This window comes from Sulfobacillus sp. hq2 (assembly GCF_002903155.1).
GTDB classification, from domain to species: Bacteria; Bacillota; Sulfobacillia; order Sulfobacillales; family Sulfobacillaceae; genus Sulfobacillus; species Sulfobacillus thermotolerans.
In genome coordinates this window covers 1-57,671 of record NZ_NWUL01000008.1, presented here as the reverse complement: position 1 = coordinate 57,671, position 57,671 = coordinate 1, and the positions used below count along the sequence as shown (strand labels likewise).

Sequence of the window (57,671 nt, the reverse complement as noted above, 5' to 3'; positions counted from 1 at the left end):
GCGCCTCACCGCATCAATGCGCGTGATACGACGGGGATCCGGGGGTGCGCCGCACCACAGCCACCGTTGCCCACTGTAGCGCACCACCCCTAGTTGTGCCAATGTATGCACTATTTCACAAGCCGGAAATCCTTTGTTTCTCCCCAACTCCCTTATCATTTCATTATCAGCGCCCTCAACCAACATAAGATATAGCCCTGACAAGATCACTGCATACATCACGGCATCCACATAAAAATCCCGGTCCAACAAAGCCCAGTCCGCATCCATGGAAACACACCTCACAAGGATTAATTGGGTTGCGTTTTCCACCTTATGCGGGAGATATCATAAAGTGCTTAGCCCTAAACTTTTTAATGCGCGATACTCATCACGCCAATAATCGCCAAGAGTTTCAAGGCGACATCACGCCGTGTCAAACTCCACGGATCATCGTGCCACGGCGTGAGAGCCGTAATCAGCATAGCGACAGCGAAAATGCCTGCCCAAGCCCCAAAGATTCGAGGGTCGCTATATAGGCCGAGCAAGCAGACTATAATCCCCAATCCTTGATAAGCGAGGATAATCTCCAATGGAGAACGGTGCTTCTGACGCCACCAATAGGCCGGTGTCGTGCGTTTAGGAGGATGCGCCTGCCAATCGGCATCCATATCGGTTAAATGATGTTGCATCACTGACGCAACACAGTAAAGGCCATAAACACCCGCGCCGATGTAGACCGTGCTTGACAGCTGTGGATTTTTAGCCATGGCCCCTAACACAACGCCCGAAACCATGGTTGGAAAAAGCGCTCCCCACTCGCCCGCAAAAGGGCGATACGACCACCGTGCGGGCGGAACACTGTAGGCCACTGCCCCAAATAACGCCAAGATCGCCCATATTCCCACCCCATCGCCACGCAGTGCTATAAGACCTATGGCCGTTACGATGTATCCAAGAGTACCGGCGCCTACCAACCACCAGATTTGACGCGCGGTCAACAGCCCGTGTACCAAGACGCGAGATCCCCCGGAAATAATCCCTGTAGTCGTCTGGTCAGTTCCCGAATCCCAGTCATATAAATCGTTTAGACCATGCGTGACAAAACCTTGCAACAACATGGCCCCTATCATGGCTAGGGCTAAAGATATGCCCACATGGGGAACATGGGCCCCTTGCTGCAAGAAAAACCCCATGAGCACGGTGGGGATGCTCCATATTGCTAATGGCAATGGCCTAGAAAGTTGCCAGGCACCGCGCCAATTCATAACCCGCCTCCTTCTTTTAGGTAAGTTAATGGCCATTGTGTGGTGTACATAGGATGGATGTCATGCACATTTTGTTTGAATAACACCGCATCCCATTCGGGTTCCTAGAGATGGTCGAGATCACAGAGGTCCGAATGAGATGCGGTAGCCTTACTGTCCCATGCCGTAATCTATGACGCCAGGTCGATGTTCACAACACCGATTTCCTGTGCAAGGCAGGGAAGATGCATCATAGCTTTTTAATGAGTCGGCTAGTGTATAAAGTAGACATGAAGACCCTATGAACCACGGCCCACGTTGCTAAAATCTTGGGAGTGACGATCACATTCGTGAGAAAAGTGTCCGCAGGAAAATACTCGTTGCCTTCCCATTGATGCCGGCCCTTTGCGTTCTCGGGAGGCATTTTGGCCCCGGAAACCGGATAAGGCTTTGCGAGCACTAAAATTGGGCTTTGGCTATCCTCCTCTTACGACAGTCCAACTATGCAGAGCTAACAAGCCCATAGGAGCCCCAAACAAGGCTAAAACGTTTAGCAACAGCAATGCCGGAAGAATAGTAAGTAACATGGGGTGAGATTGTCTGCGCAAGGCTTCTTCGAGGGACAATTGTTCTTCCATCTCGCTCGCTTGCTTCATGGCATCATCTGGGGCGATTCCGTGGTGATAACCATGCAGTAGCATGGTGGCTATCACATCGGACTCGGGACCCGGATATTCCCTGCGAAATACCTCCATAGCCGACAGGTCAAACCGTGAGAGCAGCATGGTTTGCACCAACTCCCGAATTGCGCCATCTAACTCCGGCACCACCGCTAACGCTTGATCGATGGCCTGCCAAAACGTCATGCCTGCGGTAAGAAAAAACGAAACAATACGCCAAAACCGCACTAATAGACGGCGTTTGCGGCGTATGGCCGTTCCCTGGGGACGTGAAGGGCGACGAGAGAGGACAAACCCCAACGTCATAGCTCCTAGCGCCAGTCCGGTGTTCATCTGAGGGTGAATGAGCCAAGCGGGCCATAACCCTACACTCATCCAGCCGGCCTCGTTCCATGACACCTGGTGGGCCGTCCATAGATATATCGCCAAACCACTACATAAGGCCGCCACGAGGATCATGAGGATTCCTCCTTGCGGATGTACCAAGATAACCCCATCAAGACCCCCGCCGTACTCATACCCAACATGCCAATCACCATATGCCCTGCCGTAGTCTGGGTCAAAATATTATAGAAGCTAGGCAACGCCATGCGAAAAATCAGCAAAAGACCATAGGGCACAACAGCGAGAACCATAACCGTTGACTCCAACGCCGTTTCTTCGAGCCGCCGCCCAAAACGTTGACGACGCGCGCGGCCCATATGTTGAATCACATTGTCGATAATCGGTGCCAAGGAGCCTCCGTAACGATTCGACAAACCGGCAGCTAGGCTCACAATCAACATTGCTTCCGTGTGCCACCGCTCACGTAATTCCATTAGCACCCGGTGGGGATCGGGATGCGGCACGATGCGGCTGTCACTACGCGCCACATCATCCAATGCCTGTGATAAACTCCCCCGGTTTCTTAAGGTCCGGCTTAGCCGTTGCAGAAAAACTTCGGTCTCCTGTTCTGCAAGATCACGTCCCGCGCGCATGCGTCGGCTTGTTAAAAACACTTCGAAACCTGCCGCAGCCAACAATACGGACAAGGTCAACACATGAGGGCGCACCCATAATAACGCAAGGCTGAGTGGAAAAATTACGCGAAAGACTCTTCGGGCATGCCAGGCATACACGGCGAGTCCCAGCATCCCGGCACTGAGCAGCACCAGACTATCCATCTTGTTCACCTACTTTGACAAACCCGGCGTCGGGACGATAGACCCACAGCACATGCATCCCCTCACGTGTTGGTTGCTGCACCGATTCAATGCGCCGAACCCCATCGGGACCTCTGCGTACATACACAATGACGTCAAGCGTGTCCTGAATTTGGCCAAGCAATTCCTCAAAAGGAATCCCTAGCTGATTTCTGGCGCACATCCGCGCTAATCGTAAGACGGTGGCCATGCCTCCCGATTGGGCATGCACGGTCGAAAGACTTCCATAATGTCCCGTCGACATCGCCTCGATAAGTTCTAAGGCTTCCGCGCCCCGGACCTCACCAACAATAATGCGATCCGGCCGCATACGCAGCGCATTGACCAGTAAGGTATGCACATCATGCGCACGAGTGGCTTCAAGGCTGACCGTATGAGAATGCGTTAAATTCAACTCACGCACGTCTTCGATAGTGACAACGCGCTGTGCTGGATCAATGTGGGAGGCCAACAACCTTAACAGTGACGTCTTACCAGAACCAGCCCCACCTGCAATAATAATATTGCGGCGTTCCTCAATATATTGAGACAAGTCCTGCCATAATGCGTGAGACAAACTGCCCGCCTCAATAAGGTCCGTTAGCACCAGAGGTTCAGCACGAGCCCGGCGAATGGTGATAGTAGGTTTTTCTGCCACGGGCGGCAGCACGCAATGAATGCGTGAACCATCCGCGAGCTGCGCATCACAAAGAGGAGATTCCGTATTGAGAACGCGTCCTGCCCGACTGGCTAAGCGCTGCGCCAACAACGTTACCTCATCGGGGTCGGCAAATTGTTGATTGACGAGCATAATGCGGCCATCCCGCTCACAATAAATTTGCTGTGGACCATTCACCATAATCTCGGTGACATGGTCATCCGTCAACAACTGGTCAAGAGGTCCCAAACCCGTCAAGCGATTTAACAAGGACCGTCGATATAATGCCACCGCCGCGACATTTAACCCGTCATCCGCAATCACTTGATCCACAGCTTCCTCAAGCTGATTAAGACGATCGCGGTCCCACACTAAATGACGCAACAGCTCAGGAAAGCGATTTTGTATCACTTGTTGCCATTGGTCGACACGTTGCCCCATTTGCGTATGTTCTTCGGCGGCCCCATGCGGCCAGAGCGATGCAAACGATTCTTCAGGTTTCCATGAATACGTTCCCACGATTTTTGCCTCCTTTCGCAATATCCTTAGCATAAAGGAGACTTATGACAGAAATACTGTTCAATATAGGCTCAGATGCGAAGAACTCGCCATCCGCTGATCCAACCCCATCCGGCGCAGAAAAATTCTTGACACAATGGTCAGAACGATATATTATGTAAACCGTAGGGACGCACGGAAACGGATTGAGGCCGTGCCGAGGAATTGGTTGAGGGATCGGATTCCGTAAAGAGCCGCTTGTCAGCGGCTCTTTACTTTTAAGTATGGGGCCGTCCCAATGCCCTTTTCAACTTCCTTCTTTGTGGGTGCATCGTAGGTGCATCATGGAAGAAACACCATGACCCTTCTGGTTATCCTTGGATGGCGGTCTTTTTCAGGAGATTATGGCCGATACTCAAAATCCCCATTCGGTTCTCACTTTTCCCAATCCGCGTAATAAAAATCGCCGGAACCGGCGGTTTTCTTTAATCTGTCACGGTTTAAACTGGGGTTCTCGGGCCACACGCCCCGCGTCTGTCGTGTTCGGCGCAGCCCACCCTAGTCCCTTCGACGGTGAAGGGTAAAGTGACTTGTTCAACGACTGACTGGTCAACAGAAGAATGTTTCATCAAGCAAAACCGCCTCCTTGGGTACATGTTTCCTTAAGGAATATTGTGACCAAAGACGACAGCTTTTGTTGATTCTATTCGGTTTTTTCTAATCGGCCAATACGCCATTGGTGATGCCTCGTAGCGCATCATTGGGTTTCCACTCGAAGGCGACGGTCGGCAGGTCAAACCCGACAATTGCATTCCCACATACCTGCATCCTATACTTAAAACGAAAATGGTGGGTGGCGTGTAGATCGTGGTATCTATCTATGGAAGAATTCTAAAAGGTTTATTTCTTAGTGCCGGAGTTCCACTAGGGGGTATATGATGTCGGATGATGATGTGCGCTGGATACAGCGGTTAATGCACTTTAGTCAAGCCTTAGCGCAGTTGCGGGATGCCAATGCATTAGCTCAAAGTCGAGCGCTGTCGAAACTCGAAGAACAAGGCATGATTCAAGCCTTCGAGTTTACTCATGAGTTGGCATGGAAAGTTTTGAAGGACTTTCTTGAAAGTCGTGGCGTTCAAAATTTGTACGGGTCTCGTGATGTAACCCGTGCAGCTTTTCAAACGGGCCTCATTACGGATGGCGACACATGGATGGCGATGATTGAAAGCCGCAATCTTACATCGCATACGTACGATGAGGACACGGCGCAAAGAATTCTGAAATCCATTCGTCAAGACTACGTGCCCCAATTCGAAACGCTGGAACGTCGGATGGAATCCTTGCGAATGGAGGAGAACCTGTAATGCCTTTTGGTTTGTCCGAGACTACAGTGCGTACAATCCATACCATTTTTCAGCAACATCCCGCCATTGATCAGGTTATTATCTATGGGTCGCGGGCTAAGGGTAATTATAAACAAGGGTCGGATATTGATCTGACCCTTATCGGAGATGCTCTGACACACGACGACTTGTTGCAGATCATGCACGAAATCAATGAATCCTCGATCCCTTATCTCGTGGATCTCTCTATTTTTCACGATATTAGCGATCCGGCTGTTCGTGAACATATTCAACGGCGTGGATGCGTCTTTTATCAGAAAATTACTTAACAGACTTTTGGGGCAGCCTCTTTTAAGGACCATCCGCAAAAACAAGAAGAGGCGCGTTCCGCGATGTGCGGAACGCGCGGATTACACCAGGCCACTCGTCTGTTACGATAACATAGGCACGCTCTCATGGTGCGCAGAAACGGGCAACAACAAACCCGCTACCGTACGCGCAAGCATCGCCGGATCAAATTTCGTCACAATGGCATCGGCCTCAACTTGTTGAGCCCGGTCAGCATGCCAGTGCCCAGACAACGAGGTATGCAATAAAATCGGAATCTCATGCGTGCGCGCTTCATGTTTCAAGCGCTGTGTCAACGTATATCCATCAAGACGCGGCATCTCCACGTCAAGCACAAACAGGGCCGGCAAGGATTCGGCTTTTTCCACTGCTTCCCACAACGCTTCTCCATCCGCAAAGGTCCGTACTTGGAGTCCTAGCGGATGTAATGCCTTCTCCACTTGATTTAAGGCAACCCGCGAATCATCGGCTAACCAGACTGTTTTTCCCGTGATAGGACTATGGATGTCGGCCTTCACCGGTGGATATTCTGGCGGGGCCACTTGCTCTAAAATCTGCTCAAAGTCTATCAATTGAATAGGACCTAGTTCCGGATGATCGATAAGTCCAGTAAAGCGCCGCCGCCCACTAACAGCGGTATCGAGAACAGGTGGCAATGGTTCTACCCGGTCCCAGCTGACGCGCACCATTCGGTCCACCATATCGACAGGAAACGCCTGCACACTTTGATTAAACTCGGTCATCAGCATCACTGCATCGGGCCCTGGCTCAGGGAGTCCCAAGGCTCGGTGCAGACTCACCACTGGCACCGTTTGTCCACGCAATCGCAAGAAGCCATACAGCCAGCCATGTTGTTCTGGTACCCGCGTAACCTCCGCCGCCCTCAACACTTCGCGCGTTTTATACACATTGATGCCGTACCGCTGACCATCACTCAATTGAAATACTAAGAGCTCCATTTGATTAGAGCCAGCCCGTAAAATGCCGTCATCATGAACCCGTTCCCGGTCTGTCCGCGTACTCGGAACCAAACGCCGTACGTCTATCATGAGCGCTAAGCGCCCATCGCCCAATAAAGCGACCCCACTCAGCCACGGTGTAACCGAGGCAAGTGTCGCCACCGGCTTGACGACCACTTCCTGCTGCCCCCGCACCTCATCCACCGCTAAAGCGGCTTGTGTGCGGCCATCTTTAACGCGGATGAGATAGGTGTCCTCATGGGCAGCTGTCGGGTCTAGCAACTGCGCAAGGGAGTAAACAGGAATTGGCGCATCATCGTCGGGAACGGCGGTCTGCCCTAATACGGTGCTAATCCCCGCTTGTTGCGCCACATCAATGCGTTCAACCGTCAAGATCGGCAATCCTATCGTCCACGGCCCCGCATCAACAATCAAGGCCGTCATAATTGCCATCGTCATGGGCAATTCTAGATGAAACGCTGTACCCTTGTGGAGGTCACTCTCCACCGTAATCGTGCCGTGAATTTCGTCCAAAAAGGCTTTAACGACATCCAAGCCCACTCCCCGGCCGGAGAGATCCGTGACTTTTTCGGCCGTCGACACCCCTGGCCGGAATAAGAGCTCTGATAGCCGGTCTGTTGACGCATGCAACGCTTCTTCCGCACTCATCCACCCTTGGCGGACCGCTTTTTCCCGCAACCGGTCCCACTCAATCCCTCCACCGTCGTCCTCGACCCTTACATGCACATGACCCTGGGCCGCGTATGCAGCGAGTCGCACCGTTCCCATTTCCGGCTTGCCGTGGGCCACGCGGACCTCTCCGGATTCAATACCGTGGTCACACGCATTACGCAATAAATGCAAGAGGGGTTCATGCAAACGGTCCATGACCAATCGATCTAGCTCGGTCTCGCCCCCTTGGGTCTCCAAACGAATTTTCTTGTCTAATTGTTTTGCCATATCGTGAATGGCTCGAGGATACTGCCGAAACAATGTATCCAAAGGCAACATGCGCGCACGCAAGGTGAGGTCTTGTAAATCCAAGGCACGGCGGCGCATATGGTCTAAAACACTGCGCGTCGCTTGATCAGCGCTGCCGCCAAAATGGTGCTCGAGTTGGCCTTGATCTAATAACAGCTCGCCCAAACCTTCTAAAATCCGTTCCAACGACGCGGCACCAATGCGTATTGTCCCTTCACGAGGCGCCGACCCGGTCACTGGGGCAGACGTGCTGACGGCCGGAATCGCTTTGGCATCTTCGCCCGACCCCTCAGGTCCCCGCACGACGTCCACACTGACTAAATTGTCGATCTCGGCAAGTAATGCCCTGACTTTGCTCGCCTCAGCAGATTTTGGCACCCGCAGCCGACTTGTGGTGCCGGTCCACCCAGAGAGCTCCGCTTCCGGCGGATCACTTTGGGTGCCAGGAAAAGCAGCTGACACGGATTGCCAAGCCTGGTACGCTCTGACTCCCAGCATGGGCGCATTCTTGTCCCATGTCAGTTCCCAAACCACCGTCTCGTCACCGGAGGACATCGGTGCAGCGCCCGCCAATTCCGCCCGCAACACATCCACAGTATGCAAGGTTTCTTTCTGCAGATCTTCATCAAACTGTCGAGCGCCTTGACGAACCTTGTCTAACGCGTCCTCAAGGTCATGCGCTGCGGTTACCCAATCGGTAAGCCCGACCATGCCTCCAGACCCTTTCAGGGTATGCGCCGCGCGAAACAATGCATCAAGAGGCGGTGAAGCCATCAAAGCCCCCTCTTCCAACGATGCCAACAATTCTGTTGCTTCTTGCATAAATAAGTCCCGTTCTTCAGGAGAATCCCACTGAATCTCTGAAAACCGCATGATTGCCCGCCTCCTCTTTCAAATAGTTCCCTCTTTGGTCAATCCCTTAGCCCGTGGCGACTCGGCCCGACCCCAAAACCGATGCTTGCAAGCGATCAGGCAAATCCGGAGCAAACGCCCAGAGCCACTCCGACTCCATCCGGTATGCCCCAACCACCCACGGAGCGGCTGCTTGAGGAATCAAGTTTTCCCACAAATCGCGGGACAAAGGGGGCCCAGGGGTCCATAAACTCTCGACCATATCAACCGCTACCAACGATACCCCCCGAGAGGATTCCCAACGTAAAGCCAAACCCACGTCTTTTGGCGGCAAGCCCAAAGGCGCTCCTAAGGTCCACACCTCTAAGGGTTGTCCTCTGACCACCGCGACTCCTGCTATAAGCTCCGGAGTCTGGGGGATGTGGGTGACAGAAAGGTTCGAAAGAATTTCTGTCACAGCTGTGACGGGTGCCCCAAACAAATACGATCCCACCCGTACGGTCAACAATTGCTCCTCCACTCTCTAACGCCTCCTCTGGAATTTTTCGTCATGAATTTATTGCCCTTGCGTACGAAGTCGCGTGGCCAATCCTGATACTTGCGTTGCTTGCTCAGCTGTCAATGCCGCAGCCGCCGTGAGTTGTTCAATGGCACTCGTTGCGGCCTGAATCTGGTCATGGATCGCATGCAATGCCTGCGCTGTCTCACGTACTGCCGCACCAATATCTAAGAAATTTGCGGAAACCTTTTGGCTCATCTCGTGTTCGGCGGCTTGAGCCGTCTGCGCCGCAGCGACAGCTTGGCTTAGTTCAACAAGGCGGGATCCAATGCCTGCAATCGTCTCTTCAATGTGACGCGTGGCATCACGCGACCCTTCTGACAACTTTTTCACTTCCTCGGCCACAACCGCAAATCCTCGGCCCGCATCGCCCGCCCTGGCCGCTTCAATGGCTGCGTTCAACGCCAATAAATTGGTTTGACGCGCAATATCCTGAATCAAAGAGGTCGATTGCGAAATTGTCGTCACTTGTCCTTCCAAAGCTTCGCGCGCACTGCCCACCCCCTTCATCGTGCTCCCCAAGGTTTCCGTGTGGACGGTTAGCGACTGAATGGTTTGGCTTCCCGCATCCGTAAATTGTTCCGTGGAGGCCATCCCGTCTTGGATCACCGAGGCTTGGCGCGCCAACATGTCAAATGTTTCCTTCAAATGTGTAACCGCCGCATGCGTTTCTTCCGCCGTCGCAGCTAAATGTTCGGCGTGCTGCCATAAATCTTGTTCAGCTAATTGCATGGCTTGGCGCGCTTGCGTGGAGGTGACGACCGCCAGTACCCCAACCGCCTCATTATCTTGCATAATGGGGATCGCCACCGACTGATAGGGGACCCCAAACGCGCTCGCATCACGCTCGTCTTTGAGAACCCGTCCCGCCTTTAAGGCTCGTTCACTCACCGTTCCACTAGGCGCCACCTCCCCAATCTTTAAACCCAAATCGATTTGCTTGCCGGGAACAACCGCTAAGATTCGCATCGCATGATCAACCACGATTAACTGCGTGTCATCCATATACGACATGTGCAAACCGGGAAGAAGTTGGCAAATGACATCAAGCGGTGCATTTAATGACATCAGACGTTCAGAATTTATAGGTGATTCCATCTTCAAATAACCTCCCCTATCTCTTCTCGTTCTCATTGACGGCGATTCGCTGTCGACCCTATGCGGCCCGTTTAAAACAATGACGCGGTGGGTCCTCCTCCAACAAGCGCACCCACATACAGGTTATGAAGGTAAACAGGTACAGCAATGTCTAACATTAAATCGCCCGTAACCCGGCGATACGTCAACACATCAAACGGATGCGAATCGGGCGGCAACATCTGAGACCGAATGTCTTGAGCCGTTAGTCGGCGTTGATCCAACAGGTCATCGATTAAGCCCGCATGACGGACTAAACTCATTAATCCTGGTGAATCATACAACCACTGTTTGACTAAGTTTTTCTGATCCTTTTGAGGATCGCCCGTCAACGCTGCGGCAAACGCACGGGGCTCTGCGATGACAAACCCGTTGACATCTACAAACGTGACACGCAAGACCCCAGGATATTGCTGTTGCACCCGTTGTGTCAGGGTTTCCATCCATTGCGCCAACATGACATCCACCGCATGGTCCCATCCACAGCTATATTTAGGGGGTGAAAACTGCGTCACCGGCCCCGGATCAAATAAATGGCGCAACTCGCTCGGTGAAACCGGCCGATAATCAAACGTCAAATCCTCCGGATGCACCTGCTTTTGCAACGAGTCACGCATACGCCCCGCTTCGTCCCCAAGCCATGCGCGCATTGCTGACACGTAGGATTGGACCGGCTTTCGCGTGCCGACCAGACGCCACCCGGACAGAACATTTTGCAGATCTTGGACAGTATCATTCATTGCCACGACAGTCCCCACACTGATATCCATTTCTTGCGCAATCGTGAGCAATTCATGGGGAACAGATTCCGTGCGTTGCAAATTACTTTGTGCTGTCTTGGTCAAGTCTTGTGCTGTCTCTCGCAAACCTTGAATCGTCGCGGTCATTTCTTCAACAGCCGCGGCATATTGCTCTGCTGCGGCTGCCTCACTTGTCACTTTTTGAGCCACCCGGTCCGCCAGCGATGTGGCTTGCTGGACGTCTTGACCCACCGCAGCCAACGCCGCCGTTAGGTCGTGTAGAGCTTCGGGGATAGCCATGATTTCTTGGCGCACACTTGTGAGGACTTTTTGCCCTTGTAGCGCCCGGTCGGCGATTCCTGCACTTTGTCGGGCCCCTTGTTCAATCGCCTCACTCACGGCGGTCAAGGTGGCTGCGGTCTGATGAGCAGCCTCTAGACTTTGCTCAGCCAAAGACCTCACCGACTCTGCTACGACCGCAAATCCTCGGCCGGCTTCCCCTGCCCGAGCTGCCTCAATCGCCGCATTTAACGCCAACATCTGCGTCTGCTGCGCGATTTCTTGAATTGTCGTCACGACCGGCGATAGTTCCCGCACACGCTGCGCCAGCGCCTGGTTTTCCTTATTGCTGCGCGCAATCGCATCCGGCAATGCCTCGATTTGATCTAACGCTTGGTTGACAGAGTGCACCGCACCCTCAATTCGCGCTTGCGATTCGGCTACCAAAGCTTGTCCTTTAACTTGGGCTTGTGCCGCACCTTGCACGGCCAAAGCCAATTGCGCCATCTCCAAATTCGCTGTCTGGGCTTCGCGCGCCTGACTCTCAGCCGCCTGCGCCACCTGATCCGCGACCACCGTTAACTCTTCTAATGAGCTCGAGACCATCCGTAAGGATTCTCCGTCGTCTAACGACGTTTGGCGCATCTCGGTTACGAGTTGCCTAATGCGCCCCGTGGTCGTTTTGACGCGCCGAACACTCTCCGATGATGCAGCGGTTTGCCTCATCAAAGCAGCACCCGTATATAGGACCCGATATAATACCGCGCGCAGCCGTTCAACCAATGTCTCACCGGCTTCATAGAGACTACGCACTTCATCATATCCCAAAGGCGCTTCCCGATCCGTTTCCAAATCGCCAGACACGACCCGCTGAATACTGGCAATTTGTATCGCAATCGGTGCGCTGACATAACGCGCATTAGCCCATAACGCTACGATGCCGCTGAGTTCCGCAATCAGACCTAAAGCCAAAATCAGCCCGACGATCCCATTGAGTGTTCTTACGTGGGCAAGCAGCAAAAGCGTGACGCTGGTTATCTCAATGATGGCAATCATGACCATAGCTCCGCCAAGTTGCCACGCAAATTTTTTGGATAATGGCCATTGTAAGTAGCGCTCCCATAGCCAACTCCACCAGCTGTTGCGATCCGTTCGTACGGCGTTATCCTGTGACGTTGTATCTCGACTCTCCACGGGCATCTTCGCTCCACCGCCTTTGTCAATATGAGATGAAATCTCTAAAACGCCGGTCGGCTTCGTTTGAGACCCTCCATCGTGTCGGCCGGTCCCCACATTGATTGGGGAATCTCGCTTCTTGTGATTCATCATGAAAGGCCCACCTGGCCCTGGTCGTACGACGTATGCGCACGCCAATAAGGGGCCGATGCAGGGCGACCCAAAGCATATCCTTGCACGGCCTCAATTCCTTCACGCGCCAAGCCTTCAAGCCACGCGCGTTCTTCCACGCCTTCAGCCACAACCACCGCGTGAATAGCCCGCGCAGCTGCAATCCAGCGACGCAGCCCTTCGGGCGATCCTTGAGCCCATTCTTGCACCACGTTCGAATCAATTTTTACGATTTGGGGACGCAACCAGTCTAAGCGATGAGGCGTTGAACACCCAGAGCCCGCATCATCCAAGGCCAAAGCATAACCCTGTTGCCGGAGCCAGAGGCTGCCTGATGCCCCATCTTGATCTGCGACTTGGCTTTCCGTGATTTCCCAGATAATGCGATTGGGGGAGCCTAAAAAAGGAAGGGTTGAAGCGGCTGTCAAATGGACCGCGCGAATGTTCAGAAACAATTTCCCCATCAATCCGTATGCAGAACGTACGGCTTGTTGAATCGCTATCCGATCAAGACGCATCACCTGATGGACGCGTTCAGCGTAATCCCACACTCTGTCCGGAGGACAACCATTGGCGAAGCGCGATAAGGCCTCAAAACCTACACACTGCCCTTGTATTGTCCATATGGGCTGAAAGACGGCGCGAATATCACCACGCCGAAGAGCCGCGACCAGCGCCTGCTGGGCAGCATCTTTTGAGTTCATAACGTGTCCCCTCCTTGGAACCGCAACCCAATCCATTACTACAATCTTCGCCGCATATCACAAGAGTCCTCTTTTATGATTCGACAAATTATGTCGTAATTTCACAGGTCAAGAAGCCCAGGATGAAGCTCTCATGTTAAAACCATTTTATGGGATTGGATAAAAAAGGATACTCGAGAGCGCCAAAGCGTCATTTCAAGGGGATTCAACGAGATGTTTTAGGGTCTTGGTCTTGCGATTTAGGGGCAAACCATTGCCAACACTTGGCCGGTTGCACTGATCAGCCACACATCCACGGCCACCGTTGAAGGCAATTTTGCCTGCACAGTGGCTTTAACACGCTGCGCAACCAAACGATAAAAATCTGGATACCGCGTGCCCACAACCTCAGCCACGCGTTGAGCTGTCGAATCGTCCCCCAGTGCGTTGAGCAGATCCAAATGAGCGCCTGCGCGCACGGCTATATCCCGTAAGCTCTCTAAAATAAGGGGAGACTCATAGGCGTGAAGATCCAGCGCTCCTTGCGCCACCTTGGCCAGCTTGCCCATCATGCCCACCAGCGAGACACGCCGAATTTGGGGACGAATGGCTGCAGCATGCAAAGCCGGTCCTAAGAATCTCCCAATTTCGACAATCGGCGCATAAGAAAATTGTTGTTCGGCAAAATCTCGACTCCGGCTTCCGGTGACCAACACGACATGGTCGCTACTCTCTGCCGCCACTTTTACTGCCAGAACGACTGATGCCTTCCATGATGACAAAGAATACGGACGAACAATTCCTGTCGTCCCCAAAATTGAAATGCCTCCGACAATGCCTAACCGTGGATTGCATGTCCTTAGAGCAATGTCTTGTCCTTGAGGGACGCTTATGACAATATTTACGCCCCGTGGTCTGGCACTTAGCCCAGCCAGCACTTCTTGCAAAATCATCTTGCGTGGAATCCGGTTAATAGCGGCCGCACCAAGGGGCAATCCCAATCCTGGTTTGGTCACACGTCCGACGCCATGACCGCCATCCACGATAATGTCACGGTCATCGCGCCAACTGACGTGGGCCCAAATTTCTGCCCCGTGCGTTGCGTCGGGATCATCTCCGCCATTTTTGATAATGCGGCATACAACCCCATCGCCCATTTTATGAACCCCATGGATTGTCAGATACGCAAGCTGTTTTGTCGGCAATATCACTGACACTTCCGCTCCAGGATCATGGCCCATCAAAGCCATCAGCGCGGCCTTTGTTGCCGCTTGAGCGCAAGTCCCGGTAGTGAAGCCCTGCCGAAGACGGCGCAACTGGCCGTCCACTTCCACGTCTTCAAACATATTTTCTAAGCGCAGTCCGTCCATACCTCTAGCATATCACCGCGCCAGACGTTTCAAAAATCTGGCATTCAATGGCGTCAAAGCTTAGACCCTCATCAACCCCGTCTGAGCTAGATTGAACCATAATCACGGCAATCCCACGTTCTAACGCAGGTTCGACTTTGCTCGCTAAATCATCACTCGAATCTTTCACAACGACAGCGCGAATGTTGTAGCGGTCATATATGGCCCCATTTAACGCTGCCGAATATGGGCCCACCATCGCCACCATTTGATGGGGTCCTAGCCCCAACTGTTCGGCTTGCAAAAGCGTTTCAGATCGCGGTAAAAGCCGGACCATTACGGTAATCTCGGGATTATCCGCTAAAGCTTCCGTATATATGGCTAAAGATTTAATGCCTGTCAGCAGCAAGACATTCCCCTGATATTGCCGCAAGGCCGCTGCCGCTTGCTGATGGCTATCTACGCGTCGGACCAAAGCCTCCTGTTCAAGACCTCGCGGTCTTTCCCAGCGCAGATAGGGCACCTGCTGCTCACGAGCTGCCCAGCGAGCCACCTTCTGGATAATCTGGGCATCGGGGTGGGTCATATCAACAATCCATGCAATGCCTTCATCGCGTAAAAACTGTGCTAAGCCCACGTCGTCCCATGCTCCCCAGCGGACCATAACGCCCTCCCCGTATGGACCCGGAGGAGGCGGTAACCGGTAAGATAACGTGACGCGCGCGCCCCGTCGTCCCAGACGTTCCGCCATGATCTTAGCCTCACGGGTGCCCCCCAGGACTAACACGCGTGGTCCACGATCAGACGGCGGGTAATAGCCGCGCGGGGTAATCATGCGGGAATTCCAAACAAAACTTTGGGAATTCCCGACCAAGACAATCGTGAACATATCGACCGCATCCGGTTCCAAATGTGCCACATCGGTGATGACCACCGATTCGCCGTCACGAAAGGCATTGCGAACAATGCCTACTGGTGTTCTAGGAGAGCAATGCGTACGGATGATGGCCTGCGCTCGTTCCCACTGCTTTTGTCGCCTCTGACTGCGGGGATTATAAAGGGCTAAGACAAAGTCTGCCCGGATGGCCGCTTGAAGACGTTTCTCAATCAGTGGCCACGGAGTCAACAAGTCACTTAAACTAATCGCCGCAAAATCATGGGACAGCGGGGCACCACAGCGTGCGGCCGCGGCTTGTAAGGCTGAGATGCCCGGGAGCACAACAATTTCTGGACTCTCATGCTGACGGGCCGCCCATTCAAATACCACACTCGCCATGCCATAAATGCCCGCATCCCCACTCGAAATGACCGCCACATGTTGCCCCTGGCACGCATACTCCATGGCTAGCTGAGCCCGTTCAATTTCCTCGGACAAATTTTTTGTTACAATCACTTGCCGTTGGGGATGCAAAATGGCCTCAATCAAGCGCATATAGCCTTGATAGCCAATAATCACCTGGGCGTGTTCTAATGCCTGCCGCGCTTGCATTGACAACAAATTCACATCACCAGGCCCAATGCCCACAATGTAGATGCGCCCTTGCGAGCACTGCCCGTTACCCATGGTCATGCCCATGATCATGAGAATGGCCTGGTCCATGATGGTGAGACAATGGATACCGGTGTTGGGCCAAAGGTCTCATCCAGTCCGTATCAGAAGCGGTGGAGACATGGTCTAATGCTTCCGTCACCCTCTGAACCACCACCTCAATGACATCGTTCTCGAGGCCAAAGTAGTCTGTCACGGCCACTTCCACCCCATGGTGGTCCGCTGCAAATTGCTGGGCAATCGCCTTGATTTTCTTGAAGAGCGTTCCCGTAAACAAAAAATACGGAACCACCACCACACGGCGCATTCCCAAACGGTATAAACGCTCTAACCCCTCGGCCATTCTTGGAAAGGTAATGCCAATAAAAGCATTTTCAATCCACTCATACTGTGTCCGCTCCCACAACATACGTGAAAGCTGATAAAAATGGGCATTCGCCACGGGATCAGAGCTACCCCGGCCCACGAATAAAATGCCGGTCTGTGGGGTAGGCGGATATGGAGCTAGGCGCCTTAACAACACGTCTTGCAACGCGGGATGAAAGCCCAAGTGATTGCCATAGTGAATCTGAAGTCCGTTATGACGGTGTAACGATGCATGCAAGACATGCGGAATATCCTCCATACAGTGTCCCGCATCCAACAACATGACCGGTACCGCGGTAATTTGCATTGTCCCCTCAGCAACTAAAACGTCGATATAGGGGCCGATAGCTGGCTCGGCAAATTCTAAAAACGCCCGGTGCACCGGAATCGAATGAGATTGTTGCAAACGTTGGGCCACTTGGCGGGCCATTTCATCAAATTGCTGAGAACCTTCTGCATCTTGACTCCCATGTCCAATTAATAACACCGCTGATTTTTCCGTTGGAAACCCCTCCTAAATGTCTGGCTTACCACGTGGTTTGTAACGCCACCGCTACAGTAACCCGGTCCGTCTTCACTTTAGGCACCAACAATGTGCCAAGCTTTGCCGCCCGAAGGGCGGCGGGCTCCGCTACCGCCACAGCGCCCGTCACGCGACGAACCGCCACATGCGAAGGAGAAAACACACCAGGCGTGTCATTTAAGGTGGGAGCGCTAAAATATTCAATAGGCCATCCTCTTTGAGCCGCAAACTCCGTCAAACCTTCTTCATCCTTTTTGATATCAATGGTCGCCACCTTCGCCACACTCTCCAGAGCTAACTGATTCTCACTGAACACGCGGTCCACCACATCGGCAATCTGCGTGGCCTTTGTACCGCGGCTCACCCCAATTCCAACAGCCAACACGGGAGGGTAGAAAATCACGCCGGGATGATGAGGTAACGGCCCTGAACGGTGGGTAATCCAGAGCCACCCCCGCAGGGTCTTAAGGTTTTGGGCGGGAACACGATCCCAATTGGGATAAATCCACGGCATGAAATCCATGCGATGCGGCCATAACACGGGGCCGCTTTCTTGCACAACACCAACGGCCTCTCCTTCGACAATAAGACGAGATAGCGTCGTCATATCGCGCGAGGGCCCCCGAACCCATCTTAGCTCCCGTTCCCATAGGTCTAAAGAGAAGCGATTTAACACCTCAGACCCGGTCGTCACCACAGCATGCACGCCTAATAGAGCCGCAACGCGCCTTGTGACATCATTGCCTGCACCCTCGTGGCAAGATAACAAACAGACCGCATATTGTGGACGCTCGTCGATCGCGACAACGCACGGATCCGTGTATTTGCTCACCAACAGTGGCGCGATAATGCGGACCACAGCACTGACGGGCAAAAGGAAAATCCAAGCCCGGTAATCAAAGAATTTCTCGCTCACGAGCGCGGACAAAGATCCCCCGTACCCGTGATAGCGAGTCCCGTCGGCCAGGCGGGTCGGAACCCATGCATCAAACGCCACACCTTGCTCACGCAGTGCATCCAATGTGTTACGGCCCCGCCGGGTCACCGCTACCGCCGCCCAAGGAGCAGAGCTCATGGCTTAGGCCCCTTGGGCCGTCGAAATAAATGGCCAAAGGCCTCATCATACAGCCGTGAACGTTGTAAGCCGTCATGGGTGATCGCCGGACCTACCAAAATCAACGCCTGGCGATGAATGCCGGCCGTGCGCAAATCCTCCGCCAATCTGGCGACCGTACTCCAAACTATCTGCTGATCTTGCCATGTCGCACGGTACACAATACAGACCAGAGCGTCTGGGCTATGGCCTGCCGCTTGCAGTTCGCGGGAGACTTTGTGGCCTAATGCCGCACTGAGAAAAATCGCCACGGTCGCTTGATGACGCGCCAAGCTTTCTAAAGACGCTGACGCAGGAACCTGGGAAGCGCGCCCTTGCACCCGGGTCAAAATCACTGTCTGACTTTCTCCAGGAACCGTCAGTTCCCGTTCTATGACCGCTGCTGCAGCAAAGACCGCACTGACCCCTGGAACAATTTCAAAAGGCACTTCCTGAGCGCGCAATGCCTGGATTTGTTCTGCCATAGCCCCATATATGGCTGGATCCCCCGAATGCAGCCGGGCCACCACTTTTCCGCTCTGCGCCCCTTTTGTCATCACCCCCACAATGTCTTGCAAATCCCTATCACTGCTCGTCACGACTTCAGCGCCGGACTGGCAATAGGCCAACAGCTCTGGATTGACCAACGAATCCGCATAGACCACCAGATCCGCGTGTTCGAGAATATGTTGCCCGCGGATGGTGAGCAACTCCGGATCCCCCGGCCCGGCTCCGATAATGTAAACCGTTCCAGGACGAATTTCTTTCATATCCGTGCTCGGAATTTTGTTGGTAACGTCGCCAATTCCGCCTGCCTCCTTCGGCTTCCTAATGAAAATCCCCAACTCGATAAAACCGCTGTCACAGTCCGACCGACTCTCGCGTGCTTTCCCTTGCATCCTGACGCCCAGAGCGCACAATGAACAACGACATATAAGGCACCGTGTGAGGGTCTAGTTGGTGCACATCCATCACGACCCGTGCATGAGAATATCCGACATTTTCCACATAAACAGTGCGCTCCACCAACCCCTTTTGGTCAAGCATCGCCAGCACCTGCTCAAAAACCCGCGCAATCTTGAGAATGACCACGGTATCAAAATGCTGAAGAGCCTGCGCCACGGCCGCCAAATTGGATGATGCCGGCACGACCGCCAACGATTCAGCGCCCATGACTAAGGGGGTGGCAAGGATGGCTGAGGCACCAAATATTGATGAAATGCCGGGAATAATTTCTAATGCCACATCTGGGATCATCACGCGTAGCGCTTGCAGTAAATAATAAAACGTAGAGAACAACGATGGATCGCCCTCCGTGACAAAGGCAACGTCTTGCCCTTGGGTCAAGAAAGATGCCACTTGCAAGGCCGCTTCGTCCCACGCTTTCGTTAACAGCTCGGTGCTGGTAATCATAGGAAAGTGCAGTTGCAGCAAAACTTTAGCCGGGGTAATATAGCTCGCAATAATCTGTTCAGCCCGTCCTTTTCTCCCTTGACCTTGGGGTACAGCAATCACTTCCACCTGCTTTAAAATACGATCAGCATGCAACGTCAACCATTCAACGTGACCAGGCCCTGCTCCAATAGCATAGAGACGGCCTTTAACGCTCATTGTTTCACCCCTTTTTCCGCCGTGACCACAAATACCGGATTCTCTGGCACAAATCGTGGAACTTGTCGCTCGGGATTCATTAACGCCGAACTCAACCACTGAACGGTCCAATGAAAATGACGCGGAAAAAGATGGGACAGCTGTGTTAAGTGGTCGAACCGTACAAGGGTCAAAACCATTCGACCGCCCACATGTAGCCGCTCCCCCGCGCTATCAATAATCTCCGCTAATTGCCCACCAGATCCCCCAATAAATACGGCATCGGGATCGGGCAAACTTTCAAGTCCCTGTGGGGCTCTCCCCAAAATGGGATAAACTGGCGCTTGATGCGTTTGGATATTCTGGCATAAGATCTCGTAGTCTTGAGGATTCGCTTCCACCGCATAGACCGCACCTTGTGGTCCGATAACGCGCGATGCGTCAATCGAGACAGCCCCGGTGCCCGCTCCAATATCCCATAAGATGCTGCGCGGGCTAAGCCCTAACTGCGCAATACTAACAGCGCGCACGGCCTTTTTCGTCATCATGCCTGGCTGTTCTTCCGGCCGCAATAACCTGTCATCATCCATGCCGTAAACGGCTTGACCGCCATGAGGATTGCAAACCACAACGACGGAAAACCCGTCATCATCCGCACCTTGCAGCGCCATCGCCGTTCCCGAAAAGACCTTCTCCGAATCCATCCCTAAATTCGCACACACATAAAGCGTCACCTCTCCGAATCCCCGCGCCGTCAAATCCTTGGCTAAGGCCGCCGTATTGTGATGAGGATCTGTCAGAATGACCACCTTGTTATAACGGGCAACCCACGAAATGGCCTGTTCGAGCGGCCGTCCATGGACGCTGCCAAAATAGGCATCATGCCATGACATTTTTAATCGCGCAAATGCAGCTTGCATAGAAGACAAAGCAGGAACCACGGTCACCAAAGATGCCGGTATGTTCCGATAAATGGCCTCAGCCACCCCAAAGAAATTTGGATCGCCCGTGGCTAACACCACTCGCAAGGTTCCTTCATGCACCCTGAGATGGTCAAGAACAGGGGTCAAAGGAGAGCTGATTTCTAGCGTCTGGGAACCAGACGGCAACATATTCAAAAGACGTCGACCCCCGTAGACCCAGTCGGCGCTTTGAATGACTCGACGCCATGATTGCTCAACGGCTTTCAATCCTTCAGGTGGCACCCCAATAACATAAATTCCTGCCGCTACCATGGGCTCTCCCCGGTGGCCATGCGCAACAACGCATTCATAATCGCTGCAGCCACTGGACTCCCCCCCTTGGGTGTCGGATTTGCTATATAAGGAACCCGTCCGTTGTCAATCAATGCCTCTTTAGACTCTTGTGCCATAATAAATCCCACGGGAACACCAATAATGACAGCGGGGCGCCACCCCTGATTCACCCATTCCAAGGCTTCAAATAGCGCGGTAGGGGCATTGGCTACCACGACAATGGGAGCATCCCCCCGGTTATCATGCACCGCCTTACGAATACCGAGTGCTGCTCGGGTTACCGACGTGCGGGCAGCCTCCTTGGTGACCTCCACGTCATCAATATAACAAGCCGTCTGCACGCCTAACTTCGCCATCCGCATGTGATCCATTCCGGCTAACGCCATCCGCACATCGACAATAACGCTCCCCTGTCCTAAAAGTGTCTTCAGGGCCTGGTCAACCGCCTCAGGATGAAACCGCATGACGTGGGCAAAATCCCAATCAGCCGTCGCATGAATTATTCGTTCCACGACATCGCGTTCTCTAAGCGTACCTGGAAAATCGGACAACTGCTGCCGAATCAAGGCAAAGCTCGCACGATAGATGTCTGTGGCTCTCATGATGGTCTCCTCACGGCCCAATCTTCTAAGGTTCGGTAAGACGCTTGCAAAGCTTGGGCCACCACTTTAGCCCAGGGCGTCGTCGTTCGCCCAATTTCCGCATCAATGACATGCAGCACTACCGGAGATTGCCTAAGCGCGTGTCGGCAACGCGCCGCAGAGGCTAATGTTCTTGGAGTATCTGACAACCCTGCCACTTTGCCATCAGTAATAAGTACCACGTGATAAACCCACGCATGCTTTTCCCGCCAACGCCGCAAGTGTTCAGCGGTTTCGCTCAGGCCATCCCACAAAGGCGTGTTGCCCCCTGCCGGAAGCTCGTCTAACACGCGCTGGAGCCGCGTTTTTTTATGCGTGGGAGTGAGCAACACCGTCGCCTGCCCCCGCCCAAAAGCCAGCACAGCAAAACGCGACCGCGTTAGATAGATGGTTTGTGCTGCTTGCGCCACTGCCCCTTTGACCCGTCCCAAACGTTTGATACTGGCCATAGACGCACTCGTATCCAAAACAAAAACAAACACGACGGTACTGCGTCTTTTCGCGGCCCGGAAAGATAAATCGAGGCCTAAGACCTTAAATGGCTGAACTCCACGCCGCAGTGCCTGGGTAATCGTCAGCGGCCAGTGGACCCACAAGGCGGATTTTGTCGTCTGGGGCCATTGGCGCCTGGCGCCTAATCCCAGACGCCCATAGGGCTGTCCCAAACGGCGTGGTTTGTCCTGAAGCCTATCGGTGACGCTACGGCGCTCTGTCTTGGGCCATGCGCCCTGTAAAATCGACATCTCACCGGTAAAGTTTTGGGAGCGGACAACACGCTCTGGAGGAGGATTTTGACTAGGTCCGGCCCCTAGCGACTGAAATCCCGTAGGCCCAGTAGGCGTAGCGCCTCCTTGTGGCGGCGTATCTTGAGGCGGATGAGGGCGCGGGGCCCCGGGCGGTGCAGGTCGCCTGCGGTGTGCCAACACAAGTTCACTGATGGCTTCCACATCCTCTTCCGTGACGGTCGTCCCTCCTCTCCACGCGGTATAAGCCTGTGCCGCTTGGGCCATTACCAAATCAGCACGCACGCCTTCCACATGCGCATCCAAAGCTTTTTGGGTGATATAGCGAAGGATATCGCGGCCGAGATTGATGTCCGTAAGCCGCTGGGATGCTTCGGCAATACGAGTTTCCCACCAATGCGTTTGCTCCGTCCATTTTTCCAGAAATGCCTGGGGATTTCGATGAAAATCCAACCGTCTCTCCGCAATCTCCATGCGTTCCTCTACCTGCTGTGGCGTGGTAATGTCGACCGATAAGCCAAAACGATCTAACAGCTGCGGTCTTAACTCACCTTCTTCGGGATTCATCGTACCGACCAAGATAAACCGTGCAGGATACGTCAGTGAAAATCCGTCTCGTTCAACATGCACCATCCCTGAAGCCGCTGCGTCTAATAAGAGATCGATTAATTGGTCATCAAGCAAGTTGACTTCATCTACATATAAGATGCCGCGGTGTGCTCGGGCGAGAAGTCCTGGTACAAACTTTTGGTGCGCATTTTGCAAGACATGCTCCAAGTCTAAATGACCCAACACGCGATCTTCCGTCGCGCCTATGGGCAGATCAATTATGGGGGCCCGCACACCTGTCAGATCGTCGCCCGTGGGTACCTCCTGGCATACCGAACAAAACGAGAACGGACTGGCCGGGTCGCAGTGATACGGACAATGGGCACGAACAGCAATCCGCGGCAATATATCAGAAAAAGCCCGAACCGTGGTCGACTTGGCATTGCCGCGCTCTCCTTGAATCAATACTCCCCCTATTGCCGGCGCTATGGCATTTAAGCTCAGGGCTAATTTGAGGGTGTCTTGGCCCACAATTGCAGCGAGGGGAAAAATTGGCACCGTATTCAATGCGTATCATCGCCCCATTCCTCAATGGTATTGTCAACATCCAACATGACCCCTTGCAATTGCTCTAAGGTCGTAGGGCTGGGGTTCTCCCACATGCCCCGGTCATTGGCTTCCAGCAAGCGCTCGGTGATGTCTTTTAAGGCCCAAGGGTTCGATTGCTTCATAAACTGCTGCACCGTGGGATCTAAGACATAAGACTGCGCAACTTGCTCATACATCCAGTCGTCTAACAAGTCTGCCGTCGCGTCATAGCCAAAAAGAAAGTCCATCGTGTTGGCCATTTCTAAAGCTCCCTTATAGTGATGGCGCATCGCAGCTTCAATCCACCGAGGATTGACCACGCGGCTGCGGAACACCCGGTAGGCTTCATCTTGAAAACTGCGCATGCCCACCCGGCCAGGGTCAGAGGAATCTCCGAAGTATAAATCCGGCATCGCCCCTGTCAGCGAGCGGATGGTCGCGGCCATTCCGCCATGATCTTGAAGATAGTCATCACTATCAAAAATGTCGTGTTCCCGGTTGTCTTGATTTTTGGTGGCAATTTGCACGGATGCCATGCGTGTACGAAAAGCCTCTGGTGCGGGGATGCCATAGTCTGTTGCTGTATAGGCATAACTCGACCACGCTAAGTACACGCGCGCAAGGTCGTCGGGATTTTGCCATTGGCCCGTGTGCAGCAAAGGCAGAATGCCGGAGCCGTAACTGCCAGGCTGACTGCCGAACACCCGAAATAAGGACGTTTTGGCCGCCTCTTCCGCATTGTCACCACACGCCTCCCTCGCGGCGCGTTCTGCCAACCAATGTGCGCGTACCGGATTCATGGGCAAAGGCTCCGGGGCCTGGGCTACCATCTCAACCGCTTCATGAATGATATCGATCACATTGCGAAAGGCATCCCGAAAAAATCCACTAATCCGCACCGTGACATCGACCCGCGGTCTCCCCAACTCCTGGAGCCCAATCAGTTCCAATCCTTTAACCCGTCCATTGGCTTCTTCCCAAAGCGGTTTCACGCCCAGCAAGGCCAAGATTTCGGCGATATCATCTCCGCCCGTACGCATGGCAGCCGTTCCCCATACCACAATGGCCACTGAAACCGGCATTTCATGGTGCTCTGCCACATATTTCTCAATTAATTCGTTCGCCAACCGTTTTCCCACATGCCATGCGGGTACAGACGGAAGCCCGCGTGGATCCACGGAATAAAAATTTCTCCCCGTCGGCAATACGTCCGTCATCCCGCGAGTCGGAGCACCACTAGGTCCTGGCGGCACGTAGCCACCCTCTAATCCATGGCTCAATGCCGCGATTTCGGTGGTGAGATCTTGTAAGTGCGGTAGGACATGCATCTTTAGATGATCCAAAACCGGTCCCAAACGGGGCAAATCCCGCGGACGTTCCCTGGTCATGGCAAAATGTCCTAAGACCTCTTTTAAAAACTGTTCGCACGCGTTTTTTACGTCTCCCTTGGTATACCGCGTTCCTGGTCGCATCCACGGCTCTAACGGTGCTGGCAAATGACCCCAAAAGGGTTCGCCCAAGCGGTCCTGAAGGTCCTCCCACGACAAATCCCATTGCGCACATAACGCAGCCGGGGCTGACGGCACCTGCTCCGCCAGCGGCAATCGCGTCATGGCATAGAGCAATTCTCCCCAACTGTTGGCCGTGGTTGGCGATTGCCCTAGAATATGCAGTCCGTCTCGGATTTGCCGTGCTTCCAATTCACACAAATAGCCATCAATATCCAAGAGATATTGCGAAAAGTCGTCAGGACGGTCCATTTGCTTCAAATCATGGTTGAGATGGATGGCTTCCGCTAATTCCCATACCGCGTTTTGAATCATCGGCAATTTCGTCGGATCTAACGTTTCGGCTTGATAATATTGGTCAAGCAATTGCTGCATTTTTACCAAATCGTCATAAAGTCCGGCCTGGGTCACCGGTGGTACCATGTGATCAACAATAACGGCATGGCTACGGCGCTTGGCTTGTGTTCCTTCTCCCGGATCATCCACGATGAAGGGGTAAAAATTGGGCAAGTCGCCCAAAACAATGTCGGGAAAGCAATCTTGAGATAATCCAATCCCCTTTCCCGGAAGCCATTCCAGCGTCCCATGCTTGCCTAAATGGATCACCGCATCGGCCCTAAATCCTTCCGCAATCCATTGGTAATAGGCCATATAATGGTGCGATGGAGGCAACTCGGGACTATGATAAATACCGACCTCATCGTCCCCGTTCCCCCGCGGTGGCTGAATGCCTACAAAAATGTTGCCCAAGCGTAAGCCCGGAACCACCATCCGTCCTTGGTCTACCCATGAAGACCCAGGCGCCAAGCCCCAGTGCCGTTCAACCTGAGACTGGACCACGGCTCCAAGCCGGCCAAACCGGTCGGTGTACGCAAGCGAGTCAAGCCCTGGCATGTGGTGCAATTGCTCCCACGTCACATAATCCTCATCATGCGTTCCGGCCCCAATCAGTCTCCGCATGAGATCGTCCCCGTCACGCGGTAAAGCCTCGAGAGGGCCAACATCATACCCCTCTACAGCCAATTGCTCCAAAATCTTGACCAAAGACATCGGCGTGTCCAGTCCCACCGCATTGCCGATCCGTGAGTTTTTCGAGGGATAATTGGTCAGCACAATCGCGATACGGCGCTCGGCGACAGGCGTTTTGCGCAGTCTCGCCCACTTGCTGACGATTCCCGCTAGCCGCTCGACACGGTCAGGCCGCGGAACATATAAACGCCGAACAATCCCTGCCCTATCTTCCACGTCCTCGCGAAAACTAATGGGGACCGTTATGATGCGCCCATCAAATTCCGGAATGGCCACATTCATCGCCGTTTCAAGCGGCGCTAAACCTAAAGCACTGCGCTGCCACGCTTCTTGCGATCCAAGGGATACCATGGCTTGAAATATGGGCAGATCCCACTCCTCAAGGAGCGTCGGAACCTTGGCCGCCACGCGTCCTGAGACCCCTTGTGGTGCGCTTTCCAAAGAGGCCGCCGAAAAACTCATGGTGACAACAACCGCATCCGCCGTGCCTTTAATCAGTGGCGTGACCTCGTCTCCTGTCTTCAATGACTGGGTGAAAATAGGTAAGGGCACACTATGCGCACGCTGAAACTGCTCAATCATGTGGTCCACAAACCCAACATTGCCGCTGAGCCAATGGGCCCGATAAAAAACGATGGCAATCACCGGCAGATCATCACCCCCGCCATGTAATGCTCTCCATTCCTCCAGGGTTAAAGACCTTTCGCGGCCAGGCCAGTAAATCCCCGTCCACGGTTCCTCAAATGGCGGTTGATAGCCATAATGCGTCCCGAGCCAGTGGTCGGAAACGTAACGGAGGAGCTCTAAGAAATTGCTCACGCCACCCATCGCCGCATATTGCATGGCTTGATGTGACACAACCGGATCTACCGTGTTGGCCTGAAGCAATTCGTCACTGGGCTCTAGATCGCCAGGCCAAACCATGAGAGGAATTTGGGTGTCTTGGCATAGGGTTACAACAGCGTCAAATAAGGCTGGAGCCGCTTTACGTCCTCCCAAAAGACGCATCATCACAACACGTCCATGTTTTTGGATTTTCTGAATAATCTCTTGGGCGTCGTAGTCAACCGAAAGGTTAACCGCATTTACGGGTTCCAACGATAACTCCCGCCACTTTTCGACCGCTTGAGAAAGACTTAACAAATCCGTCTCAGCCGTAGTCAGATAAATAATCATGCCCCGTCCCCTTCCATCCATAATGAGCGCAGTCTTAAAGCCCACGGTTCATGAGGCAGTGCCTGCAAAGAATGACACGGGCCTTCGATTCCCCACCTAGGACATGGTCCATAAAACGTTTGGGCGATAAGCGGCGACCGCCAAGCCGGGTGCGCGTCCGTACGAGGTCCAACAACCACCGCCTCGAACGGTAACGCTAGCTGATAGCGCCACAACGGGTCATCATCTCGCACTTGGTCCGGCAACGTCCATGTCCGGTCCAATGAGGAGTCGTGCCTTATCTCAGACACGCTGAGCACATGATGCACGCCATGGCGAAACAAGCTCTTCACGACGGGATCTGGGCCCTGTAAGGATGGCAAGTCGCGCACATCGCGGCCCGCAGCTGTCCATCCCTGCAACAGAGGATCCACGAACGCTACCTCTGGCAGCCACACCTGTGTACTGGGCGTTAAGTCTTTAAGGACTTCGAGGTCAGCTTGAGGGCTCCAGAACATCGACCAATTCAGCACCTCGGCGCCATCTTCACGTGCCGCAAGCAGCTCATCAAAGGGCAAAGGATAGCGGGTGAGAATCAAAATTCTCTTTTGGTAATCAACCCGTGAGGCAAACCAATCCATTTCTCGCGCCATCGACGCGTTTTCCCCCCACACCAATACCCCTGGGGAAAAGATCCTTTCTTGAACCACCCGGTTGGGCAATTGAGCCAACTCGCTCGCCACTAAACGTTGGTGACCCCATGTGCCCCATTCAATGGCACAAGCAGGCAATTGCGGCGGAAATCCCTGGGCGAGCGCTTCTTGCACCAGCATATCGACTTTTTCGAGCCCCATCATAATGATCCATGTATGGTGCGGTTGCCACGAATAAGGAAAATGGCCCGAATAGCCCGCCACAATCGTCGCCCCTTGAATTCTGTGACGGTGGGTCATAGGAATTCCGGCATAGGTTAAGGCAGCAGATGAGGCACTTAGCCCTGGCACAATCTCAAAGTCAATCTGGTGGGCACGAAGAAATTCGGCTTCTTCGCCCCCTCGACCAAAAATCAACGGATCTCCGCCCTTTAACCGGACAACATCAGCCCCCGTCTTGGCGTGTTCTAAAAGAATGGCATGAATGTCGTCTTGGCGCGCACTGGCTTTGCCGTGCTCTTTGCCCACATAGATATGGCGCGCATGACCAGGGGCCAGGTCCATTACATTGGGGTGGATCAAGCGGTCATACACCACGACGTCAGCCGATGCTAACACCGTCTTAGCTCTAAGGGTCAGGAGCCGTGGGTCCCCAGGTCCCGCGCCTACGAGAAAAACGCGCCCTACTCCTCGCCCCATACGCCTTGACCTCCTTCAACCCCAGCAAGACGACTGAGCCATTGATGCATAGAGGGCCTTAATCCTTCCGGCCCCTGTTTATCGATCTGATCCAACCACTTTGAAGGAGAAGAAGAGCGCAGTGCCCGACGCAGGCTAGCCCGTCTTGCAGGGTCCGGAACGGCTTCGAGCTCAGCCAACAGGCTGTTCATAACCGCTATGACGTCGTTCCACCAAGGGCTTAGGTATTGGGAATGATGACGTAGAACCTCGCGGGCAGCAGCCGGCCATATGCCCGTCGTAGAAACTGCCGTGACAAGATGATTCGAATGCCAATGGTCTGCCATCATCATGAAGTCACTCTCGTCTTCGTGACTGGCATCCGACACCAAAATATTCAACGCCTGCGCGTCGGACATCACCGCATGATTCACTTCAGCACAATTCGTGGCAGTGATAACCAAACGCATATCTTGTAAATCGCCAGCGTGATATGAACGAGGAATCCAATGCAAAGAGCCCGGTAAGGAGGCGTCCGTAAGCGTAGGATAAAGTGTCGGATGAAGAGTAGGACTGATAATGGTAAGCCTTGCGCCTTGTGCGATGAATTTCTTGGCCTTGCGCGCTGCCACCGCGCCGCCTCCCACAATGAGCACCGGAAGGCGTTGTAAGTTCATCATAACTGGTAAATAGCCCATAAAAAATCCTCCCGATTGGACGAGAGGATGACAGTTTCCAACAAATAAAGAAAATGCCACCCCTATTTCCGCGAATACGAGTGAAACAAACTTTAAAGGCAGGTCTCCTGGCTCTTCCTTTGAGGAATTACAGTGGCGGGACCGCTCAGGTTTTGCACCTGATTCCCTATTCTCCTGCGAATGCAGGCACCTTTAAAGTGTGATATGTCGTTATGGGTCATGATACCATGTCCACGCCAAACCGGCTAGAGCGGGTGGCAAACTAAAACCTGGTGGGATTACTCGGCGGTTTTAACCCAATGCAGAAGAGACCGTACTGCGACAAGACCGCCATAGACGGCAACAAGACCAATACCCCAAGACCCCAATAGATAGACAACCCCATGCCAGAGCGATGTACGCAACAAATCATGCACCCCTAACATATAGGTTGAAAACGTCGTAAATCCTCCTAAGAATCCGACACCTAAGAACATTCTCCAGGCGGCAGGCAACAGTTCATATTCCACACTTAATGCCATGACAATGCCAATGAGAAAGCTTCCCACAATATTAATCGTAAAGAAATTTAAAGGAAACCACCCCACGTCTCCCAGAGTAGACACACCCGCCCGAGCAAGAGCTCCGAGTCCTCCACCGATGCCTATAGCTACCCAAACATGCCTTTTCATATCCCCATCCCTCTTCCAATGCTGATGCCTAGGGCTACGGCTCCAAGCCCCGTAGCCAAACTTACCGCCGCATTCAAGAACGCCGTTCGATAGAGTTTTTCTTCCATTAAACGCAAGGTTTCATAACTAAACGTAGAAAAAGTTGTAAAAGCTCCTGTAAAACCCACATCCAATAAATTGAGAAGGGGAGGGGCAAGCGGACGCGCAAAGAGCAAACCAATAAACAAACTACCCACGGTATTAATCGAAAACGTTCCCCACGGAAAAGGTCCTATTGTGCGCTGCCCTATCCATTGACCGGCTTCAAACCGCGCCACCGCCCCGACAAATCCGCCCAAAAAAACCCAGACTAAAGCCAGTCCTGAACACTCCCTTTGTTCTTTATTATAGGTATACCTTAGCAATTTCCTTCGATTTATATACTGAGTATTGCACTATAGTATTTTTTGTTACATAATGAATAATGTTTTATAAGGTAGATATCAGATGCATAGATTAAGCCCCTTTTGGGGGATCTTAACCTCATGAAGCGAAGATGCAAGGAGGGAAGTTCATGACGATGCTTTCTCAGAATCAAGCCAAGCAGCAGTTAGTCGAGGCTGCTCACTATCTTGCCGAACATGGCTTGCTTTTCCGCGGCAACCATGCCAATTTGTCTGCCAAGGTTGGTGACAACCACATTATTATGACCAAAGGCGGCAGTATTGAAAATTTAACGTTAGACGATTTTGCTTTGGTTGACCTAAATGGCACCGTGATCGAAGGCGAAATGGAGCCGACGATGAAAGAAATTATCGAGATGCACACCGGCATCTACCGGGTCAGGGATTCGGTCGGCTCAGTTATTCATACCCACGCACCACACGTTACCGCATTTGGCGTCGCGCAAAAGCCCATTCCGTTAATTTATGAGCCGCTCCTGCGTTTTGGCGTCAGTGAACCCATCCCTGTCGTGCCGTGGGCCCCACGCGGATCCCGTGCCTCTGTTGACAGCATTATCGAAATCGCCCAAAACCATCCGGGGCTACCGGCCTTGATGATGGCGAACCACGGTGTGCTTGTCTTTAATGACACCCCCATGCGGACCGCAAGTTTGCTGGGCACCTTAGATGAAGCTGCAGAACTTTATATCATGGCAGCAAGCCTCGGGGGCGCCAAGGAGCTACCGGCCCAGGCCATTGATCAAGTCAAAGAACGCATGATGGCGTTTGGCAGCAGCCGATAAGCCGTCCAATTAGAGGAGGATATTCCCGTGAACCAAGACAAAAAAGCTAAGATTCTCGAACAAATTCATCAAGAAGAAGTCAAGTTAGGGCGTCCTATGAAACTGCGTCGTTATCTCGCAGAAATCAACCCCAACATTTCTGAAGCACAATCCACGGCTGCCAAGCTCTACCGGGAAGACAGCCCGCTGGATGAAAAAACCATTGCGATTGTCAATTTGGCAGCGGCTTTAGTGACCCGGGTGCCCATGTGTATTCGTAACAATATGCAAGCGGCCTTGAAAGCCGGTCTGACCCACGAAGAAGTTGGGGCAGTGATGGCCCATGCCCAGTTTATTGCCGGGACGGCCGTCTATTCTGCGTCACTAGAAGGCTTAGAAAGCATTTTACAACCCCAAAACGCCTAAAGCAAAAAAAGAGGCCTGGTCGGCCTCTTTTCTCATTGGTTGCAGGAGGCCTTATTTATGTCCGAGAATTTACGACGATATCAAACGGGCAAACACCTTGAAGCCTTTATTCTGTTGTTGTTAATGCAAAAACCTGACCATGGCGGCCATCTGCTGAATCGTCTAACCGCTGTATTACCCGAGGAATGGACGGTTGACAGTGGCCGTATTTACCGCTTGTTGCGCGAACTCGAAGCTACCGGCTGCTTGCATTCAACATGGGTGACAGAAGATAGCGGCGCTCCCATCCGCCAATACCAATTGACGGACCATGGCCGTCTGCGCCTTGAAGAATGGGTCCGCGAAATGGAAGTACGTCAACAATCCCTGGCCTCATTTCTCGCCACCTATCGCCAAATTGTCAATGAGAATTCTTCCGGTGCCGACGCTTAAATAGCCTCCGCAAACCGGTATCGGTTGAAGCATCGGCGTCCAGAGACGGTAATCCCAGTTTTCTCGACAGATTGTTAGGATCAGGTCCTGTGGCAATGAACTCGAGACGAGGATTCATCGAACGTAAGAGCTGCAACCCCTGTTCTAAGGGTTGTCTAAGCCCGCTGGAGATATGTATCACGGCTTGATCGACCGATTGAGCGACAACCCCCACGCTTAGCGGACGTAAATCCACCCCAATATCCCATCCTTGCCATCCGTGAACTGTACGCAACATGCGTTCAATATCTCTGACATCGGGTTGAAACAGCACCGGCATCCACGGCAACGGTGCAGGCGCAATATATCCCCAATCGGCCTTTTGCCGCGTCAACCGTGCATAAGGAAAGGCTTCATGTCCTGCGCCTTGTGGGTTCCACCAAGACGTGAGCAAACTATGCGTCCAATCAAGATCAATCCACGTCCCGATTTTATGCATCTGGCGCATCTTGTGGGTTAATAACGCAATCGATAGAACTCGGTCATAGCAACCACTAGGTGACCATAATAACCAGTGGGTACGAAGTGTAGCACTTCCATTTGACGTTGTGTGTTGAATCCACCCCTCGAGTTTCTCTGGTGTCAACTCCCCTGTCCAGATCTCAACCTCCCCATTAAGCGCCGTCCACACCGAGTTTTCGGCCGTCCAAAGCAGCCACTCGATATGGGGATAGGATTGTAAGAGCTCCGTCAACGCTGGGAGCGGCACGTCACGCAACAACCGCTCGCCCATTAACACCTTGTGAGCCTGTTTCAAATGCGAAGACAATTGATCCCATGTATGAATAATGACCACGTCATCCGTATAGGCCGCTTGCGCCATTTTTTGCTGAACGAAGCGTTCTACCCCTGCATGACCCACGCCGATCACAATCATGGTTGCAGTCCTACCACAGAGACGGTCCCATGAAGACTCACCTCTTCATACTCCGCGGCCTGCTTAGCATTCATCTCGACTATGAGTGGGCTCCCAGCCGTACCGGTAAGGCCAACACCAGACGCCGCTTTAAACACCATAACCGGTCCCAATTGCCACAGGTGCCCGGATTGACTTATAACAAATATTTCCACTTCTTGTCCTGCTTGAACGGGCGGGACATTGCCTGCAATGGACACCAAAAATCCTCGGCGAGTGGAGGGCCTCGCCGTCAGCATTGCCGCCGATAGCACTTGACCTTTACGCACCCCCACGGCTAAATATTTTTGCACCACAACCGGCCGTGAGTTATTGGCCGATACCCACACGATATCTGAGCGCTGCAAATACGTACCGGCCGCCAAATTTTTATTGGCTACGGGAATAAGGGGAGCGGGTTTTAACAGCGGGACAAGGCTTAAACCAGCATAAACCGCACCCGCAACAGCCATTGCTAATGCCGCGGGTCTTGACAATGATATGTTTTTCAATCCCATGGCTACTCTTCCCCCTTCTATCTCCGGTATTGTCCGCCTATCAGTGCATGCTCGGCCGGTGAGGCATTGATCTTGATCGGGACGTGATCGTCTCCGACCATTAAAATTCCCTCTCCGCGTCCGGCCGTCGCAATGCGCATCATTTCGCCCTCATGCAGGCGCAGTTGTGTCGCCAATTGCGCCAAGCTTTCGGGATGCTGTTTCAGAAGGAGCACAATGGGCGCGTTCCGAAGACACACTTCTGCCGCGCGGCTCTGGACAAAATCGTTAATGTCTTGCGTAATCAGCGACAAAGCGGTTCCCCATTTACGCGCACGCCGAAACAATTCTTCGAGATATCCCGCTGTCTCTTTCTCATTCAATAAATGCCAAGCTTCATCAAAAATCACGAGTCGTCGTTGTTTTTGGTGTGTCTGCCTGGCAATCCACTCCGTAAGCGCAAGATATGCCGCACTCTTCATTAAAGGCGTAAGGCGGCTGAGGTCAAAGACTTGAAAATCCGGGTTCACGGCCTGTGTCGGTCCTGAACCCACCAAGAGTTTCCACCGTTCTAGAGCCGTTTGCAGTTGTCGCGCAAAGGCTTCATCCACGGCCCTAACCTGCGGCAAGAAGTGCAAAAGGTCCAAAGGCGGCGCATTGAATTGCCAAGTCGCGTTGCGTGTGGCCTCTGGCCGACATTGCCATAGCAAGGGCCACATGACCGTCTTGATTTGTGATGCCTCTTCTGGCATGAGTCGCGACAAAAAGCGGATGATAAAGTCAGCCTCGCGTTCCCAATGGCCTTCCGGCTCGTCATAGGAAATGGCGCAAGGGTCAAACGGAAATTGGGGGGTCTTAGGGTCTCCAATACGCCAAATTGAGGCGCCCGCTTGTTCCAATGGACTGTATTCCCCTTCGGGATCCACGATATAGACGGGCAAATGTCGATACCTGGCGCGGATCGCTTCCAATTTCGCCGCGTAGCTCTTTCCCGCCCCTGACCAGGCGATAGTAATCGAATGGGGAGACGGCATACTGAAGCGATCCACTAAAATCAGGGAATGGTTTTGCCCATTCATTCCCCACAAATTGCCACGCGGATGAAAAATTTCTTCGGATACCAGAGGAAATAAGGTTGCCCACGCGTCCGTTTCCATTTCCCGAACATCGGGCGCATACTCGCCGATAGGAAGTGTCCACTTCATCCCATTCAGGTGTTGAAAGTGAAGCGGGCGAATTACCAACAGCATACTCTGTGCTAAACTGATGAGAAGCGCCGTCGCTTCATCCAGCTCCTCCAAACTCGAAGCCCATAGGGTCAGATGCAAGCTCGTATCGAGCACCCGCGCATCGCCTTGGGCAATTTTCAGGCGAATGCGCTCCGCATCTTCAATGGATGCCGTCATTTCCGGATCGCGTAGATGGCCACTAGCTTGATTTGCCCCGTCGATGCCCCGATTCCAGAGCAAATGCCGGTGCATAGAACGCATCACCACTTGCGGCGGTAATGGCGCCTGGTATATGGCCATCGTCATAGGGTAAGGAAAGCGCAGCAAGGGTTCAAACCATCCCCGTTGGACGTGGCGCGGGTAATCCACGACCACAAAAGAGCGGACCATGCGGTCCCCCACCGCCAATTGTTTGGGAAAGACCTGCAAATAATCAGGCCAAATGCCTTCAAATGGCCCGAATACACGCCGGTGCCGCTTGTGTTTCAGCTCCATGGCGCCATCTCCGCGCTGGGCTGTTCCCGCCCAAAACTCGCGTGTAAAAACTGGAGCATCATTGCCTGATCCAAGGTGTTGACGCGAATCCCCAATGCCATTAACCCTTGAGCAATGAGTTCTTGGCGTCGTAATAATTCTTGCGCCGCTTCGTCCCACAACGGTTCTCCTGTTCCTAATGGTTTTCGGAAATCGTTTGATATCCATGACAACACCAAGTAGAAATGGCGTTTAATAAGGCGATGCACCGTGACCGATTCCTTTATAAACTGGAGGTAATCGTCTAGAGCAGGGCGCAATGAAGGCTCCATCTGAGTGGTTTGGTCTACGAGGTCTGCCAGATAATCATTCACGCGCAACGTCTCGGACCGGACAAAAATTTGCACGGGAAAGCTTAGCCCATTTAAGAAGTTGGCATAACCGGATACCATACGTTCCTGGTCAACGTCAGAACGCATCGCAAAATTTACGGGGATAGCCTCTAACACAGCAACATAGCGATTTTTGTGAAGTAAACAAAGCCCCGGACCAATAGCTTGAATAGGAAATAACTTGTTTATCAAAATATCCATCGCCATCGTTCCTTTCCGCAAGGCAGAGATTCAAGGCAAATAGAGACGCGGGTGCAAATAAAACAGGAGAATAACAAGAAGCCAAGAAGGAATAGAACGACCATGCACGCGCACGATCCCCAAAGCCATTCCCAATGCGGCACACGCGGTGAGGACAAGCACTTCGACAAAATCGCCGCGGGGATCGTGACGCCAGATGATGGCGTCTAGTGCCAGACTTAATACGGGCCACATAAGGTCTTTTACTGTCATGCCCCAAATAAGCGGGGGATTTTTGGATAAAGGCCGTGAAACGATAGATGATGAGGATGGCGCCATGAATTTACGCGACACCTCCTGGCCCCACAGCACCCACCATACGCCGCAGTTGCTGAGGAAGCTTGAGCATATACCACAAGATCCCGATTTCTGCTAATTGTCCGGGCACAGTGCTCCCGGCCCCTTGCGTGACATGGAGAAAGAAATAAAACATCAACGCATGAAGACTCTGTATAAAGATGGCCACGATGAGCTCCTTCGTCAATTTTTGTAACACGAGACTGCCAGGATGGGCCATCCACACTAAGGCAAACCACGGAATGAGCGTCATTAAGACAACAATTTCCACACTTCGGACTCCATAATAAACGCCTAACAGCACCATCAAGACCAAGACCGCCAAGAATATCAGCACGGCAGCTACGGGATCTGTTACCACACCCAAAGACCCAAAAGATGGTGATCCCATGCTGGTTGCCGGCGTGTCTAAAGCTCTCACCACCGCGTTATTGAGATTTAGAAGCAAGCGTACGAGCGGTATAGCCGTGATGGCCCACAAAGCTTGTGTCACCGCCCGGTGCACCGTAATAACTGGAGTTGACATCCATGGCCCCACTCGCAATTCAGGCCACTGCACTTGAATAATGGCCCACATCAAAAATGCCGCACTCGCGGAGATAGCCAAACTGCGGCTGACACCATAGACTTGCATGGCCGTGGACGATAGCTGGAAAGGACGAAAAACAACATGCATAAAGACTACGTGACTCACTTGAATCAGTGTGCTGTCGAGCGTTTTGGCCACCCATGATAGAACGCCTTTTAACACACTGCTTTTCACCAAAGCGGAGGGATCAGCTAGCCGCATACTGGATAACCTGCCGTATTACATCAACCAATAAAATTAAAATCAAACCGCCAGCTGCCCGCGTCATTAATTCTTTGGCCGCTTGCACCGAGCGCGGACTTTGTGCCACCATAAACCGTATTCCGCCATAGACCATCACTAATGAAAACAGTCCCCCAGCGATGTCGACCAAGACACTTGTTAATTTGGTAATCAAGGACAGTACGTGGGCCGTTGGCATGGTATTCCCTCCCCGTTATTTGGCCGCGTCCTCGGGCCTGTCCTTATCATAGCGAAGGACCCGTTGACGCGATCGGTATAGATTCTTGCCACGATGCAGCAGCCTTCCCGTCAATCCTTTAATACACAAAAAACCGTCCCATTTTGGGACGGTTCTCTATGGGTTACAGGCCGACTCGACTAAATCGCTTTCATTGCCTCAAAGGGTTGCTGACACTCGTCACAATAATAGATAGCTCGACACAAACTTGGCCCAAAGGCACTATTGAGATGGGTCTTTTGCGAACCACACAACGGACACGTCACAGGTCCAGGCTGATGATGAGGCGGTGCTACCCCCCACTCTAATAGCCGTTCGCGGCCGCGTGCGGTTAACCGCTCTGTTGTCCATGGCGTTCGATAGACAAATTTGACGGTGGTAGGATAGGGCGCTAAGGCTTCTTCCACTTTCTGCTCAATCCAATGCAACGCGGGACACCCAACAAACGTGGGCATTAAGTCCACCTTGACATGGCCCTGGTCTATCTCAACGCGATCAACCATGCCTAAATCGACAATGCTCAAGTTGGGAATCTCAGGATCTGCAACCGTCTTCAAACGGTCCCATATCTCGTCGGTCGACATTAGCCATCTCTCCTTCCGGTACTAGTTACCAGCCGCTCAAGGGCGCGATCTCCCGCACACTCGTCATTTCCTTCCATAAGGGGAAAAAGGATTCGGCGTGTTGGCCTAATCGACCATTGCTTTCTGCCTGAGGAATAACCCTGGTGTGCCAAGGTAAACCCAAAGACTCATACTTCCCTTGAAGACGCGTAACCCATTTTTGCGGTAGCCCACGGGCGGTTTCGTCCAAATGCCACAAATCTAAACCCGGTTTAGTCTCTTCCCACACAAACATATCGCCGATTAGCGCATACACACGGGTTAAAGCCTCCAATATACGCTGCCTAGCGCTTTGACCACCCAACACCAAAGTGTCTACCCAGCTCTCAAAGTGTTGCAAATGATACATCTTTTCTTGCCGAATTTTCGTCACAGCCGCCTGCAATGGTTGATATGCAATAAGATTTAGCATTTCCAGGCGCATCTCATCAAACGTCTCATAAACAAAACGGCCCGCTACAAGGTCCGCCCAATCTTGACGGGACATCTCGACTAATTGACAATGTTTCCATTCGCTAGGCGACCTGGCGTACACCCATTGGTCTGCACTATAGCCTCCAAGGTCAGCTACGATATCATAAAGCAACTGCGCATGACCAAGACTATCTTGCGTTATTGAACTCAGCGCCAAGTCTTCTTCCAAGTCCGGCGCCAAGCCCAACCACTCCGATCCGCGGTGCCCCAAAATCCACTCATCATCAGCCACCGGGATCAAAATACGCTGCAATGCCGCACGCTCTGCGTCCGTCAATATCTCCACAATCATCACCGCCCCTTCGTCCGCATGTCGGCAGCCACTTCTTCAATCGTCATGGCCTGTGCCTTGAACCGTTTCCAGTGAGGCGCGTTGTCATAGCCACTCGGCAGCCGGTAACGTTTGTCGGAAGTCGTTGTAGGTAATGCGGCGGTAGCGTCACGGCGGGCCCTCGATATCGCTTGTGACGGCACCACCCACACATCATGCGCATCTTCGCGGCGGCAAAATGTTTCTTTAGCTAATTGTAGCGCAAAGGCTGGCGAGGCAGCACGCAGGCTTCCCACATGCGTTGGAAAGCTTAGGGCATCCGCTTGCACAAAGACTTCGTACACAGGTATTTCTTGCGGATTCATCAAAAGTCCCTCCTTTTGTCATTAAGCAAGAACCGTTCGCGTCTACCCGCGTTATGCGCCTTGATTTTGCAACACTTGACCCGCCTGAAACGCCGCTTCTCTCACCCATCGTTGTTCCGTGTGCGCCTGGCGCCGCAAAGCCAGACGAGCTTGGCTCATTGGACCCGTGTTATGATGAACGACCTCATTAAACCAATTCCAATCGGGGTCCGTGTAATGCCAGACATGGTCGTCAGGATCTTGGTATAGATTGGGGTCGGGAATAACCATGCCCAATGCGCGAATCCGAGGGACATAGCGATTGATAAACTTCTGCCGCAATTGTTCATTCGTCATCGTCCGAATCTTGTATTCCATCATTTTCTTGGAAGACGGGCCCATTTCACGCGGACCGAAAAAGTACATCATAGCAGGCCACCACCGCGCAATAGCGTCTTGCAGCATCCGCCTTTGGGCCTCAGTCCCTTCTGCTAGTGCCAACACGACGGACTCACCATGTTGCATATGAAAACTCTCTTCCGCTACAATCCTTTTGAGCATGCGGGCATAAGGAGCATAGGAACTCTCAAGGAGCATAGCTTGGGTAATAATCGCTCCTCCATCCACCATAAAACCAATCACGCCAGCATCGGCCCATGTGGGCGCCTCTAAATGAAAGACGTTGTGAAACTTTACACGGCCATCGAGCACATCATCCATGAGTTCTTCACGGCCCCGTCCGTATGGACGACTTAAATCTTCGGCCAAGCGCAACAACATCTGACCATGACCAATCTCATCTTGAACTTTAGCATTCAGCGCTAATTTGCGGCGAATCGTGGGCGCTTTGGTCACCCATTCCTTTTCTGGATAAGCCCCCATGATTTCGCTAATCCCATGCATGTGAATTTGCTTGATCAGTAAATCACGGTATTCTTTGGGCATCCAGTCTGTTGATTCAATCTTTTCTCCCGCTTCAATACGCTGCATAAAGTCATGAAAACGCTGTGCATCCTCCATTTTCCATCCCCCCTAAACAATCAACAGATATTTAACCTACCAAGCGCTTGTTTAATAAAAGATTATGCCTCTTCCTTATCATTCGTCAAGAATTATTTTAATAGATAAGATTTGTCCGACGTTTTACAGATCGTTCCCCCATACCGATTATCAAGCCATCATGGCATTTCGCCTTTTTACTCAATCAAGGTGTCCTATGAAACGGCAAAAGATTTCCTCCCCCATGCATGTACGCAAAAGGTCCCGTTGGCCACGTAACAATCGCTTGCCACGCGTTCCATGATTTGAACTTTTGCCGCGGTCGCATGAGGTCAGAAGAACCCCTGCGAGCTCAAAAGCCCTACAACTAAATAAGGGGATCTCAAGATGTAACGGGACTAAAGACAATAAAGCGGCCAAGGTGCAGTTTGAAGAAACTAAGGCAATCGGAATTGCCGACCATGTCGCTGGCGTCAGCGGCGGCAGTCGCCCCGGCGCCCGAGTCCCGTTAACGAATAGCGGCTCCCCTTGAGGCGTGGACCCTGCGGTCTTTGGTCCCGTATGGACATAAGAATTGTTGTCTTCCGGCTTAGCCCGCCTTCTAGGAAGCCGAGCTAACGACACTTGACAAGACGTGATCAGAGCGATGGGCTGGTTGTTGGTGCACAATGTGAGATACATTGGCGCGACGAGCACACTTCCGCGTACGGTATTTGTTGTTCCCTTTTTGACTCGCACTCCGATTCCGGATTCCAGACGCCCTGACCCCTGTGACACCTCACAACCTCTTTGGGATGCGCCTAATAATTACAGCCCATTCAAAAAGGACATCATCTTCGTGATGTCCTTTTTACCCGTGACGCGACGTTCGCCGCTTGGTTCTGGGCTTGTTGCACTAATCGCGGTGATGCCGGTGTTTAAGGCGTTCCTTACGGCGCTCTTCGGCCTCATGAAATCGTGCCTGCTCTTCCTCCGTTTCACAAATCAAGGGTGGCACAGGCACTGGCTTCCCCTCTTCATCCAACGCCACAAAGGTTAGATACGCGGTACTCGTTTTTTTCACATCACCCAGATTGAGGTCTTCCCGAAACACATCAACCCCGATTTCCATCGACGTATGTCCCACCCAATTCACTTGGGCTACCAACCGAACCACTTGTCCTACCTTTACCGGGTGGAGAAATTCTAACGAGTCCATAGATGCCGTCACAGCCACCCGTCCAGCATGGCGCCCAGCAGCAATGGCCGCCGCCAAGTCGATCCAATGCATCATTCGTCCGCCCAATATATTGCCCAGCTGGTTTGAGTCTCCGGGCAACACTAACTCCGTCATTTCCGTCCGCGAAAACGCTGGGGTGCGTCGTTCTGTATCCATGAGCGTAAGGTCGTCCTCTCTTTTCAGGTATAGGCCTGTCAACAACAATACATGCTACCATCAACACGGGATGAGGAGGCCAATTATTTGAGTATTAAATCGGGCAAATTTGGCGCACGTCTTAAAAAGGCAAAGCACACCCACGCCTTTCAAAAAAGTCTCAGGGCTCCGACTCTCACCTTATTGACCATTGGTGGCATTATGGGGTCTGGTCTTTTTATGGCCAGTGGCTTAGCAATGCGCATGGCCGGTCCCGTTATTTTAGTATTCTTTGCCGTTGCCGCCGTAGCAATGTATCTTGAAATTTCGGCTTTAGCAGAGATGTCGATCGCATCTCCCACTCCCGGATCTTTTTTAAATTACACCAAACTCGTTTTGGGTCCCGGATGGACATTTGTTGCGGGATGGATCTTCTGGTTCTCAAGTGTGCTGACCATGTCTAGTGAGGTGACAGCAGCCAGTTTGTTTTCCCGGCTATGGTTCCCAAGTATTCCGTTATGGACTTGGTCCTTAGCCTATTCCATTTTCATTGTTGCCGTTAATTTCGTCAGTGTTCGCGGCTTCGGTACGGTTGAAAACATCATGGCAGGGATTAAATCGACGGCAGTCTTATCGTTTTTAATCATTGGCGTCTTATCCGTCACGCATGTCTTACCTATGACGCCGCCCTTGGTTGCACCGCATGGATTCAGTTCGTTACTTCATCATGGAGGTTGGATCCCGAATGGCTGGCTTCATGCCAGTCCCGCCCTATTGCTCGTGCTCTTCGCCTACGCCGGAACCGGTGTCATCGGATTAGCCGCGGCGGAAACAAAAAATCCTACGACCACCATTGCCCGCGCGGTACGGTGGACCGTAGCCTTAATCGTCTTGATGTATATCGGCTCGATGTTCCTAATCCTGAATTTAGTGCCGTGGAATAAAATGTCCTCCCAAATCTCTCCCTTTGTTCTCGCCATCCGCGCCACACACGTCCCATATGGGGGATTCGTCATGAATTTTGTCCTCTTATTTGCCGTGCTGTCCACAATGAATGCCGCACTCTATTCGAATGTCCGTGTCCTTTATGGCTTATCACACGCCCACCAAGCCCCCAAGGTTCTAGGACGTCTCAACGCCAAAGGTATTCCGGCCAATGCGATTTGGATGAGTGCTGGCCTTTTAGCACTCACCATTATTCTAGCCTATGTGCTGCCCCAAAAAGCCTATGCCTATCTCGTCACCGCAACGGGATTTCAAGCCATGTTCATTTGGTTCATGGTTTTGTTGACCCAATTATACTATCGACCCTACTTGCAAAAACACCATCCGGATAGGCTCACATATAAACTATGGGGCTTTCCTTATACCACCTACTTTGTCATCCTCATCGTCTTCATCGCCCTCGCAACCTCTCCGCTCGCTACGGGCGAAGCGATGGGCGCCATCGTGGGATTTGGGGGCATCGTTGTCGCGTGGATTGTCTGGCTGTGGCTCCGCCCACGTATTCTCGCCGCCATCCATAACGAACCCTAATCCTGTTGCACGTCACGTTGACTAATGGATAAATATACTACCCCCACAATAAGGGCGATCCCAAGAACAGCACTGACCACACCATCTCCATATCCCAATCCCGTCATACTTGGCGGTTTGGCTGTCCAATCCGCAAACGACGCCCCTAAAGGTCTGGTCAGCACATAGGCAACCCAAAAAACCCATATTGTGTTGAAACCTAACACGTACGCCACACCCGTTAAAACGAATAAGGCCAAAAATAATAATCCCGAAGGCAAATACCCCAGATGCAGGGTCGTGGCCGTCATGTCCCCTGTGGCGGTCCCCATCGCAAAAGTCGCCAACACCGCCGCCCAATAAAACAACTCGCGTCGTTTCGTATCGATGCGGTGAATCGACACCGTTTTCTCTGTCTTATACCAAGTTCTAAACACCACGGCTAAAACGACCGCAAAGACCGTACTCGACAGATAATAGGGCACGCCTAAAGCTACATGCATGGAATCCGCGACCATCGTCCCAAAAATCGCCACCATCAGAACCACAAACCAGTAAATCGGGGCGATATAACGAGGCGCATGCCATTGCCACACAAACGCGACCACAAACCCCATGAACCCCAATCCAACCGCCAAATAGGGATTCAGGTGATGGACAAGATAATCAGAAGTCGCTTCCCCCATTGCCGTCGTTAACAATTTTAAGACCCAAAAATATGCGGTAATAGCCGGCACTTTATTCAACGACGAGCGCGTGAGCCTCTGGTTAATAAACAAGGACTGGTTCATTCTCCTTGGGGCAAACAAATAACCGAGCCCCGTCCCTCCTTTGCCCGGATAATGGCGGAACCCGCATATCGCAACAAATGTCGTCCGATTCTCGGCTAATAATATCACATGATCCATGGATTGTCGGTGGAGTTCCACAGCGTGCTTGGACAACGCCCTGGATGATTAGACCTGGGCCGTATCGAGCACTGCCACGGCTTCAACATGGTCCGTCCGCGGAAACATGTCCACAGGGGTCACCGCTGTCAACCGATATTCTGGCGACAAAAGCTGCACATCTCGCGCCAGGGTATCCGGATTGCAGCTGATGTAGACAATGCGCGAAGGATGTAATCGCTTTAAACGACTCAGCACATGGCTATCGACGCCTTTGCGCGGGGGATCCATCAGCACGACATCTGGCTTTCGCAAAACGTTCTCATCAATGACATCCTCAACGCGTCCTGTTATCATTTGTATATTGTGCAGGCCATTGAGCGCAAAGTTTTTCCGTGCATCCGAAGCCGCCGCCGAATTCAGTTCAATCGCGTAAACCTTTTGGGCCCGTGCACTAGCCAAAGACGCCAACGTCCCAACGCCCGCATATAGGTCCCACAACACCCCCGTGCTTTCTGGAATATTGTCGAGCGCTAAGCGGTACAACCGCTCAACTTGTTCGGGATTGACTTGGAAAAATGATTCAAAGGAGACATGGAAAGACAGCCCCAATATCTGATCAATGATCGTACTTTGCCCGTGCAATAACCGGGTGGAGGGGCCCAATATACGATTGGTGCGTTCCGTATTGATGTTGAGCCCCACTCCCTTAATATGCGGGTTATCCGCCATCAAATCCCTAGCATACGCGGAAAGATTGGGATCAAAAGCGGTCGCTACAATTAATACAAGCAAGTCCTTGGTCGCACGCGCCGAGCGAATCAACAAATGCCGCAACAAGCCCTGTCCTGTTGTCTCTTGATACGCGGTGAAGTGATAGGGACGGGCCAGTTCCGGAGCACGACGCAGCACCCGATTAATGCCCTCATCTTGAATAAGACACGATGCCAACTCCACTAATTGATGACTGCCCCGTGCATAAAGACCCAAACTGAGCTGCTGCCCTTGCTGGCCCCACGGAAACTGCCCCTTATTGCGGTAATAATCCGGCCTAGTCGCTGGGACAATAGCGAAAAGAGGGGGTTCCGGAATTTTGGCAATCCGTTTGAGGGCCTGCCGCACCCACTCTTGTTTGTATTCCGTTTCCGCACGGTAATCCCAATGTTGAAAACTGCAGCCCCCACATTGCTCAGCGTAGGAGCAAACTGGTGTGATCCGGCTCGAGCTGGGCTCGAGAATGGCCTCGATGCGTCCGTTCGCATACCGCGGCTTCACCTGGGTCACCTGCGCGCGCACCAATTCCCCGGGCAAGGCATCGTCAACGAAAAAGATGCGCCCATCAGGCAAATAGGCTACACCCTGGCCAGACTGCCCCATCCGCTCAATGCGCACGGTGTATGACTCCTCTAAACGGGCTCTCATTGCACCGCTGCCTCCTCAAAAACCATGCTCGATCCCTCATGACGCAACTCAATACCCAATGGCACGGTTAAATTGGTTGGCCCGTGTCCTGCCCAAAATCCCCACCACGCCGGAATTTGATGTTGAAGGGCGAAGTCTTGCACCACCTCACGCACCTGATACCCTCGTTCATCTTGTGAATCGCAGCGCGTCGCTTCGCCAAACACAAGCCCCACCGCGCCTTCAAGACTGCCCGATTGGTACAATTGTTGAAGCATACGGTCCACCCGATAAGGAGCTTCTTGTACTTCCTCTAAGTAGCACACACTCCCTTGCAATGACGGAAAATACGGCGTGCCAATAAGCGATGTCAACACCGCGAGATTGCCGCCTTGCCAACAAGCCTGCGGCAGCTCTAGCACAGACGGCAAAAGCGGTTCTAAGGGGACCGGCCCCAAAGCCGTCATATCCCCTCGCAACACCGCTATAGCCGTCTCGCCATTTATTCCGGTCCAATCGCTTTCCATCATGGGCCCATGAAACGTCACCCAGCCGCACACCGTTTGCCAGAAACTATGGAGGGCCGTCATATCGCTATAGCCTAGAAATATTTTGGGCTTAATATCCCGCCAATCGTACCTAGCCAAATAAGGCAAAACCCGTGCGCTGCCATAGCCCCCACGGGCGGCAAAGATAGCATCGACAGATGGATCATTCACGGCATCCACGATATCTTGCGCACGGTCTACGTCGCGCCCAGCGAAAATCCGGTCCACATCATAGACATGACTTCCCATCGATACCCGGTATCCCCGCTGCTGCAACCAAGCTGCCGTGCGGTCCACGGCGGCTTGGTTGCAGATAGAAGCTGGCGCTACAACGCGGATATGAGCCCCATCGCGCAACCGCTTAGGTTTTTGCATAGTCTGCTATCACGCCTTTAAGAATCGCATTGACCATGTCTGGTTTGGCTTGACCTTTGGTTTGCTTCATGACTTGTCCAACCAAAAATCCTAGCGCCTTTTCCTTGCCATTGAGATAATCTTGAACAACATGAGGGTTGTCCGCCACTACTTGCTGCACAACCGCTTGGATGGCGCCATGGTCCGTAATTTGACTCACACCCATGGCTTCAACGGTCTGTGCAGCCGTTGCACCACTTTCATACATCCGGTCCAAAACCTCTTTAGCCATACGTCCCGATAAGGTGCCGTTCGCAATCAACCGTAACAAATCCGCCAATGCCGCCGGCGTGACGCGAGGCGTCAACCAGGTATCACCATGGGCGTTGAGAAGGCGAGACAAATCGGACAAAATCCAGTTCGTAACTTGGCGTTTGTCCTCATAATGCGTAGTAGCTTCCCGCCAATATTCCCAAAGGGCGCGGTCCCCCACAATGATTTCTGCCTCTTTGGCCGTCACCCCGGCTCGCTGTAACTCCTCGCGCAACACAGTCGGTGCCGGCGGCAAGCTGCGGGCCACCCGCTCAATCGCCTCTTGGGTCAGCACTAAAGGCGGCAGATCGGGCTCGGGAAAGTACCGGTAGTCGTTCGCTTCCTCTTTACTGCGCTGACTGTAGGTGCGACCATTTTGATCGTCAAATCCCCGGGTTTCTTTCACAATCCGTTCGCCTCGCGCGAGCAATTCGGCTTGCCTGGCCACCTCATATTCAATGCCTCTTTGCACATTGCGAATCGAATTGACGTTTTTAATTTCTACCCGCGGCAAGTCTTCCAGCGAACCGACGTAATCATGTGGGCGCAGTGAGACATTCGCATCACAGCGCATGGAGCCCTCCTCCATCCGCAAATCGGAGATGTCGAGATAACTTAGCACGTTGCGCAGCTCCGTTAAGTATAACCGCGCTTCATCAGCCGAGCGCATATCCGGTTCCGACACAATTTCAATTAAGGGCACGCCCGCACGATTAAGGTCCACCAACGACCCCTTGGAATCCCCCAGACGTATTCCCAAATGGTTGAGCTTCCCCGCGTCTTCTTCCATGTGAATACGGCGTACCGTCACCTCTTTCACCACATGCCCATCCACAATAATAGGCACAGCACCATACTCCGCTAAAGGTTGATCATATTGCGAAATTTGGTAGGCTTTAGGAAGGTCAGGATAGAAGTACTGCTTGCGGTCAAATTTTGAAAAGGGATGCACCGTACACCGTAAAGCCAGAGCGGCCTTAACAGCGTAGGCTACCGCCTCTTCGTTGAGCACCGGCAAGACCCCAGGCATCCCTAAGCATACCGGACAGGTATGGGTATTGGGTTCGGCCCCAAAAGACGCCGAACAAGAACAAAATAGCTTAGACTGGGTTTTCAGCTCGACATGTACTTCCAGTCCAATAATCACATCATACCCGCTATTCATGCCTCGCCTCCTAAACCTGGCCACGTTGAAGATGGCCACAACTCTTCAAAGCCGCGCGCAACCTGCAACAGGCGGTCCTCTCCCATCACCGGCCCCAACCACTGAATCCCCACCGGCAGTCCATCAGCCAACCCCGCTGGAGTAGATATGGCCGGAATTCCCGCCAAGTTGGCGGTTACGGTGTAGACGTCTGATAAATACATTTGCAAAGGATCGCTGCTCTTTTCGCCAAAGCGAAAGGCAACGTCTGGCGTTGTAGGCGTGAGAATAACGTCCACCAAGGCAAAAGCTTGCTCGAAGTCTTTCCGAATCAACGTCCGGACTTTCTGCGCTTTAAGATAATAGGCATCATAATATCCCGCAGACAGCGCGTGCGTACCTAAAAGAATGCGGCGTTTAACTTCCGGTCCAAAGCCCTGGGCTCGAGTGTTTTCATACATCTCTAGTAAATCGGCCCCTGATGCCCGGTAGCCATAGCGTACCCCATCAAAGCGCGAGAGATTGCTCGACGCCTCAGCGGGCGCGATCAAATAATAGGTGGCAATCGCATACGCTGTATGCGGCAACGATACTTCGACCACAGAAGCCCCTTGGGCCTCCAATTGCGTGATGACGTCTTGCAGGCGTTGGGCCACCACGCCGCCAAGGTCAGCCGAGAGATATTCTTTGGGAACTCCCACACGAAGCCCCTTCCAATCCACCGGACCCTCTGATACCCGCGCTGTTTCAGCACGCATGGAGGTGGCGTCCAACGGATCATATCCCGCAATAATATCGTAGAGCAATGCGACATCGTCCACACTCCGGGCCAAAGGACCGATCTGGTCGAGGCTCGATGCATAGGCGATCAGTCCATATCGCGACACCCGCCCATAACTCGGTTTCAGCCCCGTCACGCCACAGTAACTCGCCGGCTGGCGAATCGAGCCCCCCGTATCCGAACCCAAGGCGATAGGCACCATCCGTGCCGCAACAGCCGCGGCCGAACCACCACTCGAACCGCCGGGCACGCGACTTAAATCCCATGGATTATGGGTCAGTTGATACGCGGAATGCTCTGTGGAAGACCCCATGGCAAACTCATCCATATTGGTCTTGCCCACAATAATGGCGCCTGCCGCCTTCAAACGGTTAACCACAGTGGCATTATAAGGTGCCATAAATCCTTCTAAAATCTTCGAAGCTGCCGTGGTGGGCATGTCCATTGTGGTCATATTGTCTTTCACCGCTACCGGCACTCCCGCCAGCGGCATCTGTTGCCGTTCGTCGTCGGAGAGCGCATCAATTGCTCGCGCTTGGTTCAGGGCTCCTTGCACGTCAAGATGCAAAAAAGCTCCTACTAGGGGTTCCAATGCCGTAATGCGGTCGGCAACTTCCCTGACACATTCAGTGGCCGACATTTCTTTGCGATGGACCCTTTGGGAAATTTCCGTAGCCGTCATGTCATAAGCCCGCATTAGGCGTCGCCTCCATCCATAATCCGCGGTACACCAAACATATGATCGCGGGGATCGGGCGCATTCTTTAACGCAGCATCTACTGGCAAAGATGGCTTGACCTCATCGGCCCTCAAAGGCATAGCCAATCCCATAACGTGCATCGTCGGCTCAACAGTGTCCGTATCCAATTGGCTCAACTGTGCCACATACTCCAACACCCGGTCTAAATCTTGGGTTATTTGGGCAATCTCGTCCGATTCTACGCGCAAGCGCGCAAGGCGTGCAACATGTTTGACTTGTATTTCCGACAAAGCCACAGCATATCCCTCCATAACCTCCAAAGTATACCATGCTTGGAATGAGAGTAAAAAGCTTGACGAGATAAGGGCCCCGTTGCGATTTTCCACGCCCAACCCCCGCGTTATAATGAAGACCATGAGGTACCCCGCAGGAATAACTTGAGCACCTTATAAAGAAAAAAAGGAGCCGATCTTGATGCGCCAAAGGGCGTTGCCCTTCGTTATCGCCGGATTGTGCGTGGCCGTCTTCTTTTACTTTTTTCCACGCCGAACAGAATCTTTAACCCTAACTCGGACCGGCCCCGTCACCCACTTAGGCGAGAGTTTCGATGCAGGCTTTATTGAAATTACCGTGGACTCCGTCACCTTTGAAGATCCTCAAACGTCTTCAAGCGTCGTGCCTTCTGTGGCGCTTCCCGCGGCATTACGCGTAGGAGACACGGTAACCGCAATGGGCCAATGGACGGCCAATATGCCGTGGTGGCAAACGCACCCTGCACCGCCGGAAGTTGTCACGCTAATCGCCATTCGCCGCGCAACATCCCGCTAGCTCTTGACTCGCGATAAAGAAACCCGGACCTCTTCCTTTCAGAAGACGTCCGGGCTTGTAACGCTTTTCCTTAACGAAAATGACAAGCGACCCAATGATCGGGTTCCGATTCTTTAAGGACCGGCCGCTCCACGCGACACTTTTCTTGCGCGATGGGGCACCGTGTATGAAACCGGCATCCAGACGGTGGATTCACAGGGCTTGGCACATCCCCTTGTAAAATGATGCGCTCCCGTTTGATATCGGGATTGGGAATGGGAATGGCAGAAAACAACGCCTCGGTATAGGGATGAAGCGGTTTACGGTAGATATCTTCAGAACTAGCAATTTCCGCCATAGCTCCTAAATACATTACACCGACCCGGTCGGAAATATGCCGAATAACGTTCAAACCATGGGCGATAAACAGGTACGTTAGCCCAAATTCCGCCTGCAAGTCTTCCAACAAGTTGAGAATCTGAGACTGAATGGACACATCCAACGCCGATACAGGTTCGTCCGCCACAATCAGCTTAGGATTTAGTGCCAATGCCCGGGCGATCCCAATACGCTGACGCTGGCCCCCAGAAAACTCATGCGGATACCGACGCATATGATAAGACGCCAATCCGACCACATCCAGCAATTCCCGCACCCGCGCTTCGCGTTCTTTGCGGTTGCCCATGTGGTGAATCACCAACGGTTCTTCAATGATTTGTTCCACCGACATGCGCGGGTTTAAGGAGCCAAAGGGATCTTGAAAGATAATTTGCATCTGCCGACGCAAAGCCCGCATTTGCTGCTTGTTGTAATGCGTAATGTCTTGCCCTTCAAACTTTATTGTGCCCGATGTGGGTTCAATAAGACGCAATACCGCCCGGCCAGTGGTCGTTTTTCCACAACCGGATTCTCCCACTAACCCCAATGTCTCACCGCGACGCAAATCAAAACTAACGCCATCCACCGCTTTGACATGGCCCACCACCCGCGAAAACAATCCTCCCGTAATGGGAAAATATTTCGTCAGATCACGAACTTCCATTAAGACTTCATGCGGCTGGTTTTCCATCACAGCACTCATGAGGCTACCTCCTTACCCGAGCCATCCGTCGGGGGATCGACATGTTGGGGATCCACATGCATCCAGCAGCTCACCTTACGTCCCTCCGACACCGCCGTGAGTGTTGGCGCCTTCTCGCGGCATACATCCATGGCTTTGGGACACCGCGGCGCAAATGTACACCCTTTCGGCAAGTGCAACGGATTTGGCACGGTCCCATCGATGACGTGAAGTTTCTCACTTGTGGGCTGATCCAAACGCGGGATCGATTCTAACAGACCTTGCGTATAAGGATGCAAAGGCTCTCGAAAGAGATCCACCGTAGGACTTTCTTCTACAATCTTCCCGGCATACATCACGACGACACGGTCAGCCATTTCCGCAACCACACCCAGATCGTGCGTAATCAGCATAATCGCCGTGTGAAATTCACGTTTCAACTTGCGCATGAGGTCCAAAATCTGCGCCTGAATGGTCACATCCAATGCCGTGGTAGGCTCGTCCGCGATAAGCAAGGAGGGATTACAAGACATAGCCATCGCAATCATCACCCGCTGCCGCATTCCCCCTGACATCTGGTGCGGATATTCATGCGCCCTTTTTTCCGGTGAAGGAATACCCACTTCCCGCAACATCTCGACAGCTCGTTCCCATGCTTTCCGCTTGTCAAGCTTTTGATGCAATATCACGGCTTCTGCAATCTGATCGCCTATGGTGTAAACGGGATTGAGCGACGTCATGGGCTCTTGAAAGATCATGGCAATCTGGTTGCCACGAATTTTGCGCATTTCATCCGGACTCTTCTTTAAAAGATCCTCGCCTTGAAAAAGAATTTCGCCGCCCACGATCTTACCGGGAGGTGAGGGAATTAATTGCATAATAGATAGCGATGTCACGCTTTTGCCGCAACCTGACTCTCCGACCACAGCGAGCGTTTCTTCTGAATCGATATAAAAGCTCACCTGATCCACGGACTTAACCGGACCGTCTTCCGTGAAAAAGTAGGTGCTTAAATTCTTTACGTCCAGTACCCTATGCGGCACACCGCTCTCTCCTTCCCACTGGCCCCTGCTATAAAAACCCTGACAGAATCCGACAACTTAACGACCCTATTATACGGGCTGCTTTTATCACCTGCAATGGTCTTGCCTTCCTGCCTTAACCGTTAACGGCCGTCGTCTGATCCGGTCAACGGACTGCCTGATTTCGCCATCCACTCCAAAAATTCCTGCTCACTCATAATCGGCACAGATAATTCCAATGCCTTCGCCACTTTCGATCCGGGTTTGTCGCCCGCAATCACTAGGGCCGTGCGCCTCGATACCGATGATGCCACTTTGCCACCAGCTTGGGTAATCCACGCTTCTAATTGTTTTCTGGGCATTTGCCCAAATGTTCCCGTCACGACAATGGTTTTCCCGGTCACTGGGGTTTCTTTCATCACGGCCTGCTGCTCAGTCATGTTCACCCCTAGCTGCCGGAGATTCGCAATGACCTCCCGGTTAAGGGGTTGGGCAAAGAAATGCACAACGCTATTGGCAATCGTCTCCCCAATTTCAGATACGGCTATCAGGTCTTCAGCGGATGCAGACGCTAACTTGTCCATAGTGTGAAAATGGCTTGCCAAGAGGGTCGCTACACGCTGTCCCACAAAGCGCATCCCCAAAGCAAAAATTAAACGGTGAAGCGGCTGGCTCTTGCTGTCTTCGATGCTGCGCAATAAATTCGTAGCAGACATCTCGCCAAATCGCGGCAACGCCGTAAGATCTGCCCGTGACAAACGATAGAGATCGTCCACGCGGCGCACCAGGCCCGCGGATAGGAGCAAGTCTACCGTTTTGTCGCCTAACCCCTCAATATCCATCGCATCACGGGAACCAAAATGAATCAGGCTTTCGCGCAATTGAGCAGGACACGCCATTCCTCCAGTGCATCGGTAGGCCGATTCGCCAGGAAGCCGTACCACTTCCGACCCGCACACGGGACATACCTGCGGAAACACAAACGGTACCGCATCTTTAGGCCGCAGTGTCTTTTCAACGCGAACAACCTCCGGGATAATTTCCCCCGCTTTACGGACGTAAACCGAGTCTCCTACCCGAATATCCCGCTCCCGGATGATATCTTCGTTGTGCAATGAGGCCCGACTGACTGTGGTCTGGGCCACCGTAACCGGCTGCAAAATAGCCGTCGGTGTGAGCACCCCCGTGCGACCGACGGATATTTCAATGTCTTTGACTACCGTCAGGACTTCTTCCGGCGGAAACTTGTAAGCGACGGCCCACCGTGGCGCCTTTTGCGTTTCTCCTAATTGATCTTGCAGCGCTAAATCATCGAGTTTGATAACCAAACCATCTGTGTCATAATTCAGCGGCTGTCTGGCCGTCGACCAGTGCTGGACATACGAAATAATCTGATCCACGCTGTCACAGCGCTGAAAATGCGGTTCAACCGGAAGTCCGGCCTCCCGTAAAAATTCCAAGGCTGCATGTTGTGTAGCAATCACGGGATGTGGGGCATCGGCTACCCACTGCCGAATTTGATAAAAAAACGCGGCAAGTTCACGTTCCGCTGTAACTTGGGGATCAAGCTGACGCAACGAGCCCGCCGCCGCATTGCGGGGATTGGCAAAAAGCGGCTGTCCTTCTTCTTCGCGCCGATTGTTCAGTGCTTCAAACGCTGTCCGCGGCATATAGACCTCTCCGCGGATTTCCATACTGACCGGGGTAGCAAGGGTCTGTGGAATGGCATGGATCATGCGCACGTTGGCGGTAACATCTTCCCCCGTGCTCCCATCTCCGCGGGTCGCCGCCTGAATCAAATGACCGTCTTGATACGTCACGACGACGCTTAATCCATCAATTTTTAATTCAGCGGTAAAAGCTGGATCCGCCAGGCCTAAAGAGGACGCAACTCGGAGATAAAAATCTCGGAGTTCTTCTTCGCTATGCACATTGTTAAGGCTAAGCACACGGGGGGAAAAATGAACCACACCCAGCTGAGGGTTCGCTGAGCCGCCCACTTGCCTAGTTACCGAGGTTTGTGAACGCCATTGGGGGTAATCGCGTTCCAACGCGGACAATTCCTGAACAAGACTGTCATATTCCGCATCCGTAATTTCCGGGGCATCCAGATCATAATAGCGATGATTGTGATAGGCAATCGCTTCTTGAAGTTGCCGGATGCGGTGCTCAATTGCGCTTGCGTCCGAAGCCATTAAACGCTTTCCGCTCCTTCACGGCTGAGTTGGGCGAACCGGGCAAGAAATGAGCGAACGCCTCCACCGGGAAATGCTATCGTCAATTCAAGGTTGTCCCCTTCACCCCGCATTGCCACAATGGTCCCCCAGCCAAAACGGGGATGCCGCACCTTTTCTCCAATCACTAATCCTGTCAATTGATGGTCTTTCTGCGTCATGGCCCGATCCGCAGGGGCAACGCGTTTGGGCATATCCACCAAGGATGAAGGAATTTCCGCAATGAACCGTGAGACTGGATTTTGTTGAGTCCGCCCAAGCATTGTTCGGGTTTTCGCGTACGACAAGTACAATTCGTCTTGAGCGCGGGTAATGCCTACATACATGAGTCGCCGTTCCTCTTCCAAATTGCCTTCGTCAATCGATCGCATGTGGGGGCATATACCTTCCTCCAATCCCCCAATAATCACAACAGGAAACTCCAACCCTTTTGCACTGTGCAACGTCATCAACCACACGCCGCCACTATCTTCTTGCGTTTGATCCCAGTCTGAGACCAACGCGACTTGGGCTAGAAATTCGCCGAGGTCATGGGTTCCTTGATCATCTTCAAACCGCTTAGCTTCGGATAGCAACTCCCCGATATTTTCCATGCGGTCTTGCGCTTCGCGGCTATGATCCATACGAAATAGAGCCATAATGCCACTTTCTTCTGCCACGCGCTGGGTCAAGTCTGCCAACGACCCCTCTAATCCTGATTGCCAGCTCTCGAAGAGCCGATGTAACTCGCGACAGGCTTTCTGCGCCTGTGATGACAACCCCGTCACCGAGGACGCTTCCCCCAATGCTTCATACAGAGACAGACCGTTGGCTTGCTGATAGGCTCGAATCTTTTCAATCGCAACGTCGCCAATTCCGCGACGAGGAAAATTGATAATGCGCGCTAACGAAAAGTCATCTTGGCGATTAAAAAGCACCTTTAGGTACGCCAATAAGTCTTTAACTTCTTTTCGTTCGTAAAACCGCTTCCCTCCCACTAACCGGTACGCAATGCCCGCCCGGGCCAACGCCATTTCATAGGCTCGAGACTGCGCGTTAGTTCGGTACAATACTGCACATTCGGACAAACTATGTCCACGGCGCACCGCTTCGTGAATCATTTCGGCGGCAAACCACGCCTCAGACTCCTCATCTGGGGCTTCGTAAAGCCGGATTTTGCGCCCCTCACCTTTTGTTGTCCATAATTTTTTCCCCAAACGCTCGGCATTATGTGCCACCACCGCATTGGCCGCATCTAAAATAGTTTGGGTCGAGCGGTAATTTTGTTCTAGGCGAATAATATGTGCCCCCGGAAAATCCCGTTGGAATTCCAAAATATTGCGCATATCGGCGCCACGCCACCCATAAATGGCTTGATCATCATCACCAACCGCACATAAATTCTGCCGGGCACGCGCTAAATGCTGAATCAATCGGTACTGGGCAAGGTTCGTATCTTGATATTCGTCGACAAAAACATAATGAAAACGCTTGTGATAGTGCTCTAACACATCCGGAAATTGGTCGAAGAGCTTCACCGTGAGATAGATAAGGTCATCGAAGTCTAATGCATTGAGCATCTTCAAACGCGTCTGATACTGCTTGTACACTTGTTGCACTTTCTCGTCCACAAATGTCGCCGACGGGTAGTTGTCCGGCGCGATAAAGCCATTTTTCGCACGACTGATGGCATGGACAAATTGCGCAGCGGGCCACTGCTTGTCATCCCAGCCCCATTCTTTAATAATGTCCTTAATCAAGCCTTTGGTATCATCCGTGTCATAAACCAAAAACTGCGGTCCGTATCCCAACCGTTGAATGTCTTGACGCAGAATACGAATCGCAATCGCATGGAAGGTCCCGACCCACATCGAACGGGCTTCTTCACCAACCAACTTGTCAATCCGTTCTTTCATTTCACGAGCGGCTTTATTCGTAAACGTAAAGGCTAATATCTGGCTTGGGTATACGTGGTGATTTTGTAAAAGGTGGGCAATACGATAAGTCAAGGTGCGTGTTTTTCCGCTGCCAGCTCCCGCAAGTAGCAGCAATGGTCCTTCAGTGATTTCACATGCTTCACGTTGTTGCTCATTCAATTCTTGCAGTAAATCCATGGCAGCCTCCCGTAACTTCCTCAACTGCCATTATAGCACGGATACTACGCGTCTAATGGAATGACGCATAATTGCTGCAGGCATAGGACAGACTGGAATCTTCGGGCGCAATCAACACTCGCCGCCTGGCGCAGTGGGCTTTGCTGGGGTTCCCTCCATTCAGAGGCGAGTTTAGCAACGTCCCTTGTATAGACGCGACCAACGCTGTCAGTTCATCCTCAGCCACTTTTGTATTCGGCAAGCAATACCAAATGTCTAAGGATTGTGTATCGTGCCAGGCATAGCCCTTAACCCGTCCATGCTCACTAAACCCGGCTTCTGCCAACAACACTTCCACCCGCATGACTACACCGCCTTACCACAGTAGTGTGTTAAAGTTTTAAGACAAAAAATTATCGGGCTTTCGCCAATCGGTCCAATACGAGACGATAGCCATCCGCGCCAAATGCCAGGGCTCTCTTGACTCGAGAAATCGTAGCCGACGAGGCACCTGTCAAACGAGCAATGTCTTCGTACGTCTGCCCCTGATCCAACAACTGCGCCACCGCAAGGCGCTGGGCAATGGACTGCAGTTCTTGAACGGTTAGCAAATCTTCAAAGAACGCCAAGCATTCCTCCTCGGCCTCCAGGGCCAAGAACGCTTGACACAACATGGCCGTTTCCTTGGTACGAAGCTTTGCATTCATAAAGGACACTCCTATCACCATTATCATGGTCCGTTGTCTTTTCACTATAGCCTATTTTTAGCCAGAGTCAACGACCTCGCATAAAGGAGCGTCACTTGGTGGTAGGCACAATCCGTACAAGCAATGTGCCAACCACATTTTACGCTATTGCACATGGTCACTCCCTCGCCTTCCTGCAGCAAGAGACATGGCAATTTCACGCAGCTTGCGCCTGATGCGTGGCGTCGTGATCGACGATTACCCACGCACACTGGTCGTAAGGTTTACTCATTTACCCGGTCCCCGCGAGCTGATACCTTTCTGACGCAACAAACGCCCCCAAACCACCTATCTAGAGTAAGGAGGTTTAAGCTGCTTGCTGTCAATCTATGAGGATCTCTGATAATATGTTATTAGGTGATTGTATTATGGATGAGCAGTTTGTCAGCATCGGCAAGGCGGCCAAGATGCTCGGTATGAGCATCGACGGACTCCGGAAGTGGGAACGCGAAGGGCGCCTGATTCCGGTGCGTACCGTGACGAATCATCGGCGCTATCGGGTCGCGGACTTACGCGCCCTGATGCACGAGGATGCGCCTGATGTTGCTAAGGATACTCGTTGTCTCCTCTATGCCCGCGGCTCGACCACAAAACAACAAGACGCGGGGAACTTGGATGGTCAACTCGGGCGGTTAACCGCGTTCGCTACGGAGCAGCGATGGACTGTGGTGGCGGCTCTTACCGATGTCGCGAGCGGCTTGAATGAAAAACGGCGGGGTCTCCATCGGTTGCTGGATCT

Annotated in this window: 56 protein-coding genes, 1 pseudogene and 1 riboswitch (1 of these 58 running past the window's edge); of the genes and pseudogenes, 8 read left to right on the top strand and 49 right to left on the bottom strand. The window is 52.6% G+C overall.

Annotated elements, in window-relative coordinates; all coding sequences use genetic code 11:
- The 6 genes and pseudogenes from CO251_RS00550 to CO251_RS17970 form a co-directional block, all read right to left on the bottom strand.
- On the bottom strand, nucleotides 1-270 hold the start of the coding sequence (locus tag CO251_RS00550; protein WP_103373869.1) for a bifunctional 2-polyprenyl-6-hydroxyphenol methylase/3-demethylubiquinol 3-O-methyltransferase UbiG. 657 nt of this gene lie to the left of the window's left edge; 270 of the gene's 927 nt are visible here — the first part of the coding sequence; its start codon is at nucleotides 268-270; the stop codon falls past the left edge of the window.
- Between the two features lie 83 nt (nucleotides 271-353).
- Nucleotides 354-1,247 carry a prenyltransferase gene (locus CO251_RS00545; RefSeq protein WP_103373868.1) on the bottom strand — a complete coding sequence of 298 codons (894 nt, stop codon included), beginning with the start codon at nucleotides 1,245-1,247 and terminating at the stop codon, nucleotides 354-356.
- 455 nt (nucleotides 1,248-1,702) lie between these two features.
- On the bottom strand, nucleotides 1,703-2,365 hold the full coding sequence (locus tag CO251_RS00535) for a hypothetical protein (RefSeq protein WP_103373866.1): 663 nt from the start codon (nucleotides 2,363-2,365) through the stop codon (nucleotides 1,703-1,705).
- The gene (locus CO251_RS00530; protein ID WP_103373865.1) at nucleotides 2,362-3,069 is read right to left on the bottom strand and encodes a type II secretion system F family protein; all 708 of its coding nucleotides are present in this window, start codon (nucleotides 3,067-3,069) and stop codon (nucleotides 2,362-2,364) included. Before CO251_RS00530 ends, CO251_RS00535 begins: the two co-directional genes overlap by 4 nt.
- Complete coding sequence (locus tag CO251_RS00525; protein ID WP_158246098.1) at nucleotides 3,062-4,264, bottom strand: CpaF family protein; 1,203 nt, start codon at nucleotides 4,262-4,264, stop codon at nucleotides 3,062-3,064. Before CO251_RS00525 ends, CO251_RS00530 begins: the two co-directional genes overlap by 8 nt.
- Before the next feature lie 350 nt (nucleotides 4,265-4,614).
- Nucleotides 4,615-4,736, bottom strand: a pseudogene (locus CO251_RS17970) (transposase); the annotation flags it as partial.
- Nucleotides 4,737-5,178: 442 nt separating this feature from the next.
- Here CO251_RS17970 and CO251_RS00520 point away from each other — a divergent pair.
- On the top strand, nucleotides 5,179-5,607 hold the full coding sequence (locus tag CO251_RS00520) for a nucleotidyltransferase substrate binding protein (RefSeq protein ID WP_242968145.1): 429 nt from the start codon (nucleotides 5,179-5,181) through the stop codon (nucleotides 5,605-5,607).
- Nucleotides 5,607-5,915 carry a nucleotidyltransferase domain-containing protein gene (locus tag CO251_RS00515; protein ID WP_103373862.1) on the top strand — a complete coding sequence of 103 codons (309 nt, stop codon included), beginning with the start codon at nucleotides 5,607-5,609 and terminating at the stop codon, nucleotides 5,913-5,915. The genes CO251_RS00520 and CO251_RS00515 overlap by 1 nt, the downstream gene beginning before the upstream one ends.
- A gap of 102 nt (nucleotides 5,916-6,017) precedes the next feature.
- Here CO251_RS00515 and CO251_RS00510 read toward each other — a convergent pair whose 3' ends face one another.
- From CO251_RS00510 to crcB, 19 genes are all read right to left on the bottom strand, one after another.
- Nucleotides 6,018-8,747: a chemotaxis protein CheW gene (locus CO251_RS00510; RefSeq protein ID WP_103373861.1), complete on the bottom strand. Its 2,730-nt coding sequence runs from the start codon at nucleotides 8,745-8,747 to the stop codon at nucleotides 6,018-6,020.
- A 46-nt stretch (nucleotides 8,748-8,793) separates the two neighbouring features.
- On the bottom strand, nucleotides 8,794-9,246 hold the full coding sequence (locus CO251_RS00505) for a chemotaxis protein CheW (protein ID WP_103373860.1): 453 nt from the start codon (nucleotides 9,244-9,246) through the stop codon (nucleotides 8,794-8,796).
- 36 nt (nucleotides 9,247-9,282) lie between these two features.
- Entirely contained in the window at nucleotides 9,283-10,383 is a 1,101-nt protein-coding gene (locus tag CO251_RS00500; RefSeq protein WP_242968144.1) for a methyl-accepting chemotaxis protein, read from the bottom strand.
- 71 nt (nucleotides 10,384-10,454) lie between these two features.
- Nucleotides 10,455-12,770 (bottom strand): methyl-accepting chemotaxis protein, encoded by a 2,316-nt coding sequence (locus CO251_RS00495; protein WP_103373859.1) that lies wholly within the window; start codon nucleotides 12,768-12,770, stop codon nucleotides 10,455-10,457.
- On the bottom strand, nucleotides 12,767-13,492 hold the full coding sequence (locus CO251_RS00490; protein ID WP_158246097.1) for an EAL domain-containing protein: 726 nt from the start codon (nucleotides 13,490-13,492) through the stop codon (nucleotides 12,767-12,769). Before CO251_RS00490 ends, CO251_RS00495 begins: the two co-directional genes overlap by 4 nt.
- A 239-nt stretch (nucleotides 13,493-13,731) precedes the next feature.
- Entirely contained in the window at nucleotides 13,732-14,841 is a 1,110-nt protein-coding gene (gene cbiD / locus CO251_RS00485) for a cobalt-precorrin-5B (C(1))-methyltransferase CbiD (protein ID WP_103373857.1), read from the bottom strand.
- Between the two features lie 4 nt (nucleotides 14,842-14,845).
- Nucleotides 14,846-16,402, bottom strand: a complete 1,557-nt coding sequence (cobJ, locus tag CO251_RS00480) for a precorrin-3B C(17)-methyltransferase (RefSeq protein WP_158246096.1) — start codon at nucleotides 16,400-16,402, stop codon at nucleotides 14,846-14,848.
- Nucleotides 16,377-17,222, bottom strand: a complete 846-nt coding sequence (locus CO251_RS00475) for a sirohydrochlorin chelatase (protein WP_103373855.1) — start codon at nucleotides 17,220-17,222, stop codon at nucleotides 16,377-16,379. The genes cobJ and CO251_RS00475 overlap by 26 nt, the downstream gene beginning before the upstream one ends.
- Before the next feature lie 40 nt (nucleotides 17,223-17,262).
- Nucleotides 17,263-18,333, bottom strand: coding sequence for a cobalt-precorrin 5A hydrolase (locus tag CO251_RS00470; protein WP_103373854.1), 1,071 nt, complete (start codon nucleotides 18,331-18,333; stop codon nucleotides 17,263-17,265).
- Nucleotides 18,330-19,250, bottom strand: coding sequence for a precorrin-4 C(11)-methyltransferase (gene cobM / locus CO251_RS00465; RefSeq protein WP_242968143.1), 921 nt, complete (start codon nucleotides 19,248-19,250; stop codon nucleotides 18,330-18,332). Before cobM ends, CO251_RS00470 begins: the two co-directional genes overlap by 4 nt.
- Nucleotides 19,213-19,962 (bottom strand): precorrin-2 C(20)-methyltransferase, encoded by a 750-nt coding sequence (cobI, locus tag CO251_RS00460; protein ID WP_103373853.1) that lies wholly within the window; start codon nucleotides 19,960-19,962, stop codon nucleotides 19,213-19,215. The genes cobM and cobI overlap by 38 nt, the downstream gene beginning before the upstream one ends.
- Entirely contained in the window at nucleotides 19,959-21,176 is a 1,218-nt protein-coding gene (gene cbiE, locus CO251_RS00455; RefSeq protein ID WP_103373852.1) for a precorrin-6y C5,15-methyltransferase (decarboxylating) subunit CbiE, read from the bottom strand. The genes cobI and cbiE overlap by 4 nt, the downstream gene beginning before the upstream one ends.
- A complete protein-coding gene (locus tag CO251_RS00450; RefSeq protein ID WP_103373851.1) occupies nucleotides 21,170-21,799 on the bottom strand; it encodes a precorrin-8X methylmutase in 630 nt (209 codons plus the stop codon). The genes cbiE and CO251_RS00450 overlap by 7 nt, the downstream gene beginning before the upstream one ends.
- Nucleotides 21,796-23,688, bottom strand: coding sequence for an ATP-binding protein (locus tag CO251_RS00445; RefSeq protein WP_242968146.1), 1,893 nt, complete (start codon nucleotides 23,686-23,688; stop codon nucleotides 21,796-21,798). The genes CO251_RS00450 and CO251_RS00445 overlap by 4 nt, the downstream gene beginning before the upstream one ends.
- 5 nt (nucleotides 23,689-23,693) lie before the next feature.
- On the bottom strand, nucleotides 23,694-27,431 hold the full coding sequence (cobN, locus tag CO251_RS00440) for a cobaltochelatase subunit CobN (RefSeq protein WP_103373849.1): 3,738 nt from the start codon (nucleotides 27,429-27,431) through the stop codon (nucleotides 23,694-23,696).
- Nucleotides 27,428-28,762 (bottom strand): uroporphyrinogen-III C-methyltransferase, encoded by a 1,335-nt coding sequence (cobA, locus tag CO251_RS00435; protein ID WP_103373848.1) that lies wholly within the window; start codon nucleotides 28,760-28,762, stop codon nucleotides 27,428-27,430. The genes cobN and cobA overlap by 4 nt, the downstream gene beginning before the upstream one ends.
- On the bottom strand, nucleotides 28,747-29,439 hold the full coding sequence (locus CO251_RS00430; RefSeq protein WP_103373847.1) for a bifunctional precorrin-2 dehydrogenase/sirohydrochlorin ferrochelatase: 693 nt from the start codon (nucleotides 29,437-29,439) through the stop codon (nucleotides 28,747-28,749). Before CO251_RS00430 ends, cobA begins: the two co-directional genes overlap by 16 nt.
- Before the next feature lie 79 nt (nucleotides 29,440-29,518).
- Nucleotides 29,519-29,648: riboswitch (cobalamin riboswitch) on the bottom strand.
- 69 nt (nucleotides 29,649-29,717) lie between these two features.
- Nucleotides 29,718-30,110, bottom strand: coding sequence for a CrcB family protein (locus CO251_RS00425; protein WP_103373846.1), 393 nt, complete (start codon nucleotides 30,108-30,110; stop codon nucleotides 29,718-29,720).
- Nucleotides 30,107-30,514, bottom strand: coding sequence for a fluoride efflux transporter CrcB (crcB, locus tag CO251_RS00420; protein WP_207654593.1), 408 nt, complete (start codon nucleotides 30,512-30,514; stop codon nucleotides 30,107-30,109). Before crcB ends, CO251_RS00425 begins: the two co-directional genes overlap by 4 nt.
- 149 nt (nucleotides 30,515-30,663) lie before the next feature.
- On the opposite strand from crcB, the gene CO251_RS00415 reads away from it, so the two are divergent.
- From CO251_RS00415 to CO251_RS00405, 3 genes are read left to right on the top strand one after another with little or no spacing between them, the layout of a single operon-like run.
- Nucleotides 30,664-31,335, top strand: a complete 672-nt coding sequence (locus CO251_RS00415; protein WP_103373845.1) for a class II aldolase/adducin family protein — start codon at nucleotides 30,664-30,666, stop codon at nucleotides 31,333-31,335.
- Between the two features lie 27 nt (nucleotides 31,336-31,362).
- Nucleotides 31,363-31,740 carry a carboxymuconolactone decarboxylase family protein gene (locus tag CO251_RS00410; protein WP_173677047.1) on the top strand — a complete coding sequence of 126 codons (378 nt, stop codon included), beginning with the start codon at nucleotides 31,363-31,365 and terminating at the stop codon, nucleotides 31,738-31,740.
- 57 nt (nucleotides 31,741-31,797) lie between these two features.
- Nucleotides 31,798-32,172, top strand: coding sequence for a PadR family transcriptional regulator (locus CO251_RS00405; RefSeq protein WP_103373844.1), 375 nt, complete (start codon nucleotides 31,798-31,800; stop codon nucleotides 32,170-32,172).
- Here the strand turns inward: CO251_RS00405 and CO251_RS00400 are convergent.
- The 12 genes from CO251_RS00400 to CO251_RS00345 all read right to left on the bottom strand — a co-directional run bounded on the left by CO251_RS00400 (nucleotide 32,141) and on the right by CO251_RS00345 (nucleotide 41,370).
- A complete protein-coding gene (locus CO251_RS00400) occupies nucleotides 32,141-33,088 on the bottom strand; it encodes a hypothetical protein (protein WP_103373843.1) in 948 nt (315 codons plus the stop codon). The genes CO251_RS00405 and CO251_RS00400 overlap by 32 nt on opposite strands.
- Nucleotides 33,085-33,624: an SAF domain-containing protein gene (locus tag CO251_RS00395; protein ID WP_103373842.1), complete on the bottom strand. Its 540-nt coding sequence runs from the start codon at nucleotides 33,622-33,624 to the stop codon at nucleotides 33,085-33,087. The genes CO251_RS00400 and CO251_RS00395 overlap by 4 nt, the downstream gene beginning before the upstream one ends.
- 17 nt (nucleotides 33,625-33,641) lie before the next feature.
- On the bottom strand, nucleotides 33,642-35,327 hold the full coding sequence (locus tag CO251_RS00390; protein ID WP_103373841.1) for a VirB4 family type IV secretion system protein: 1,686 nt from the start codon (nucleotides 35,325-35,327) through the stop codon (nucleotides 33,642-33,644).
- Nucleotides 35,318-35,899, bottom strand: coding sequence for a type VI secretion protein (locus CO251_RS00385; RefSeq protein WP_103373840.1), 582 nt, complete (start codon nucleotides 35,897-35,899; stop codon nucleotides 35,318-35,320). Before CO251_RS00385 ends, CO251_RS00390 begins: the two co-directional genes overlap by 10 nt.
- A 30-nt stretch (nucleotides 35,900-35,929) precedes the next feature.
- The gene (locus CO251_RS00380; RefSeq protein WP_103373839.1) at nucleotides 35,930-36,217 is read right to left on the bottom strand and encodes a hypothetical protein; all 288 of its coding nucleotides are present in this window, start codon (nucleotides 36,215-36,217) and stop codon (nucleotides 35,930-35,932) included.
- A gap of 4 nt (nucleotides 36,218-36,221) precedes the next feature.
- Nucleotides 36,222-37,025, bottom strand: coding sequence for a conjugal transfer protein TrbL family protein (locus tag CO251_RS00375; protein ID WP_103373838.1), 804 nt, complete (start codon nucleotides 37,023-37,025; stop codon nucleotides 36,222-36,224).
- On the bottom strand, nucleotides 37,012-37,245 hold the full coding sequence (locus tag CO251_RS00370) for a pilin (protein WP_103373837.1): 234 nt from the start codon (nucleotides 37,243-37,245) through the stop codon (nucleotides 37,012-37,014). The genes CO251_RS00375 and CO251_RS00370 overlap by 14 nt, the downstream gene beginning before the upstream one ends.
- Nucleotides 37,246-37,424: 179 nt before the next feature.
- Nucleotides 37,425-37,868, bottom strand: coding sequence for a 1,2-phenylacetyl-CoA epoxidase subunit PaaD (gene paaD / locus CO251_RS00365; RefSeq protein ID WP_103373836.1), 444 nt, complete (start codon nucleotides 37,866-37,868; stop codon nucleotides 37,425-37,427).
- Between the two features lie 25 nt (nucleotides 37,869-37,893).
- A complete protein-coding gene (gene paaC, locus CO251_RS00360) occupies nucleotides 37,894-38,673 on the bottom strand; it encodes a 1,2-phenylacetyl-CoA epoxidase subunit PaaC (RefSeq protein WP_103373835.1) in 780 nt (259 codons plus the stop codon).
- Complete coding sequence (locus CO251_RS00355) at nucleotides 38,673-39,017, bottom strand: phenylacetic acid degradation protein (RefSeq protein ID WP_103373834.1); 345 nt, start codon at nucleotides 39,015-39,017, stop codon at nucleotides 38,673-38,675. The genes paaC and CO251_RS00355 overlap by 1 nt, the downstream gene beginning before the upstream one ends.
- 51 nt (nucleotides 39,018-39,068) lie before the next feature.
- Entirely contained in the window at nucleotides 39,069-40,016 is a 948-nt protein-coding gene (gene paaA / locus CO251_RS00350) for a 1,2-phenylacetyl-CoA epoxidase subunit PaaA (protein WP_103373833.1), read from the bottom strand.
- An 874-nt stretch (nucleotides 40,017-40,890) separates the two neighbouring features.
- A complete protein-coding gene (locus tag CO251_RS00345) occupies nucleotides 40,891-41,370 on the bottom strand; it encodes an acyl-CoA thioesterase (protein ID WP_103373832.1) in 480 nt (159 codons plus the stop codon).
- 87 nt (nucleotides 41,371-41,457) lie between these two features.
- Here CO251_RS00345 and CO251_RS00340 point away from each other — a divergent pair, with 87 nt between their 5' ends.
- On the top strand, nucleotides 41,458-42,885 hold the full coding sequence (locus tag CO251_RS00340) for an amino acid permease (protein ID WP_103373831.1): 1,428 nt from the start codon (nucleotides 41,458-41,460) through the stop codon (nucleotides 42,883-42,885).
- Here CO251_RS00340 and CO251_RS00335 read toward each other — a convergent pair.
- The 6 genes from CO251_RS00335 to gatC form a co-directional block, all read right to left on the bottom strand.
- Entirely contained in the window at nucleotides 42,882-43,643 is a 762-nt protein-coding gene (locus CO251_RS00335) for a hypothetical protein (RefSeq protein WP_242968142.1), read from the bottom strand. The genes CO251_RS00340 and CO251_RS00335 overlap by 4 nt on opposite strands.
- A gap of 177 nt (nucleotides 43,644-43,820) precedes the next feature.
- The gene (gene rlmD / locus CO251_RS00330) at nucleotides 43,821-45,173 is read right to left on the bottom strand and encodes a 23S rRNA (uracil(1939)-C(5))-methyltransferase RlmD (protein WP_103373829.1); all 1,353 of its coding nucleotides are present in this window, start codon (nucleotides 45,171-45,173) and stop codon (nucleotides 43,821-43,823) included.
- Nucleotides 45,170-46,075 carry an LD-carboxypeptidase gene (locus tag CO251_RS00325; RefSeq protein WP_103373828.1) on the bottom strand — a complete coding sequence of 302 codons (906 nt, stop codon included), beginning with the start codon at nucleotides 46,073-46,075 and terminating at the stop codon, nucleotides 45,170-45,172. The genes rlmD and CO251_RS00325 overlap by 4 nt, the downstream gene beginning before the upstream one ends.
- On the bottom strand, nucleotides 46,062-47,531 hold the full coding sequence (gatB, locus tag CO251_RS00320) for an Asp-tRNA(Asn)/Glu-tRNA(Gln) amidotransferase subunit GatB (protein ID WP_103373827.1): 1,470 nt from the start codon (nucleotides 47,529-47,531) through the stop codon (nucleotides 46,062-46,064). Before gatB ends, CO251_RS00325 begins: the two co-directional genes overlap by 14 nt.
- Nucleotides 47,528-48,988 carry an Asp-tRNA(Asn)/Glu-tRNA(Gln) amidotransferase subunit GatA gene (gene gatA / locus CO251_RS00315; protein ID WP_103373826.1) on the bottom strand — a complete coding sequence of 487 codons (1,461 nt, stop codon included), beginning with the start codon at nucleotides 48,986-48,988 and terminating at the stop codon, nucleotides 47,528-47,530. Before gatA ends, gatB begins: the two co-directional genes overlap by 4 nt.
- A complete protein-coding gene (gatC, locus tag CO251_RS00310; protein WP_242968141.1) occupies nucleotides 48,988-49,377 on the bottom strand; it encodes an Asp-tRNA(Asn)/Glu-tRNA(Gln) amidotransferase subunit GatC in 390 nt (129 codons plus the stop codon). The genes gatA and gatC overlap by 1 nt, the downstream gene beginning before the upstream one ends.
- Nucleotides 49,378-49,465: 88 nt before the next feature.
- Between gatC and CO251_RS00305 the strand changes: the two genes are divergently transcribed.
- On the top strand, nucleotides 49,466-49,819 hold the full coding sequence (locus CO251_RS00305) for a hypothetical protein (RefSeq protein ID WP_103373825.1): 354 nt from the start codon (nucleotides 49,466-49,468) through the stop codon (nucleotides 49,817-49,819).
- A 70-nt stretch (nucleotides 49,820-49,889) separates the two neighbouring features.
- Here the strand turns inward: CO251_RS00305 and CO251_RS00300 are convergent, their stop codons facing one another.
- From CO251_RS00300 to CO251_RS00275, 6 genes are all read right to left on the bottom strand, one after another.
- Nucleotides 49,890-50,879, bottom strand: a complete 990-nt coding sequence (locus CO251_RS00300) for an ABC transporter ATP-binding protein (protein WP_103373824.1) — start codon at nucleotides 50,877-50,879, stop codon at nucleotides 49,890-49,892.
- Nucleotides 50,876-51,901: an ABC transporter ATP-binding protein gene (locus tag CO251_RS00295; protein WP_103373823.1), complete on the bottom strand. Its 1,026-nt coding sequence runs from the start codon at nucleotides 51,899-51,901 to the stop codon at nucleotides 50,876-50,878. Before CO251_RS00295 ends, CO251_RS00300 begins: the two co-directional genes overlap by 4 nt.
- Before the next feature lie 122 nt (nucleotides 51,902-52,023).
- The gene (gene ligA / locus CO251_RS00290) at nucleotides 52,024-54,075 is read right to left on the bottom strand and encodes an NAD-dependent DNA ligase LigA (protein WP_103373822.1); all 2,052 of its coding nucleotides are present in this window, start codon (nucleotides 54,073-54,075) and stop codon (nucleotides 52,024-52,026) included.
- On the bottom strand, nucleotides 54,075-56,207 hold the full coding sequence (locus CO251_RS00285) for an ATP-dependent helicase (protein WP_103373821.1): 2,133 nt from the start codon (nucleotides 56,205-56,207) through the stop codon (nucleotides 54,075-54,077). Before CO251_RS00285 ends, ligA begins: the two co-directional genes overlap by 1 nt.
- A gap of 52 nt (nucleotides 56,208-56,259) precedes the next feature.
- Complete coding sequence (locus tag CO251_RS00280) at nucleotides 56,260-56,550, bottom strand: hypothetical protein (RefSeq protein WP_103373820.1); 291 nt, start codon at nucleotides 56,548-56,550, stop codon at nucleotides 56,260-56,262.
- A gap of 49 nt (nucleotides 56,551-56,599) precedes the next feature.
- Entirely contained in the window at nucleotides 56,600-56,893 is a 294-nt protein-coding gene (locus CO251_RS00275) for a YerC/YecD family TrpR-related protein (protein ID WP_103373819.1), read from the bottom strand.
- A 407-nt stretch (nucleotides 56,894-57,300) separates the two neighbouring features.
- Here CO251_RS00275 and CO251_RS00270 point away from each other — a divergent pair.
- The coding region (locus tag CO251_RS00270; protein ID WP_158246095.1) for a MerR family DNA-binding transcriptional regulator at nucleotides 57,301-57,671 on the top strand (371 nt) is incomplete at its 3' end.

Bases quoted from the DNA above. Each gene is read 5' to 3' on its own strand.
- CO251_RS00545 (WP_103373868.1), bottom strand. From the start codon at position 1,247: ATGAATTGGCGCGGTGCCTGGCAACTTTCTAGGCCATTGCCATTAGCA.
- CO251_RS00535 (WP_103373866.1), bottom strand. From the start codon at position 2,365: ATGATCCTCGTGGCGGCCTTATGTAGTGGTTTGGCGATATATCTATGG.
- CO251_RS00530 (WP_103373865.1), bottom strand. From the start codon at position 3,069: ATGGATAGTCTGGTGCTGCTCAGTGCCGGGATGCTGGGACTCGCCGTG.
- CO251_RS00520 (WP_242968145.1), top strand. From the start codon at position 5,179: ATGATGTCGGATGATGATGTGCGCTGGATACAGCGGTTAATGCACTTT.
- CO251_RS00515 (WP_103373862.1), top strand. From the start codon at position 5,607: ATGCCTTTTGGTTTGTCCGAGACTACAGTGCGTACAATCCATACCATT.
- CO251_RS00510 (WP_103373861.1), bottom strand. From the start codon at position 8,747: ATGCGGTTTTCAGAGATTCAGTGGGATTCTCCTGAAGAACGGGACTTA.
- CO251_RS00500 (WP_242968144.1), bottom strand. From the start codon at position 10,383: ATGGAATCACCTATAAATTCTGAACGTCTGATGTCATTAAATGCACCG.
- CO251_RS00495 (WP_103373859.1), bottom strand. From the start codon at position 12,770: ATGATGAATCACAAGAAGCGAGATTCCCCAATCAATGTGGGGACCGGC.
- CO251_RS00490 (WP_158246097.1), bottom strand. From the start codon at position 13,492: ATGAACTCAAAAGATGCTGCCCAGCAGGCGCTGGTCGCGGCTCTTCGG.
- cbiD (WP_103373857.1), bottom strand. From the start codon at position 14,841: ATGGACGGACTGCGCTTAGAAAATATGTTTGAAGACGTGGAAGTGGAC.
- cobJ (WP_158246096.1), bottom strand. From the start codon at position 16,402: ATGATCATGGGCATGACCATGGGTAACGGGCAGTGCTCGCAAGGGCGC.
- CO251_RS00470 (WP_103373854.1), bottom strand. From the start codon at position 18,333: ATGAGCTCTGCTCCTTGGGCGGCGGTAGCGGTGACCCGGCGGGGCCGT.
- cobM (WP_242968143.1), bottom strand. From the start codon at position 19,250: ATGCAAGGGAAAGCACGCGAGAGTCGGTCGGACTGTGACAGCGGTTTT.
- cobI (WP_103373853.1), bottom strand. From the start codon at position 19,962: ATGAGCGTTAAAGGCCGTCTCTATGCTATTGGAGCAGGGCCTGGTCAC.
- cbiE (WP_103373852.1), bottom strand. From the start codon at position 21,176: ATGGTAGCGGCAGGAATTTATGTTATTGGGGTGCCACCTGAAGGATTG.
- CO251_RS00450 (WP_103373851.1), bottom strand. From the start codon at position 21,799: ATGAGAGCCACAGACATCTATCGTGCGAGCTTTGCCTTGATTCGGCAG.
- cobN (WP_103373849.1), bottom strand. From the start codon at position 27,431: ATGATTATTTATCTGACTACGGCTGAGACGGATTTGTTAAGTCTTTCT.
- cobA (WP_103373848.1), bottom strand. From the start codon at position 28,762: ATGGGGCGAGGAGTAGGGCGCGTTTTTCTCGTAGGCGCGGGACCTGGG.
- CO251_RS00430 (WP_103373847.1), bottom strand. From the start codon at position 29,439: ATGGGCTATTTACCAGTTATGATGAACTTACAACGCCTTCCGGTGCTC.
- CO251_RS00425 (WP_103373846.1), bottom strand. From the start codon at position 30,110: ATGAAAAGGCATGTTTGGGTAGCTATAGGCATCGGTGGAGGACTCGGA.
- CO251_RS00415 (WP_103373845.1), top strand. From the start codon at position 30,664: ATGACGATGCTTTCTCAGAATCAAGCCAAGCAGCAGTTAGTCGAGGCT.
- CO251_RS00405 (WP_103373844.1), top strand. From the start codon at position 31,798: ATGTCCGAGAATTTACGACGATATCAAACGGGCAAACACCTTGAAGCC.
- CO251_RS00400 (WP_103373843.1), bottom strand. From the start codon at position 33,088: ATGATTGTGATCGGCGTGGGTCATGCAGGGGTAGAACGCTTCGTTCAG.
- CO251_RS00395 (WP_103373842.1), bottom strand. From the start codon at position 33,624: ATGGGATTGAAAAACATATCATTGTCAAGACCCGCGGCATTAGCAATG.
- CO251_RS00390 (WP_103373841.1), bottom strand. From the start codon at position 35,327: ATGGAGCTGAAACACAAGCGGCACCGGCGTGTATTCGGGCCATTTGAA.
- CO251_RS00385 (WP_103373840.1), bottom strand. From the start codon at position 35,899: ATGGATATTTTGATAAACAAGTTATTTCCTATTCAAGCTATTGGTCCG.
- CO251_RS00380 (WP_103373839.1), bottom strand. From the start codon at position 36,217: ATGGCGCCATCCTCATCATCTATCGTTTCACGGCCTTTATCCAAAAAT.
- CO251_RS00375 (WP_103373838.1), bottom strand. From the start codon at position 37,025: ATGCGGCTAGCTGATCCCTCCGCTTTGGTGAAAAGCAGTGTGTTAAAA.
- CO251_RS00370 (WP_103373837.1), bottom strand. From the start codon at position 37,245: ATGCCAACGGCCCACGTACTGTCCTTGATTACCAAATTAACAAGTGTC.
- paaD (WP_103373836.1), bottom strand. From the start codon at position 37,868: ATGTCGACCGACGAGATATGGGACCGTTTGAAGACGGTTGCAGATCCT.
- paaC (WP_103373835.1), bottom strand. From the start codon at position 38,673: ATGATTGTGGAGATATTGACGGACGCAGAGCGTGCGGCATTGCAGCGT.
- CO251_RS00355 (WP_103373834.1), bottom strand. From the start codon at position 39,017: ATGAATCCGCAAGAAATACCTGTGTACGAAGTCTTTGTGCAAGCGGAT.
- paaA (WP_103373833.1), bottom strand. From the start codon at position 40,016: ATGGAGGATGCACAGCGTTTTCATGACTTTATGCAGCGTATTGAAGCG.
- CO251_RS00345 (WP_103373832.1), bottom strand. From the start codon at position 41,370: ATGGATACAGAACGACGCACCCCAGCGTTTTCGCGGACGGAAATGACG.
- rlmD (WP_103373829.1), bottom strand. From the start codon at position 45,173: ATGAGAGCCCGTTTAGAGGAGTCATACACCGTGCGCATTGAGCGGATG.
- CO251_RS00325 (WP_103373828.1), bottom strand. From the start codon at position 46,075: ATGCAAAAACCTAAGCGGTTGCGCGATGGGGCTCATATCCGCGTTGTA.
- gatB (WP_103373827.1), bottom strand. From the start codon at position 47,531: ATGAATAGCGGGTATGATGTGATTATTGGACTGGAAGTACATGTCGAG.
- gatA (WP_103373826.1), bottom strand. From the start codon at position 48,988: ATGCGGGCTTATGACATGACGGCTACGGAAATTTCCCAAAGGGTCCAT.
- CO251_RS00305 (WP_103373825.1), top strand. From the start codon at position 49,466: ATGCGCCAAAGGGCGTTGCCCTTCGTTATCGCCGGATTGTGCGTGGCC.
- CO251_RS00300 (WP_103373824.1), bottom strand. From the start codon at position 50,879: ATGAGTGCTGTGATGGAAAACCAGCCGCATGAAGTCTTAATGGAAGTT.
- ligA (WP_103373822.1), bottom strand. From the start codon at position 54,075: ATGGCTTCGGACGCAAGCGCAATTGAGCACCGCATCCGGCAACTTCAA.
- CO251_RS00285 (WP_103373821.1), bottom strand. From the start codon at position 56,207: ATGGATTTACTGCAAGAATTGAATGAGCAACAACGTGAAGCATGTGAA.
- CO251_RS00280 (WP_103373820.1), bottom strand. From the start codon at position 56,550: ATGCGGGTGGAAGTGTTGTTGGCAGAAGCCGGGTTTAGTGAGCATGGA.
- CO251_RS00275 (WP_103373819.1), bottom strand. From the start codon at position 56,893: ATGAATGCAAAGCTTCGTACCAAGGAAACGGCCATGTTGTGTCAAGCG.